The 57,215-nt window shown below is 64.5% G+C and carries 51 protein-coding genes, 1 other RNA gene and 1 riboswitch; of the genes, 17 read left to right on the top strand and 35 right to left on the bottom strand.

The annotated features are described in order from the left end of the window. Positions 1–113: 113 nt before the first annotated feature. Positions 114–188, top strand: a complete 75-nt coding sequence (locus tag ACNQPB_RS10345) for a 50S ribosomal protein bL37 (RefSeq protein ID WP_369299106.1) — start codon at positions 114–116, stop codon at positions 186–188. 92 nt (positions 189–280) lie between these two features. Here ACNQPB_RS10345 and rsrA read toward each other — a convergent pair whose 3' ends face one another. Both rsrA and ACNQPB_RS10335 read right to left on the bottom strand, forming a co-directional pair. After that, a complete protein-coding gene (gene rsrA, locus ACNQPB_RS10340; RefSeq protein WP_498751391.1) occupies positions 281–538 on the bottom strand; it encodes a mycothiol system anti-sigma-R factor in 258 nt (85 codons plus the stop codon). Continuing rightward, positions 535–1,272: a sigma-70 family RNA polymerase sigma factor gene (locus ACNQPB_RS10335; protein ID WP_498751389.1), complete on the bottom strand. Its 738-nt coding sequence runs from the start codon at positions 1,270–1,272 to the stop codon at positions 535–537. The genes rsrA and ACNQPB_RS10335 overlap by 4 nt, the downstream gene beginning before the upstream one ends. Positions 1,273–1,539: 267 nt before the next feature. Between ACNQPB_RS10335 and ACNQPB_RS10330 the strand changes: the two genes are divergently transcribed. The 7 genes from ACNQPB_RS10330 (at position 1,540) to ACNQPB_RS10300 (ending at position 8,745) form a co-directional block, all read left to right on the top strand. Next, complete coding sequence (locus ACNQPB_RS10330; RefSeq protein WP_426298521.1) at positions 1,540–2,055, top strand: DoxX family protein; 516 nt, start codon at positions 1,540–1,542, stop codon at positions 2,053–2,055. Positions 2,056–2,062: 7 nt separating this feature from the next. Continuing rightward, complete coding sequence (gene aroA / locus ACNQPB_RS10325) at positions 2,063–3,424, top strand: 3-phosphoshikimate 1-carboxyvinyltransferase (protein WP_498751387.1); 1,362 nt, start codon at positions 2,063–2,065, stop codon at positions 3,422–3,424. Between the two features lie 2 nt (positions 3,425–3,426). After that, positions 3,427–4,542, top strand: a complete 1,116-nt coding sequence (gene rsgA / locus ACNQPB_RS10320) for a ribosome small subunit-dependent GTPase A (RefSeq protein WP_498751385.1) — start codon at positions 3,427–3,429, stop codon at positions 4,540–4,542. 56 nt (positions 4,543–4,598) lie between these two features. Next, positions 4,599–5,411 (top strand): histidinol-phosphatase, encoded by an 813-nt coding sequence (gene hisN, locus ACNQPB_RS10315; RefSeq protein ID WP_498751383.1) that lies wholly within the window; start codon positions 4,599–4,601, stop codon positions 5,409–5,411. Between the two features lie 169 nt (positions 5,412–5,580). Next, a riboswitch (SAM riboswitch) is annotated at positions 5,581–5,693 on the top strand. A 35-nt stretch (positions 5,694–5,728) separates the two neighbouring features. Further along, positions 5,729–7,132 carry an aminotransferase class V-fold PLP-dependent enzyme gene (locus tag ACNQPB_RS10310; RefSeq protein ID WP_498751381.1) on the top strand — a complete coding sequence of 468 codons (1,404 nt, stop codon included), beginning with the start codon at positions 5,729–5,731 and terminating at the stop codon, positions 7,130–7,132. A gap of 48 nt (positions 7,133–7,180) precedes the next feature. Further along, the gene (locus tag ACNQPB_RS10305) at positions 7,181–7,987 is read left to right on the top strand and encodes a class I SAM-dependent methyltransferase (RefSeq protein ID WP_498751379.1); all 807 of its coding nucleotides are present in this window, start codon (positions 7,181–7,183) and stop codon (positions 7,985–7,987) included. A gap of 44 nt (positions 7,988–8,031) precedes the next feature. Next, complete coding sequence (locus ACNQPB_RS10300; protein ID WP_498751377.1) at positions 8,032–8,745, top strand: metal-dependent transcriptional regulator; 714 nt, start codon at positions 8,032–8,034, stop codon at positions 8,743–8,745. 2 nt (positions 8,746–8,747) lie between these two features. On the opposite strand, the gene ACNQPB_RS10295 is transcribed toward ACNQPB_RS10300, so the two are convergent. Further along, positions 8,748–10,154: an MFS transporter gene (locus tag ACNQPB_RS10295; RefSeq protein WP_498751375.1), complete on the bottom strand. Its 1,407-nt coding sequence runs from the start codon at positions 10,152–10,154 to the stop codon at positions 8,748–8,750. A gap of 118 nt (positions 10,155–10,272) precedes the next feature. Here ACNQPB_RS10295 and ACNQPB_RS10290 point away from each other — a divergent pair, with 118 nt between their 5' ends. After that, entirely contained in the window at positions 10,273–10,407 is a 135-nt protein-coding gene (locus ACNQPB_RS10290) for a hypothetical protein (RefSeq protein WP_498751374.1), read from the top strand. Positions 10,408–10,442: 35 nt separating this feature from the next. Here ACNQPB_RS10290 and ACNQPB_RS10285 read toward each other — a convergent pair whose 3' ends face one another. The 15 genes from ACNQPB_RS10285 to galE all read right to left on the bottom strand — a co-directional run bounded on the left by ACNQPB_RS10285 (position 10,443) and on the right by galE (position 23,003). Beyond that, positions 10,443–11,417 (bottom strand): S1C family serine protease, encoded by a 975-nt coding sequence (locus tag ACNQPB_RS10285; protein WP_498751373.1) that lies wholly within the window; start codon positions 11,415–11,417, stop codon positions 10,443–10,445. Between the two features lie 148 nt (positions 11,418–11,565). Beyond that, positions 11,566–11,934, bottom strand: a transfer-messenger RNA (tmRNA) gene (gene ssrA / locus ACNQPB_RS10280). 109 nt (positions 11,935–12,043) lie between these two features. Continuing rightward, positions 12,044–12,514, bottom strand: coding sequence for an SsrA-binding protein SmpB (gene smpB, locus ACNQPB_RS10275; protein ID WP_074591609.1), 471 nt, complete (start codon positions 12,512–12,514; stop codon positions 12,044–12,046). Between the two features lie 89 nt (positions 12,515–12,603). Next, entirely contained in the window at positions 12,604–14,034 is a 1,431-nt protein-coding gene (locus tag ACNQPB_RS10270; RefSeq protein ID WP_498751371.1) for a peptidoglycan DD-metalloendopeptidase family protein, read from the bottom strand. Then, positions 14,034–14,945, bottom strand: a complete 912-nt coding sequence (gene ftsX / locus ACNQPB_RS10265; RefSeq protein ID WP_498751370.1) for a permease-like cell division protein FtsX — start codon at positions 14,943–14,945, stop codon at positions 14,034–14,036. The genes ACNQPB_RS10270 and ftsX overlap by 1 nt, the downstream gene beginning before the upstream one ends. Then, entirely contained in the window at positions 14,942–15,706 is a 765-nt protein-coding gene (gene ftsE, locus ACNQPB_RS10260; protein WP_498751368.1) for a cell division ATP-binding protein FtsE, read from the bottom strand. Before ftsE ends, ftsX begins: the two co-directional genes overlap by 4 nt. A 246-nt stretch (positions 15,707–15,952) precedes the next feature. Continuing rightward, complete coding sequence (gene prfB / locus ACNQPB_RS10255; protein WP_498751366.1) at positions 15,953–17,068, bottom strand: peptide chain release factor 2; 1,116 nt, start codon at positions 17,066–17,068, stop codon at positions 15,953–15,955. An 84-nt stretch (positions 17,069–17,152) separates the two neighbouring features. Then, positions 17,153–17,614, bottom strand: a complete 462-nt coding sequence (locus tag ACNQPB_RS10250; protein WP_498751364.1) for a pilus assembly protein TadG-related protein — start codon at positions 17,612–17,614, stop codon at positions 17,153–17,155. After that, entirely contained in the window at positions 17,611–18,123 is a 513-nt protein-coding gene (locus tag ACNQPB_RS10245; protein ID WP_498751363.1) for a hypothetical protein, read from the bottom strand. Before ACNQPB_RS10245 ends, ACNQPB_RS10250 begins: the two co-directional genes overlap by 4 nt. Further along, positions 18,104–18,520, bottom strand: coding sequence for a TadE family protein (locus ACNQPB_RS10240; RefSeq protein ID WP_498751362.1), 417 nt, complete (start codon positions 18,518–18,520; stop codon positions 18,104–18,106). The genes ACNQPB_RS10245 and ACNQPB_RS10240 overlap by 20 nt, the downstream gene beginning before the upstream one ends. Before the next feature lie 3 nt (positions 18,521–18,523). Next, the gene (locus ACNQPB_RS10235) at positions 18,524–18,769 is read right to left on the bottom strand and encodes a hypothetical protein (protein WP_498751360.1); all 246 of its coding nucleotides are present in this window, start codon (positions 18,767–18,769) and stop codon (positions 18,524–18,526) included. A gap of 57 nt (positions 18,770–18,826) precedes the next feature. Further along, complete coding sequence (locus ACNQPB_RS10230; protein WP_498751358.1) at positions 18,827–19,768, bottom strand: type II secretion system F family protein; 942 nt, start codon at positions 19,766–19,768, stop codon at positions 18,827–18,829. Then, entirely contained in the window at positions 19,765–20,619 is an 855-nt protein-coding gene (locus ACNQPB_RS10225; protein WP_498751785.1) for a type II secretion system F family protein, read from the bottom strand. The genes ACNQPB_RS10230 and ACNQPB_RS10225 overlap by 4 nt, the downstream gene beginning before the upstream one ends. Beyond that, positions 20,619–21,842, bottom strand: coding sequence for a TadA family conjugal transfer-associated ATPase (locus tag ACNQPB_RS10220; protein WP_498751357.1), 1,224 nt, complete (start codon positions 21,840–21,842; stop codon positions 20,619–20,621). Before ACNQPB_RS10220 ends, ACNQPB_RS10225 begins: the two co-directional genes overlap by 1 nt. Positions 21,843–21,983: 141 nt before the next feature. Next, positions 21,984–23,003: a UDP-glucose 4-epimerase GalE gene (galE, locus tag ACNQPB_RS10215; RefSeq protein WP_498751355.1), complete on the bottom strand. Its 1,020-nt coding sequence runs from the start codon at positions 23,001–23,003 to the stop codon at positions 21,984–21,986. 174 nt (positions 23,004–23,177) lie between these two features. On the opposite strand from galE, the gene ACNQPB_RS10210 reads away from it, so the two are divergent. The 3 genes from ACNQPB_RS10210 to ACNQPB_RS10200 all read left to right on the top strand — a co-directional run bounded on the left by ACNQPB_RS10210 (position 23,178) and on the right by ACNQPB_RS10200 (position 29,714). Next, positions 23,178–25,247: an acyltransferase family protein gene (locus tag ACNQPB_RS10210; protein WP_498751354.1), complete on the top strand. Its 2,070-nt coding sequence runs from the start codon at positions 23,178–23,180 to the stop codon at positions 25,245–25,247. 74 nt (positions 25,248–25,321) lie between these two features. Further along, entirely contained in the window at positions 25,322–26,299 is a 978-nt protein-coding gene (locus ACNQPB_RS10205) for a glycosyltransferase family 4 protein (protein WP_498751352.1), read from the top strand. Positions 26,300–26,510: 211 nt separating this feature from the next. Further along, positions 26,511–29,714: a GH25 family lysozyme gene (locus ACNQPB_RS10200; RefSeq protein ID WP_498751350.1), complete on the top strand. Its 3,204-nt coding sequence runs from the start codon at positions 26,511–26,513 to the stop codon at positions 29,712–29,714. 74 nt (positions 29,715–29,788) lie between these two features. Here the strand turns inward: ACNQPB_RS10200 and ACNQPB_RS10195 are convergent, their stop codons facing one another. From ACNQPB_RS10195 to ACNQPB_RS10180, 4 genes are read right to left on the bottom strand one after another with little or no spacing between them, the layout of a single operon-like run. Then, positions 29,789–30,871, bottom strand: a complete 1,083-nt coding sequence (locus tag ACNQPB_RS10195) for a glycosyltransferase family 2 protein (RefSeq protein ID WP_498751348.1) — start codon at positions 30,869–30,871, stop codon at positions 29,789–29,791. Positions 30,872–30,884: 13 nt separating this feature from the next. Beyond that, positions 30,885–32,027, bottom strand: a complete 1,143-nt coding sequence (locus tag ACNQPB_RS10190; protein ID WP_498751347.1) for a glycosyltransferase — start codon at positions 32,025–32,027, stop codon at positions 30,885–30,887. A gap of 35 nt (positions 32,028–32,062) precedes the next feature. After that, a complete protein-coding gene (locus tag ACNQPB_RS10185; protein WP_498751345.1) occupies positions 32,063–33,136 on the bottom strand; it encodes a glycosyltransferase in 1,074 nt (357 codons plus the stop codon). 11 nt (positions 33,137–33,147) lie between these two features. Further along, positions 33,148–34,935 carry an ABC transporter ATP-binding protein gene (locus ACNQPB_RS10180; protein ID WP_498751343.1) on the bottom strand — a complete coding sequence of 596 codons (1,788 nt, stop codon included), beginning with the start codon at positions 34,933–34,935 and terminating at the stop codon, positions 33,148–33,150. 160 nt (positions 34,936–35,095) lie between these two features. Here ACNQPB_RS10180 and ACNQPB_RS10175 point away from each other — a divergent pair, with 160 nt between their 5' ends. Then, positions 35,096–36,094 (top strand): glycosyltransferase, encoded by a 999-nt coding sequence (locus ACNQPB_RS10175; protein ID WP_498751341.1) that lies wholly within the window; start codon positions 35,096–35,098, stop codon positions 36,092–36,094. A 62-nt stretch (positions 36,095–36,156) separates the two neighbouring features. Here the strand turns inward: ACNQPB_RS10175 and ACNQPB_RS10170 are convergent, their stop codons facing one another. Together ACNQPB_RS10170 and ACNQPB_RS10165 are read right to left on the bottom strand one after the other, a co-directional pair. After that, positions 36,157–36,528, bottom strand: a complete 372-nt coding sequence (locus ACNQPB_RS10170; RefSeq protein WP_498751339.1) for a DUF2304 domain-containing protein — start codon at positions 36,526–36,528, stop codon at positions 36,157–36,159. Positions 36,529–36,531: 3 nt separating this feature from the next. Continuing rightward, the gene (locus ACNQPB_RS10165; protein ID WP_498751337.1) at positions 36,532–37,170 is read right to left on the bottom strand and encodes a glycosyltransferase family 2 protein; all 639 of its coding nucleotides are present in this window, start codon (positions 37,168–37,170) and stop codon (positions 36,532–36,534) included. A gap of 146 nt (positions 37,171–37,316) precedes the next feature. On the opposite strand from ACNQPB_RS10165, the gene ACNQPB_RS10160 reads away from it, so the two are divergent. Beyond that, positions 37,317–39,299 carry a DUF6541 family protein gene (locus ACNQPB_RS10160; protein WP_498751335.1) on the top strand — a complete coding sequence of 661 codons (1,983 nt, stop codon included), beginning with the start codon at positions 37,317–37,319 and terminating at the stop codon, positions 39,297–39,299. Positions 39,300–39,333: 34 nt separating this feature from the next. Here ACNQPB_RS10160 and ACNQPB_RS10155 read toward each other — a convergent pair whose 3' ends face one another. Further along, on the bottom strand, positions 39,334–40,434 hold the full coding sequence (locus tag ACNQPB_RS10155) for a glycosyltransferase family 2 protein (RefSeq protein ID WP_498751333.1): 1,101 nt from the start codon (positions 40,432–40,434) through the stop codon (positions 39,334–39,336). Positions 40,435–40,519: 85 nt separating this feature from the next. On the opposite strand from ACNQPB_RS10155, the gene wecB reads away from it, so the two are divergent. Beyond that, complete coding sequence (gene wecB / locus ACNQPB_RS10150) at positions 40,520–41,584, top strand: non-hydrolyzing UDP-N-acetylglucosamine 2-epimerase (RefSeq protein ID WP_498751331.1); 1,065 nt, start codon at positions 40,520–40,522, stop codon at positions 41,582–41,584. Positions 41,585–41,651: 67 nt separating this feature from the next. Here the strand turns inward: wecB and ACNQPB_RS10145 are convergent, their stop codons facing one another. From ACNQPB_RS10145 to glf, 9 genes are all read right to left on the bottom strand, one after another. Beyond that, on the bottom strand, positions 41,652–42,815 hold the full coding sequence (locus ACNQPB_RS10145; RefSeq protein ID WP_498751329.1) for a glycosyltransferase family 4 protein: 1,164 nt from the start codon (positions 42,813–42,815) through the stop codon (positions 41,652–41,654). Beyond that, positions 42,812–43,807, bottom strand: coding sequence for a Gfo/Idh/MocA family oxidoreductase (locus ACNQPB_RS10140; protein WP_498751327.1), 996 nt, complete (start codon positions 43,805–43,807; stop codon positions 42,812–42,814). Before ACNQPB_RS10140 ends, ACNQPB_RS10145 begins: the two co-directional genes overlap by 4 nt. Next, entirely contained in the window at positions 43,807–44,898 is a 1,092-nt protein-coding gene (locus ACNQPB_RS10135) for a DegT/DnrJ/EryC1/StrS family aminotransferase (protein ID WP_498751326.1), read from the bottom strand. The genes ACNQPB_RS10140 and ACNQPB_RS10135 overlap by 1 nt, the downstream gene beginning before the upstream one ends. Beyond that, positions 44,895–45,491, bottom strand: a complete 597-nt coding sequence (locus tag ACNQPB_RS10130) for an acyltransferase (RefSeq protein ID WP_498751324.1) — start codon at positions 45,489–45,491, stop codon at positions 44,895–44,897. The genes ACNQPB_RS10135 and ACNQPB_RS10130 overlap by 4 nt, the downstream gene beginning before the upstream one ends. A gap of 60 nt (positions 45,492–45,551) precedes the next feature. Further along, on the bottom strand, positions 45,552–46,841 hold the full coding sequence (locus tag ACNQPB_RS10125; protein ID WP_498751322.1) for a nucleotide sugar dehydrogenase: 1,290 nt from the start codon (positions 46,839–46,841) through the stop codon (positions 45,552–45,554). A gap of 132 nt (positions 46,842–46,973) precedes the next feature. After that, a complete protein-coding gene (locus tag ACNQPB_RS10120; RefSeq protein ID WP_498751321.1) occupies positions 46,974–47,705 on the bottom strand; it encodes an ABC transporter ATP-binding protein in 732 nt (243 codons plus the stop codon). Between the two features lies 1 nt (position 47,706). Further along, positions 47,707–48,585 (bottom strand): ABC transporter permease, encoded by an 879-nt coding sequence (locus ACNQPB_RS10115; RefSeq protein WP_498751319.1) that lies wholly within the window; start codon positions 48,583–48,585, stop codon positions 47,707–47,709. Beyond that, entirely contained in the window at positions 48,582–50,492 is a 1,911-nt protein-coding gene (locus ACNQPB_RS10110; protein WP_498751783.1) for a glycosyltransferase, read from the bottom strand. The genes ACNQPB_RS10115 and ACNQPB_RS10110 overlap by 4 nt, the downstream gene beginning before the upstream one ends. A gap of 92 nt (positions 50,493–50,584) precedes the next feature. Then, on the bottom strand, positions 50,585–51,772 hold the full coding sequence (gene glf / locus ACNQPB_RS10105; RefSeq protein ID WP_498751317.1) for a UDP-galactopyranose mutase: 1,188 nt from the start codon (positions 51,770–51,772) through the stop codon (positions 50,585–50,587). A gap of 196 nt (positions 51,773–51,968) precedes the next feature. Between glf and ACNQPB_RS10100 the strand changes: the two genes are divergently transcribed. After that, positions 51,969–56,048, top strand: coding sequence for an FtsK/SpoIIIE domain-containing protein (locus ACNQPB_RS10100; RefSeq protein WP_498751315.1), 4,080 nt, complete (start codon positions 51,969–51,971; stop codon positions 56,046–56,048). A gap of 5 nt (positions 56,049–56,053) precedes the next feature. On the opposite strand, the gene ACNQPB_RS10095 is transcribed toward ACNQPB_RS10100, so the two are convergent. Beyond that, positions 56,054–56,545, bottom strand: a complete 492-nt coding sequence (locus ACNQPB_RS10095; protein ID WP_498751314.1) for a hypothetical protein — start codon at positions 56,543–56,545, stop codon at positions 56,054–56,056. 236 nt (positions 56,546–56,781) lie between these two features. On the opposite strand from ACNQPB_RS10095, the gene ACNQPB_RS10090 reads away from it, so the two are divergent. Continuing rightward, positions 56,782–57,030: a WhiB family transcriptional regulator gene (locus ACNQPB_RS10090; protein ID WP_003804966.1), complete on the top strand. Its 249-nt coding sequence runs from the start codon at positions 56,782–56,784 to the stop codon at positions 57,028–57,030. Positions 57,031–57,215 lie beyond the last annotated feature (185 nt).

Raw genomic sequence — 57,215 nt, 5'->3', positions numbered from 1 at the left:
GACGCCCTGCCCCTGCACTGCAGGCCGCTGCCCTGTCGGTTCGCGGCCCGGGCCCCGCATGTGGGAGACTGGAGGGCAGCTTTGTTGAATACAAGAAACGAAGGAGGCCAGCTATGAGCAAGCGTGCACGTAAGCGTCGTGACCGTAAGCGCGGCGGCGCAAACCACGGCAAGCGTCCCAACACCTGAGTTGTTGGAGCATACGAAGAACCCCGGAAACCTGATGGTTTCCGGGGTTCTTCCGTCGTTTGCCTCGCGTGGGCCAGTCCGCCCGGCTGGGACTAGACTTCCGCCGAGTTCATCGAATGGATGCGGTCCAGGATGGAGTTCTTGAGGTTCTCCGGGGCGGACTCGGTGCAGGAGCGCTTGACCACCGTGCGGATGACGCACTCGAGGTCATACTCCTCAGTGCACTCGGGGCACTCCTGCAGGTGCTGCTTGATCTCGGCGATGTCATCGCGGGTCAGTGCACCGTCAAGGTATTCATAGATGCGCTGCATCCTCGCATCGTCGCAGTCGCCCAGTCCTTGGCAGCTCATTTCCGTTTCTCCTGTTTATTGCTTGTGGCGGCGTCCCCGGCCGGGGTGTCCGTGGCGCCCCTGATTCCCCGTTCGGCGGCATAGTCTGCCAGCAGTTCGCGCAGCATTTTCCGGCCGCGGTGGAGCCGGGACATGACCGTTCCGATGGGGGTGTTCATGATGTCCGAAATTTCCTTGTAGGCGAAGCCCTCAACGTCCGCGAAGTACACCGCGAGCCGGAATTCCTCCGGGATGGCCTGCAAAGCACGCTTTACATCCGAATCGGGAAGATGGTCCAAAGCTTCCGCCTCGGCCGAACGCAGGCCGGTGGACGTGTGCGACTCGGCCCTGGCAAGCTGCCAGTCCTCAATCGTGTCCGAATTCGACTGCAGCGGCTCGCGCTGCCGCTTCCGGTACAGGTTGATGTAAGTGTTCGTCAGGATCCGGTACAACCAGGCTTTGAGATTTGTGCCGGGGTTGTACTGGTGGAACGCCGAAAACGCCTTAGTGTAGGCCTCCTGGACGAGGTCCTCCGCATCCGAAGGGTTCCGCGCCATGCGCATCGCCGCCGAGTAGAGCTGGTCGACGTACTGCATGGCGTCCCGCTCGAAGCGGGCCCGCCGCTGTTCGGGGGTTTCGCTTGCGACATCGATGACGACGTCGGGGCCGGACTCTTCAGCGGAGCCGTGCAAGCCCGCTTGAGGCTGCTCCGCCGCTTCGTACATGGCCGCTGCGGCCGGGTCCAAGGTGCTCATTGCGTTCAAGTCTACTGTCACCCGGCGCGCACCTTTCTCCGGCTCCCGTGCCGGTGCCGGCACTTCCTGACGGTCTTTCACCAAGCTCAAGAAAGCGGCTCCTTCCACTAGATACTGGCTTCGCAGGCGTCTGGCGCGCGGACTTCCCCGCGCGCCGCCGCGCCTTCTTCTCACAACCGCCCCTCCCGGGCAAATATTCCGCAAAGATGCAAGACTAGAGGCGACTGCACCCTTGACCGTTGCGGCAAGCCATCCAGGAGGCAAAACATGTCCCTCATCCGTTTTCCCGCCCGGCCGATGCTGGCCTCAAGCTTCGTAGTTTCCGGGATCGACAAGCTCAAGAACGCGGACGACACTGCCAAGCAACTCTCCCCGCTGCTGCGCCGGGCCTCGGATTCCCTGCCATTCCCGGCCGATGAAAAACTCATCGCCCGGCTGATCGGCGGCACCCAACTTGGTGCGGGCGCCCTGCTCGCTCTTGGCAAGCTGCCCCGCTTCTCTGCCGGCCTGCTGGCGGTCATTTCGGGGCTGAACGCCTTCGTCGAGTGGCGCTCGGCGGACATCAGCACCAAGGAAGGCCGGCTTGAGCGCCGCGCGCAGCTGTTAAAGAACATCTCGCTCACCGGGGGCGCGCTGCTCGCCGCCGTCGACACCGCCGGCAAGCCGAGCCTGGCCTGGCGTGCCGAGCACCTGGCCATGGACGCCCGCAAGGCCGGCGGCAAGCAGTTGAAGAAGGCGGACCGCGCCGTCCGCAAGGCAGTAGACAACGCAGTTGGAGCATAAAGAACGCATGACCGGCACCACGGAAGCCACCACAACCTCCGCACCCCTCTGGGACGCCCCTTTCGCGCACGGGCCCGTTGACGCCACGGTCACGGTTCCGGGTTCCAAGTCCCTCACCAACCGCTATCTGGTCCTCGCGGCCTTGGCCGACGGACCGTCCAGGCTCCGCGCTCCCCTGCATTCCCGGGACTCCGCCCTGATGATCGAGGCGCTGCGGCAACTGGGCGCCACCGTGACGGAAGTGCCGGGCGACGGCAGCTACGGACCGGACCTGCTGATCGAACCGATCGACCCGGCGGCGCCGGCCTCCGACTGCGCCATCGACTGCGGGCTCGCCGGCACCGTGATGCGTTTCGTGCCTCCGCTCGCGGCCCTGCGCAACGGTTCCTCGGCGTTCGACGGCGACCCGCACGCGCGCAAGCGCCCCATGAACACCATCATCGCGGCACTGTCCGCACTCGGTGTCGGGATTTCCGGCCCTGACGGCGGCGCCGCGTCGTCGCTTCCCTTCACGGTGGACGGCAACGGTTCGGTCCGTGGCGGGCACCTGGTGATCGATGCCAGCGCCTCGTCGCAGTTCGTCTCCGCCCTGCTGCTGGTCGGCGCCCGCTTCACCGAGGGGCTGCACCTGGAGCACGTCGGCAAACCGGTGCCGAGCCTGGACCACATCAACATGACCATCGCCGTCCTGCGCGGCGTGGGGGTCGTGGTCGATGACTCTGTCCCCAACCACTGGGTGGTGTCTCCCGGCGCCATCCGGGCCTTCGACGAGCGGATCGAACAGGATCTTTCCAATGCCGGGCCCTTCCTGGCCGCGGCCCTCGCCACCAAGGGCACCGTCCGGATTCCCAACTGGCCCTCCAACACCACCCAGGTGGGCGATCTCTGGCGGGAGATCCTGCAGACCATGGGCGCCACCGTCAGCCTCGAGGGCGGCACGCTCACCGTGACGGGCGGGCCTGAAATCAAGGGCGCGGACTTCGACGAGACCAGCGAACTCGCCCCGACCGTGGCGGCACTGTGCGCATTGGCCACCGGCCAGTCCAGACTGAGCGGCATCGCCCACCTGCGCGGACACGAAACGGACCGGCTCGCCGCACTTGTGGCAGAGATCAACCGCCTCGGCGGCGACGCCGAAGAGACCAGCGACGGCCTGGTGATCCGGCCAGCCAAGCTGCATGGCGGCGTCGTGCACAGCTACGCCGACCACCGAATGGCGACCGCAGGGGCCATCCTGGGCCTCGCTGTCGAAGGCGTGCTCGTGGAGGACATCGCCACCACGTCCAAGACCATGCCGGAATTCCCGCAGATCTGGGCGGCCATGCTTGACCAGGAAAGCGACCCCGGAACCACGGAGCCCGGTCACTGACGATGGGACGCTCCGCACAGTCATGGGATGAATCCGACGTCCGGATCCGGCCGAACAAGAAGGGTTCCCGCCCTCGCACCAAGGACCGGCCAAGCCACGACGACGCCGTGCTCGGGCGCATCATCACGGTGGACCGCGGCCGCTACACGGCCGTGGTCGCCGAGGACACCCCCGAGGAACGCGTCGTCATTGCTGCCCGCGCCCGCGAGCTGCGGCGCAATCCCGTGGTTCCCGGCGACTTCGTCGGTCTGGTGGGCGACGTCTCTGGCGGACCGGACGCCCTCGCCCGCCTCGTCCGGGTCGAGGAACGCAAAACCGTGCTGCGCCGCAGTGCCGACGACACCGATCCCGTGGAACGGGTAGTGGTGGCTAACGCCGACCAGCTGGTAATCGTCGTCGCCGCGGCCAATCCGGAGCCGCGCACCGGATTCATCGACCGCGCCCTGGTGGCAGCGTACGACGCCGGGATCGAGCCGCTGCTGCTCGTCACCAAGGCGGATGTCAAGGATCCTGCGGAGCTGTTGGCCAACTACCTGAGCCTCGACTTCCCGGTGATCATCAGCCGCACCGCCGACTCCGAGGCCTCCGGCATCGATGCCAGGAGTGACGACGGACTGTCCGCCAGGCTTGACGTCGCCGCCGTCAGCCACCTGCGTGAGCACCTCGACGGCAAAGTCACCGTGATGCTGGGGCACTCCGGCGTCGGGAAGTCCACCATGGTCAATGCCCTTACCGGCGCCGAACGCGCCACTGGCGGCGTCAACGCCGTCACCGGCCGCGGACGCCACACGTCCTCCTCGGCCCTGGCCCTGAGGCTGCACGAAGCTCCCGCCGGGAGCTGGATCATCGACACCCCCGGCATCCGTTCCTTCGGGCTGGCGCTGGTGGATCCGGACCGGATCATGCACGCGTTCCCGGATCTCGAACCGGGGACCGAATCCTGCGAGCGGGGCTGCAAGCACGATGCCAACGCGGTCCGCTGCGGCCTCGACGACTGGGTCGCCTCCGGTTCCGCCGGGGAAGCAGGCCCGGCCCGCCTTGCCTCCCTGCGGCGGCTCCTCGGCGCGGATCCGCGCCAGGAGGCCAAGGAAACCAAGGAACTGGGCACCGTCATCTGACGAGGCATGCTCCACAAGTCCCCGGGCGGGCAGTGTTTTGCCGGTAGTTTGGAACCATGACCCAAGCCGATCCAAATTACAACGACGACCTCCGCCTTGCCCACGTGCTGGCGGATTCCGTCGATGCCCTGACCATGGAGCGATTCAAGGCCCTGGACCTGCAGGTTGAGTCCAAGCCCGACCTCACCCCGGTGACCGATGCCGACCGCTCCGCCGAGGAAGCCATCCGCGGCCAACTGTCCCGCTCACGTCCACGGGACGCGGTGTTGGGCGAGGAATTCGGCAGCACGGGGCACGGCGCCCGGCGCTGGATCATCGATCCGATTGACGGAACCAAGAACTTTGTCCGCGGCGTTCCCGTCTGGGCCACCCTCATTGCTCTCGTCGACGGCGACGAGGTGGTTGTCGGCGTCGTCAGCGCTCCCGCCCTGGGCCGGCGCTGGTGGGCAGTGAAGGGTGGAGGCGCCTACACCGGCCGCTCCCTGGCCTCGGCCACCCGGCTCAAGGTCAGCAACGTCTCGCGACTGTCCGACGCCTCGCTGTCCTACTCGGAAATCTCGGAGTGGAAGAAGCAAGGCTCACTGGATTCCTTCCTGGATCTGGAAGACGCGGTCTGGCGCAGCCGGGCATATGGCGATTTCTGGTCCTACTGCCTCGTGGCCGAAGGCGCCGTGGACATCGCCGCGGAACCCGAGCTCGAGCTCTATGACATGGCGGCGCTGGTGCCGATCGTGACCGAAGCCGGCGGCCGCTTCACCTCCCTCGACGGCACGGACGGCCCCTTCGGAGGGAACGCCGTCGCCAGCAACTCGATCCTGCATTCCGAGGTCCTCAGGAAACTCAACCCGTCCATCGACGACCTCCTCTAAGCCTGCACCCCTCAGGCTTCGGCGAAGATTCATCGGCAGGCGTCCCCGCTGCGGGACGCCTGCCGATTTTTGTTCGGCAAACAGCCCCGAATCCGCTTTCCGTAACAATCGGCTTAACAAAGCCGGCCGGCTTTGGCGCGTCGCGTATGGTGTCTTAGTCTCAAAGACAGGTCACGAGTGCCAGCGTGAAACCCCGGTTTGCTGGCCGGCAACCCTCCATCGCGGCGGGGTGCCCCGGGTGACGACCCGGCCGGTCCGGAACGGATGCGGCAAGCGCGGATCCCCTGCACGCAGGGTTCCCTTGAATGAGGACTTCCATGAGCACTGCCACTTTCACTTCGCCTGAACTCCGTCACAACGACTCCCCGCAGGCACCCGCTGCCCGCCCGCTGGCCGCCGTCACCGGCGCCGAACTGCAGGCCCCGCTCATCCAGGGCGGCCACGTACGGTACGCAAACCTGGACTACGGCGCATCCGCCCCGGCGCTGACCGTTGTGTCCGCATACCTGAACGAAATCCTGCCGTTCTATGCAAGCGTCCACCGCGGCGCCGGCTACGCCTCGCAGATCAGCACCTCGGTCTACGAAAACGCGCGCAACATCGTGCGGGATTTCGTGGGCGGCCGCTCGGACGACAGCGTGATCTTCACCCGCAACACCACCGATTCCCTGAACCTGCTGGCCGGTTGCCTGCCCGTCGTGGACGGAAAGCACGGCGGCGAAGTCCTGTACCTGGACATCGAGCACCACGCCAACCTGCTCACCTGGCAGCATGTGCCGCACCGCAGCATCGTCGCCGCGCCCACCCTGGCGGAGACCCTGGCCAATGTCCGCGAAGCCTTGGCGCAGGGCGGCGTCAGTCTGCTCGCTGTCACCGGAGCCTCCAACGTCACAGGTGAGATCCTGCCGGTCAAGGAGCTTGCCGCCCTTGCCCACGGGTACGGCGCACGTATTGTCGTCGACGCCGCCCAGCTCGCCCCGCACCGGCGGGTCGACATCGCCGCGGCGGACATCGACTACCTGGTCTTCTCCGGGCACAAGCTCTACGCACCGTTCGGCGCCGGAGTCCTGGTAGGCCGCCCCGACTGGCTCGACGCCGGCACCCCGCACCTCGCCGGTGGCGGCGCCGTCCGGGAAGCGCGCCTCGACTCGGTCACCTGGGCCACCGGACCGGCCCGCCACGAAGGCGGTTCCCCCAATGTGCTCGGCGCGGCCACCCTGGCCCGGGCCACCCAGGTCATCGCGGAACTGGACCAGGACGAGTGGCACGCCCACGAATCCGCGATCCGGACCCATCTGGTTGAAGGCCTGAAGGACATCGAGGGTGTCACGGTCCACCAGATCTTCAGCGACACCGACCCGGCCGACACCATCGGCGTCGTGAACTTCTCCCTTGAGGGCTACGACGCAGGCCTGGTCGCCGCGTACCTCGCCGCAGAACACGGCATCGGCCTGAGGGACGGGCGATTCTGCGCCCACCCGCTGCTCAAGCGGCTCGGCTTGCCCTCCGGTTCCCTGCGCGCCAGCTTCGGCCTGGGTTCCCGGCTCGAGGACGCCACGCGTCTGATCGCCGGAATCAAGGCGCTCAAGTCCGAGGGCCTCGGCTGGGATTACGTCGTCGACGCCGGCCGCTGGGTCCCTGCCAACGACCACCGCAGCTACCCGCATTGGGCGCCAAACACTCCCGGAACCGCAGGCGCCGCGCCCTGCAGCACCGACTGAGTGCGGTAGATTCATAGAGTATTTCAGGACCCGGTGAGGAGTGGACGCGTGGCTTTGCGATCCGGTGGACACCGCGGCGGACCCAAGCTCCGAAACGCCAGGCTCCACGGTCCCAAACTGCACAGCGAGCGGCGGCGCGAGCTCGGATCGAGCTTCCAGGACGGCGGCGAGCACTACCACCGCGTCCGTCCCGGCTACCCGGCCGATTCCGCGGACTGGCTGGTGCCCGCCGGCGCCCGGACCGCCGCGGACATCGGTGCCGGGACCGGCAAATTCACCGCCCTGCTGCTGGAACGCGGCCTGCAGACGGCCGCCGTCGACCCTTCCGAAGACATGCTCGCGCAGCTGCGGAAGGATTACCCGGCGGCCACGGCACTCCTCGGCACGGCAGAGGCAACAGGACTGGCGGATTCAGCATTCGACGTCGTCAGCGTTGCCCAGGCTTGGCACTGGTGCGATCCCCTGCTGGCGAGCACCGAACTGGCCCGCATCCTGCGTCCCGGCGGAGTACTCGGCCTCGTGTGGAACCAGCTGGACACCTCGGTCCCCTGGGTCCACCGGCTCTCGCGCATCATGCATGCCGGGGACGTCCACAAATCGGACTTCCGACCCGTGGTGGGCCCGGAATTCATCGGCTTGGAAAGCCACCTTAGCCCGTGGGAAGATCCGCTGTTCGCGGAAGACATCATGGAGCTGACGAAGTCGCGCAGCTACTACCTGCGCGCGAATGAGGCCACCCGGGCGAAAGTCATGGCCAACCTCCAGTGGTACCTGCACGAGCACCTTGGCCACGGACCATCCGATGTCATCCGGCTGCCCTACATAACACAGAGCTGGCGGGCGCGGAAAGCCTGAGCCGGGCAAATTTCCAGGCATGCCGTTCACGGTAGGCTAGGAGCGTGAAGACCGGCACGCCCTCATCCTCGATCGAGGACTACGTCAAGGTCATCTACTCGTTCACCGAGTGGCAGGACAAACCCATCACGTCGTCGCAGCTGGCCCAGCGTCTCGGCGTGGCGAACTCCTCGGTTTCGGAGATGGTCCGCAAGCTCAAAGACCAGGGCCTGGTGGACCACCGGCCGTATGGCGCGGTCACCCTCACCCCGGAAGGGGTGCAGCTCGCGCTGGCCATGGTCCGGCGGCACCGGCTGATCGAGACCTACTTGGTCATGGAGCTTGGCTACAGCTGGGACGAGGTCCACGATGAAGCCGAGCTCCTCGAGCACGCCGTCTCCGATACGTTCATCGAGCGCATGGCCGGGAAACTGGGCAACCCTGCACGCGATCCGCACGGCGACCCCATTCCCGCCGCGGACGGTACCGTCATCTTGCCGCACGCCCACCGGATGGTCGAGCTGGACGAGGGGCATTCCGGCCGGATCACCAGGATCAGCGACGAAAACCCGGAGCTGCTGCGCTACCTGGCGGCGGAAGAAATCGACCTGGACGCCAGCGTGGAAGTCCTGGGCCGCAAGCCCTTTGGCGGCGCGTTGGTGGTGAGGATCGGCAGCGGAGCGTCGAGCCGTGAATACGACCTGGCAGACGAGGTGGCCTCGGCGCTGTGGGTGGCCTCCGAGTCGACCCACGCAGGCTGCACGCTGCACGACGCCTGACGTTATTGTCCCTCCCCGGCCTGCGGTACGGTTTCCAGCTCCGGGTTGCGGATCCCGACGGCGGACGCCGCTGCCCCGATCATCAGCAGCAACGCGGTGACCACCGCGCCCTGGTGGAGGCCCGCCGTCGTCAGGACCGGGCCGGTGATGATCCCGGCGAAGGCGATGCAGACCAGGCCAGCGATGCGGGCCACGGCATTGTTGATCGCCGAACCTATGCCTGCCTGCTCGGGCGGAACCGCGCCCAGAATGGCTGCAGTCAGCGGAGCCACCGTCACGGCCAGCCCGACGCCGAACACGATCTGTCCAGGCAGCACCTGTGTCCAGTAGTTGAGCGTTTCCTGCACGGTGAGCAGCAGCAGGAAGCCGATGCCGCACAGCACCGGGCCGAGGGTCATGAACCAGCGGGGGCCGAACTTGCCGGCAAGCCCGCCGAAGTAGCTCGACGCCAGCATCAGGATCACGGTGGAGGGAAGCAGGGCGATGCCCGCCGTCGTCGCACGCATCCCGCCCACCTGCTGAAGGTAGATCCCCAGGAGGAAGAAGCCCAGGGAGAATGCGGCGTAGATGGCCAAGGTGGCGATGTTTCCCCAGCCGAAGTTCCTGATCGTGAACAGACGAAGCGGAAGCATGGGCGCCGGCGTCCGGGCCTCGTGGGCCAGGAACACCGCCAGGGCCACCACGCCGACAGCAAGCGGCAACCACACGACCGGGCTGTCCCAGCCGAGGTGACCCTGTTCGATGAACGCATAGACCGGACCGCCGAGTCCGATGATGGCCAGCAGGGCACCAAGGTAGTCGATGTGTCCGGACACCGGGTCCTTGCTGTCGTCCGCGCGCAGCTTCAGGACCAGCGGCCAGACGACGGCCAAGGGAACCACGTTGGCAAAGAAGAAGAACCGCCACGACAGGTAATCGACCGAGAGACCACCCACCAGCGGCGCCACGATGGCCGCGGCGCTGGTCCACCCGGACCACTGGCCGATGGCCCGCGACTGTGCCGGCCCGCTGAAGAAGTTCACGATCAGGGCCAGCGAACTCGGAACCACCAGGGCGCCGGCCACGCCTTGCAGGGCACGGGCGACCACCAGCACCTCCCCGGACCAAGCCAGGCCGCACAGCACCGATGTCACGGCGAAACCGCCCAGGCCCCATTCGAGCACGCGGACCCTGCCGAAACGGTCCGACAACGATCCGGCCACGAGGATGAGTCCGCCGAGGGTAAGCAGGTACGCATCCACCACCCACTGCTGGATGACCAGTCCGCCGCCGAGCTCACGGCCGATTGCAGGAAGTGCCAGGTTCACCACAAAGGTGTCCAGGAAGGCGATGAACGAAGCCACTATGGCCACCACAAGTACGCGCTTCTGCAGCGGGGTCGCCGGAGGGAGCACGGCCGTGTCATTCATGTGCACAGCCTACGCCCGGGCACTGACCTTGTATCCAGCCAAAAGGGGCGTAGTTTACAAAGTGGAGGTCAATGGTCTCCCAAGGTGGTCTCTCCGGTATTCGGCATAGGAGCGAGTCATGCCTGACAAGTCACCACACCAGCACGAGATAAAGAAGAGCGGCAAGTCCATCAAGCAGAAGCGGGCCATCAAGCGCGCCAAGCACGATTCCGCGACCGATACCGACCCCGTCGCACATCTCAAGCGGAAATAGCGGTGTCCGGGGCAAGCGCCCCGGACACTCCCGTTTCAGCCCTGCCGCTCCATCGCTTCATCGAGTTCTTCCGGCACGGCTACCATGCCGAGCACCTTGCCCTCACGCAGCACGGACATCCTGAACGGCTCCCCCAGCGCCTGCGCGAAGAGGAGCTTCTGGAGGCTTTCCGCGCTCGTCAGGGCCCTGTCCTGTGCGCTGAGTACCAGGTCGCCCGGTCGAAGCCCCGCGCGTTCGGCCGGCGACCCCGCAATTACTTCCACGATCCCGAGCCCTTCCTTGAAGCCGGTCCGCACCACCGCCGCCACGTCCAGCGGAACAGGCGTGGTGACCAGCCCAAGGTAGGCACGGACCACCCGGCCGTCTCGCAGCAGGGCCGCGATGATCCGGCGCGTGGTGCCATTGATCGGCACCGCCAGGCCAAGCCCCGCACCCGCGACCGCCGTGTTGATGCCCACCACCCGGCCCTTCGTGTCGGCCAGGGCGCCACCGGAGTTCCCCGGGTTCAGCGAGGCGTCGGTCTGGATGACGTCTTCAATCAGCCTGGTGTGCCGGCCCGAGCGGACCGGGATGGCCCGGCCCAGGCCGCTGACCACGCCGGCCGTCACCGATCCGGACAGTCCCAGCGGATTCCCGACGGCGACCACCAACTGTCCCACCTTCAATGTTTCCGCGTTGCCAAGTACGGCCGGGGGCGGCGCCTGGCGGGCGCGCAGCACCGCGAGGTCCGACAGCGGATCGGCCCCGACGAGCTCAACCTCGCTGTGCCTCCCGTCGGCGAACATCGCCCGGCCGCTGGTCAGTCCCGCCACCACGTGCGCGTTCGTGAGCAGGTAGCCGTCCTCCGTGAAAACCACTGCCGAACCGGCGCCGCGCCTGATAAACCCGTTGCGCCGCGCGCTGCTCATCTCAAGCGCTGCGACATGGGCGGTGACACTCTCGGCCACGCCGGTAACGATCAGCGAGTACGCATCCAGCGCGCCGCCGTCGTCCGTTCTTTCGCTGTCCATCACTGCCTCCTTGCAGATCTACCTGCTTCAACGCGCGGGGAGGCTGCCCTAGTCCGTACTCCGCTACGCCGTGGGTGAACCTGCCTGTTGAGGCGGATTTTCGAGGCCGTGAAGGCACGAAAAAAGGCCCCTGTTTCCAGGGGCCTTTTTGTGGAGATGGGGGGAATTGAACCCCCGTCCGATGTCGTGTTGTCAGGGCTTCTCCGGGCGCAGTTTGCGTCGGATTTTCTCGGCCCCAGCCATGCTGCAAACAGCTGGCTGATCCGGGCCCAGTCACCTAAAAGTCCCGTTTACTCCGATGACGGGAGCAAACAGCAGTGGCTATCTAAATGACGCCAGGATCCGGGGCGATAGCAACCCCGGGCTGACGGACTGTCTTACTGCTTAGGCAGCAAGAGCGAAGTCAGTGCGCTTAGATTCGGCACTTATTGGTTTGCAGACAGCGTTTACGAGATAATTCTGCATCCTCGGCCCGCTTCACCTGTCGCGACTAACATCGTCGAAACCGATCATCCCCGTATTTTGTTACCAAATACCGTCCGGCGCAGCGGGAAAACCGCCATTCCGTCCGGACTATCCATCATAACGCACCGCAGCGGGAAATCATTCCACGCTGCGCAGGGCGGCTAGCGCCGGTTACGTTCACGCATTTCGCGCAGCGCCTCGCGGTTGTCCTGCTGTTCCCGCAGGGTCTGGCGCTTGTCGTAATCCTTCTTGCCTCGGGCAAGTGCGATTTCAACCTTGGCGCGGCCGTCCAGGAAATAGAGCTGCAGCGGCACCACGGTGAAGCCTGATTCGCGGATCTTGCCGGCGATTTTGTCCAGCTCCTCCCGGTGCAGGAGCAGCTTGCGACGGCGGCGTGCGGCGTGGTTGGTCCAACTCCCCTGGTTGTACTCTGGGATGTGGATACCTTCCATCCACAACTCATCGTTATAGAACGTGCAGAAGCCGTCCACCATCGACGCATGGCCTTCGCGAAGGGACTTCACTTCGGTTCCCATGAGGGCAATGCCTGCCTCATAGCTGTCCAGAATGTGGTAGTTGTGCCGGGCCTTACGATTGGTGGCCACTACCTTACGGCCACTTTCCTTGGGCACGGTAGAACTCCTTGGTCTGTTGAGATTCCCACCAGTCTACGCCAGCGGCAGGCCCCAAAATGCTGCGCGCCGCGCCTTGGCAATGGAAGCTAGAGCAGGGTCATCGGGTCGACGGCGGCCGAGTCGAGCCAAGTCTCGAAGTGCACGTGGCACCCGGTGGAGTTGCCGGTGGTACCCGAGTAAGCGATCAGCTGGCCACGGCTGACCTGCTGCCCTTCGGAAACAACGACGCTGGTGTTGTGATAGTAGACGGTGGTCAGGGAGTGGCCGCCCACAACGCCATGGGAGATCTTGACCCGGTTGCCACCGCCGTCATTGCCCCAACCTGCCGAGAACACCGTTCCCGCAGCAGCGGCGTACACCGGAGTTCCGCAGGGAGCTCCGAAGTCGATGCCGGTGTGCATGTAGCCACCCTGGCCGTAGAAGTCGATGGTACCGGGAGGCGTTGACCGCCAGCCGAAGCCTGAGGTGATCGGTATGTTCGCCGGCACGGGGTGGATCAGGCCGAAGGCCGAGCTCGGAGACATCATCGGCGGGTTGTACGGCTGCGCCGCTTGGCCCTGCGCGCGGGCCGCAGCGGCCGCCGCAGCAGCTATCCGGCGCTGCTCGGCCTCCCAAGCCTCGCGCAGCCTGCGGTCGCGTTCCGCGATCTCCGAGGCCACCGCGACCTGCTGGTCCTTGACCTGCCGAAGCTTGGCCTGGATCCCCGGCTTTGCCGCCTGCAGCTGGCTGTTCAACCGCGTGGTGTCAGCGATGAGCTTGTCCACTTCAGCCTTCTTGGCCGCGGCCTCGTCCCGGGCGGCCTTCTCGCGCGCCAGCGCCGCGTCCGCCTTCGCCTTCAGGTCCCGGATCTCTTCCTCGACGGCGGCAAGGCGCGCCTCGGAGTTCACGTTGGTGGCGTTCTGCTGCGTCAGCTTCGTCATCGCAGCGTTCTGGCCGCGCATGGCCTGATCGGCGAGGTCCATCGTTTCGGTGAGGCTGCCGCTGTCGTTCGAACCGAACAACAGGGCGACGTTGGTGGGAACACCACCGGACTTGTACGCCTGGGAGGCGATCTGGCCGATCAGCTTCTTCGTCTCGCTGATCTTCTGCTTATCGTTTTCCAGCTGTTCAGTGATCTTGGCTTTGTTTTGCTGTGCCAGATCCACCCGTGCCGCGAGGGCTTCGACCTCGCGGACGGCAGAAGCCACACGTCCCTGGGCTTCGAGGAGGGCTTGCTGTGCCCCGGGCAGGCGTCCTTGGTAGATCACAAGGTCTCCGGCAGCCTTGGCAATCTTGGAATCAACGAACTCCAGCGACTGCTCTACCCGCGCCGCTTCGGCTTCCAGTGCCGATTGCTTGTCCTCGAGATCATCGGCCCGGGCGATCGGCGCGGCCGCGCCGAGGCCGGCAGCCAATGTCACCGCAACCGCCGCGGCCACGACCCTTATCCGGCAGGCCGCGAGCCGCAGCTGCACCGGCAACGGGATCCTTCCCGACGCCGGCAGGACACTGTTCTGCTCTTCGCTGCGGTTCATCATTACACCTTCAGGTATCGGCGGAGGGTTAGCAAGGAGGCAATGCCCGCCAGCCCGCCGCCGAGGGCGATCAGGACCGGTGCGACCACGAGTACTTGGGCAGAGGAAATGAACGGCGTATTCAGGAACTGCCGCGACAAGTCGCCATTGAGCCAAAGGGTCACCAGCCACAGGGTACCGGACGCCAGGAGCGCCCCTACTACCGCAGCAATCACGCCTTCAAGGATGAACGGCAACTGGATGACCGTCTTGGAGGCGCCGACCAGACGCATGATTCCGGTCTCGCGGCGCCGGCTGAACGCCGACAATCTGATGGTTGTGGTGATGAGCAGCACGGCGCAGACGATCATGACGACGGCGATTCCCATGGCAACCACGGAAGCACCGTTCATCCAGACGAAGATCCGTTCAAGGACCTGCCGCTGGTCACTGACCGTCTCCACGCCTGGCTGGGAAGAGAAGGTCTCGCTGATGATCTGGTATTTTTCCGGGTCCTTCATATTGATCCGGAAGGACGCTGGAAGCTGGTCCTGGGTCACTGAATCCACGATCGGCGAGTTGGAGAACTGTTCCTTGAAGTGCTGGAACGCCTCCGCCTGCGATTCGAACTGGAAATCACTGATGTACTGCTTCACGGCGGGAGACTCAAGCATCTTCCCGAGGTTCTCCCGCTGTTCATCGGTGACCGCACCCGAGGCGCAGCCGGCCGACGTCGAGGACTCATTACAGAGGAAGATCGCCACCTGGACCTTGTCGTACCAGTAGCCCTTCATCTGATTGATCTGCATCTGCAGCATGCCGGCAGCGCCGACGAAGGTCAGGGATACAAAGGTCACCAGGATGACGGAGACCACCATCGACAGGTTGCGGCGCAGGCCGCTGCCGATTTCCCCGAGGATGAATGCAAGCCTCACAGCTGGCCCCCCGTCGCACGGTCGAGCTCTTCGTCGCTGGCGTCCTTGAGCAGGCGGGACTCCCCCACCACGGGGATCATGGAGGTGTAGAGGGCCTTGGCCTCATCGCGAACCACCACGCCGTTCCGCAGTTCGACGACGCGTTTGCGCATTTCATTCACGATGTCGTCATCGTGGGTGGCCATGACGACGGTGGTTCCGTTCTGGTTGATCTTGTCCAGGACGCCCATGATGCCCATCGAGGTAATGGGGTCCAGGTTTCCGGTGGGTTCGTCCGCCAGGAGGATGCCTGGCCGGTTGACGACGGCGCGTGCGATCGCGACACGCTGCTGCTCACCGCCGGAGAGTTCGTGAGGCATGCGCTTTTCCTTGCCTTCAAGACCTACCGTCTTGAGGACCTCGGGCACGGTTTCCCTGATGATGCTGCGGCTCTTGCCGATGACCTGCATGGCAAAGGCGACGTTGGCGAAGACGTTCTTCTGCGGCAGGAGGCGGAAGTCTTGGAAGACCACGCCGATGCCGCGGCGCAGCCTGGGCACCCGCCAGCTGGAAATGTTCGCGACGTTCTGGCCGGCGACATGGACCGAACCGGAGGTGGCACGGTCTTCCTTCAGGATCAGCCGGAGGAAGGTTGACTTTCCGGATCCCGAGGCGCCGACCAGGAAGGTGAACTCGCCGCGCTCGATCTCGAGGCTGACGTCATCGAGCGCCGGCCTCGCATTGGGGTCGTAAACCTTGGTGACGTTCTCAAATCGGATCATGGCTCTTCGGCAACCCCGACGGACACGCCGCATTGTGCGAAGCTCCAACCGCCGGCGCAGGGGCTTTTCGTTTGGGGAAGAGGGGCACCGGCCCTTCGACTATACGCACGGCCTCCTGGGAACCGCAGGGCTTCCCGGGGCGTGTCGCCGATCCTGTGGCGATCCTGTGCCGAACCTGCGGGGATCCTGCGGGGATCCTGCGACTGGCAGGAATGGCGGCCGGTTCACCTTCGGAGCAGGTTCCAGTCAGTCTGCGGCGTTGCGGTTTCCGGTGCGCCAGCGGATGCCAGCGTCGATGAAGTCGTCGATGTCGCCGTCGAGCACGGCCGAGGTGTTGCCGACCTCGTGCTCGGTCCGGAGGTCCTTGACCATCTGGTACGGGTTGAGCACGTAGGAGCGCATCTGGTCACCCCAGGAGGCTTTGACGTCGCCGGCCAGGGCCTTCTTTTCTGCGTCTTCCTGCTCCTTCTTCAGCAGGAGGAGGCGTGACTGCAGGACCCGCATGGCGGCTGCCCGGTTCTGCAGCTGGGACTTCTCGTTCTGCATCGACACCACGATTCCCGTCGGGATGTGCGTCAGGCGCACAGCGGAGTCCGTGGTGTTGACGGACTGGCCGCCGGGGCCGGATGAACGGAAGACGTCCACGCGGATTTCGTTATCGGGGATCTCGATCGAGTCCGTCTGCTCGATGAGCGGGATGACTTCGACGGCTGCGAAGGAGGTCTGGCGGCGGCCCTGGTTGTCGAAGGGGCTGATCCGGACCAGCCGGTGCGTACCGGCCTCCACGCTCAGCGTGCCGAAGGCGTACGGGGCCTTGACCTCGAAAGTAGCCGACTTCAGGCCGGCTTCTTCCGCGTACGAGGTGTCCATGACGGAGGTGGGATAGCCGTGCCGTTCGGCCCAGCGCAGGTACATGCGCAGCAGCATTTCCGCGAAGTCCGCGGCGTCCACGCCTCCGGCGCCTGCACGGATGGTGACCACAGCTTCGCGTTCGTCGTACTCGCCGGAAAGGAGGGTCACGACTTCGAGCTCGGCCAGGGCTTTCCGGATTGATCCGAGTTCGGTTGCGGCCTCGGCCAGGGAATCCTGGTCGCCTTCGGCCTGGCCCAGTTCGACCAGGACCTCAAGGTCGTCGATGCGGCCGGCGAGCCTGTTCAAACGCTCCAGCTCGGACTGGCGGTGTGACAGCCGTGAGGTGACCTGCTGTGCCGAGGCCGGATCGTCCCAAAGATCGGGCGCCCCCGCCTGCTCGCTCAGCTCGGCGATCTCAGCCTTGAGCTTTTCGACGTCGGACACCTGCTCGATCGAAGAGTAGGTGGAGCGAAGGGCGCGGATTTCCGCGGAAAAATCAATCTCAGCCATGGTTGTTCAAGCCTACGCCATCCGCCGGGCCCGATGTCGTGCCGGGCGGTCCGTGACGAGGACGCCCGGTTCCCGGGCCGGGCTCTAGCGGGTGAGTCGGGAGCGCGCGGTGGACCGCGCTTCGATCGGGATGCCGTCCGGGAGCAGGAAACTCACGACCGGCGGATGCGCGACGGCGGTGAGGACGACGTCCGCGGACGAAGAGTCCGGGCTCCCCGTGCCGCCGCCGACGGCGAGGCCGTCGAAACGGGCGTAGGCGTTGTTTCGCTTCAGGTAGGAGGCCGTCACGTTGCGCACGCGTTCGTTCGTGAGCACCGCGGCCGGCCGGCTGGATCCTTCCGCGGTTCCCCCAAGGGTGTAACTGTCCGCTGCCGCCACCGAGGCGCCGTCGGCCATCGAGAGGAGCTTCTTGTGCTCGATGTACACGGCCGAGGCGGCCGCGACGACGCTCGCGAGGAGCAGGGCGATCAGCGTGAAGCCGATGATCAGCACCATGGTCTGGCCCCGCTCGGAGCTGTCATGGACGGGCAGTCCCCCGGCGTTCATCGGAACCTCCCGACAACCTGGGAAGCGGATGCGTTCAGGCGTCCCGCGTCGAGCCGGAGCGAATCGCCGAACGGCACCATCGGCAGCGGGACCGTGAGGCTCACGGTGACCGTGACGGTCGCGCCCGCGGACATGCAGTCCGCACGGTCGCAGGAGATATCGACCGTCGCGCGCTCTGCAGGGTGGCCGTAATCGGCCAGGGTCAAGACGGCCGATTGTTCAGCCGCCATCCGGGCCCGGCCCGCGTCCGATTGCGCGACAAACACCTTTGCCGCCTGGTCGGCGGCACCGACCACAGCGAAAGCGCCGCTCTGCAGCTGACCCACCGTGACGATGAAATACACGAGCGGAACCATCAACAGCAGTGCCAGGAACGTGAACTCAACAACGGCGCTGCCTTGTTCTTTTCCGGTGCCCGGAGGCGGTCCGTCCCCGGGACGGGGGCGGCAGAGGGCCACCCTGAGGCGGACGCTTAACCGTTTGCGCAAGTCAGCCGGGAAGTGCTGCATGGCCCTTCACCTCCAGCACGGACACCGGCACGCCGAACAGGCCAGCAACCGGAAGAGGCGCCCTGACCGTGACCTCAAGGGTGCGGATGCCCTGCACCTCGGCTTCCGACGTCGAGATGTCCCGGGCGTAGTCCGGGTTCAGGGCGGTGCCGATCAGCTCGGCCGTGCGCTGCCGGCCGTCGGCGGGCGTCCGGTCGGCAAGAGTGCCGTAGCGGGCGCCGGAGGAAGCGGCATCGATCAAGGTGTTGCGGACATGCAGCACAAGGGTCAACTGGATGATCGCAAGAAACAGGAAAGTCAGGAGGCTGCCCACCAGCACGAAGTCGACGACGGCGGAGCCCCGCTCGCCGCTGCGTGTACCCGGGCGCGCTGCACCCGTCCTGGTCTCCGGCCACATGGATTACTTGTTGACCTTGTCCATGGCGTTGTTGAACAACTCCGCGAGCGCCGGGGTTGCCAGGGCGAGCAGGCCGGCAACCAGCGCGGCAGACATGAGGGTGATCATCACCCAACCGGGCACGTCGCCGCGTTCAGAGCTGGCGCCGTCGGTGGCCAGCCGGCGGGTGCACCGGGACGCGATCCCGTCCAGGGACCGGGACAGGTACCCGAGAGTGGTCACCGGAAGGCTCCGGAGTTGCGTTGTCATATACTTCCCCATTTCTTCTTGCGGAACATTTTGTGCAGGTTGTTTCTAGTACGTGCATCAGAAACCCAGATTCAGCGCTGCGACGCCCGGGTAGACCGCAAACACCACTGTCAGCGGCAGGACTCCGAAGACGAGGGGCACCATCATGCCGATTTCCTTGCGGCCCGCGGACTCCATGAGTTCCCGTTTGGCGGTGTCGCGCACGTCGGAGGCCTGAGCGCGAAGGACATCGGCCAGCGGGGTACCGCGTTCGACGGCGACGATCAGGCCGTCGACAAAGCGCACCAACGCACCGAGTTCGGTGCGCGCGGAAAATTCCCGGAGTGCTTCGACCAAGGGCATGCCTGACCGTGTGGCGGCCAGGACCAGGGAGAACTCCTTCGCCAGTTCCCCGTTTGCGGTCCGGCAGACCCGGTCCAGTGCACCGATTGCGCTCTCACCGGCGCCCACCGCCAGCGCCATGAGCTCGGCGAGACTTGGGAACTCCGCGAGCATCCGCCTCTCGCGGCGTTTGATCTGGACACCAAGCATGTAGTCGCGGAACAGGAACCCGCCGAGCGTCGCTCCCAGCACCGAAAGGAGCGCCAGGACGAGGTTGAAGCGTCCCGCCGCGGCGCTGAAGACCGCCAGCACGACAGCCAGGACGAAGCCGCCGGCTGCCCAGAGCAGCTGCTCCGCACGGAAGTCCAAGGCGGTCTTCCCGGAACCGGCCTGTGCAAGCCGCTTGCCCAGGGCCGTGGTCCCGAAGTTGAACCTCGCCAGGTAGTGCAGGCCGTCCTCCACCAAGGGACGCAGGATCCTCTCCAAGGGGCCGAAGGGGGTGACGTTGTGCCCGGAAGCCCGAAGGAGGGTGGATTCAAGACTGTGGGACCGCAGTTGCGGTTCAATCCGTTCCATGAACGGCGTGGCCCGCATGAACGGCATCCGGACGAGGACCAGCCAGAGCCCCGCCCCGAGGACAAGGCCGCAGAACACGGCCATCGCGGTCAAGGTGTTCATCGGAGCACCCTTTCGTCCTCGGGCAGCGCACCGATCCGCAGCATGACGGAGTAGCAGAAGGCCGAAACCAGCAGCCCGCCCACCAAGACGGCAACACCTACGGGCGTGTTGTACGCCTCGATGGCTTCCGGCCGGCTCGCCAGCAGCATCAGCACAATCCATGGCGCCCCGACTGCGAGCCGTGCCGCGTTGATCGTCCACGACTGCCGGGCTTCGAGTTCGCTCCTGGTGCGGGCACTTTCGCGCAGGAACTCGCCGAGGCTTCCCAGGAGGCGGCCGAGGTCCGAGCCGCCGACGTCGCGGGTCATCCGGAGCGCCTCGACAATCCGGTTCGCCACGGGATCGGCCAGCCGGTCCTTCAGTCTGTTCAACGCGGCGTCGAACTGACCGCCGGCGCGGTAGTCGGCGCCGAAGTCCCGGAACAGCCCGCGCAATTCCTCCGGGCCCTTTTGCCCGAGCTGGATCAGTGCTTCGGGCAAGGGCAGGCCGGCCCGGATCGCCGATCGGAGGTGGTCCACGACGTCCGGCCAGAGCCCGCGGAGCATCGCGGTCCGACGTCGCGCCCGCCAGCGCACGATGACAAGCGGGAGCCACGCGCCGAAGAGGCCGAAGCACGCGGCGATCGGCAGGGAGCCGGTGACAATGAAGAAAACCAGGACCACGAAAAGGCCGAGTCCGAGGCAGGACGCAATCAGGCCGGCGGAGCTGACCTTCTCGATGCCCGCGGTCAGGAGGAGGGTTTCCAACCGTTTGGGCCTCTTTTCCCGGGAGACGGCGGGAGGCTGCTCCCACGCGGACCACCAGACAAGGAAGACTCCGAGTCCGCACAGGACTCCGAGCAGCGGCGCCATCATCGCGTACCCAACAGGGCCGCGACGTCGAATCCGGCCCGTGCGAACTTTTCCGATGACGGCATCGAGTTGGCTTTCGGAACGAGTTGGCCCTCCTGCATCGTGAAGACCAGGGAGGATTCGATGATGCCGTTCTCGACACGCCGGCCCAAGGAAAGGATCTCGGTCACCTGGCGGCGTCCGTTGGCGTTGCGGCTGCAGTGGACCACGAGGTCGATGCAGGACGCGACGGTAGGGACGACGAAAGCACTTGAGATGTTTTCCCCTGCCAACAACGGCAGGGTGCAGATCTTGGTGACGGCGTCATGGGCGGAGTTCGCATGGACGGTGCACATTCCCGGCAGTCCCGAGTTCAACGCGATCAGCATGTCCAGGCTTTCGGCCTCACGGACCTCGCCGACCACGAGCCTGTCCGGACGCATGCGCAGTGCTTCCTTCACCAGCCGGCGCAGCGGAATCTCGCCCTCCCCTTCGAGGTTCGGCTGGCGGCATTGCAAGGAGACGACGTCGCGCAGCGGGAACTGCAGTTCGAAGATCTCCTCGACAGTGATGACGCGCTCACGGGAGCCGATGTTCGCGGCAAGGCAATTCAGCATGGTGGTCTTCCCCGCCTGGGTGGCACCGGAGACGAGGATGTTGAGGCCGCTTGCCACGGCCGCGCCGAGGAACCGGGCGGACTGCGGGGTCAGGGTTCCGAGCTCCACCAGGTGTTCCAGGCGGCTGGCCTTAACGACGAATTTACGGATGTTCACTGCCCAATGGCGGCGCGTGATGTCCGGGATGACGACGTGCAGGCGGGAACCGTCCGGCAGCGCCGCGTCCACGAAAGGCGAAGACAGGTCAAGCCGCCGGCCCGAACTCTTGAGCATCCGCTCTACAAGGTCGCGTACCTGCTGGTCGCTGAGGACGGTGGATGTAAGCTCCGACTCCCCGTTCCTCGCCACATAGACTTCGCTGGGAGAGTTGATCCAGATTTCTTCGATCGTGTGATCGTCCAGGTACGGCTGCAGCGGCCCGAAACCAGCGACGGCGTCGAAAACCTGCTTCCGGGCGCTTTCCAGGTGGCCGATCGGAGGCAGCGGGGCAATCAACGCCCGGGCGTCATAGTCGTTGACCGCGGCTTCGACCAGGCGGTGGACTTCGACGGCTTGCTTGAGGGGATCGAGACCACGCCGACGGATCAGTTCCCGGACTTCGTCTTCGACGATGCGGACAGCGTCCATGTCTCCCCCAATGCAACGCTCCCCCTGTCGAGGGAAATAACGTTCAACGGGAACAAGGCTAAGGACTGTACCGCACCGGACCAAGTCAAACGGGCCTGGTTGTGGATAACCACTCCGCAAGCCCGCCGAAAGCCCTCCGGTTCAGCTGGCCTGCGCGTATCCGAAGGGGTTCGAGCTTTGCCACCGCCAGTGGTCTTCGCACATCTGGGTCAGGTTACGGCGGGCAGACCATCCGAGATCGGCCAGGGCAGCCGAAGCGTCGGCGTAACAAATCGCTGCGTCCCCCGCGCGCCGCGGCGCAAATTCGTAGGGAATGGCATGCCCGGCGGCGGCGCTGAAAGCAGCGATCACCTCCAGGACGGAGAATCCATGCCCTGTTCCAAGGTTCCAGCGGAAGGTACCGGTCTTACCCATCAGATAACCCAGGGCCGCGAGATGCCCGTCAGCGAGATCCATGACATGGATGTAATCGCGCACTCCGGTGCCGTCCGGGGTGGGGTAATCGTTTCCGAAAACCATTACCTTTTCCCGGCGGCCGACGGCCACCTGCGCGACGAAGGGGAGCAGATTGTTCGGAACCCCCTGGGGATCCTCGCCAATCAGTCCGGACTCGTGGGCCCCTACGGGGTTGAAGTAGCGAAGAAGCGCAATGCTCCATCGGGGATCGGAAGCGCTGAGGTCCGAGAGGATGTCTTCGATCTGTTCCTTCGTCCTGCCATAGGGGTTGGCCGCATCGAGGGGGAACTTCTCGATGAGAGGTACGTGATCGGATTCGCCGTACACGGTGGCTGACGAGCTGAAGACCAGACGCCGGACGCCCGCGTTATCCATGCTTTCCAGCAGGTTCAGGGTTCCGACCACGTTGTTCTTGTAATACGCCAGAGGCTTTTCGACAGACTCTCCCACGGCCTTCAGCCCCGCGAAGTGGATCACCGCGTCAAAATGGCCTTCGGCAAACAGCTCGTCCAGGGAGCGGGTGTCCAGCAGGTCCCCTTTGCGGAAATCGACGTGTTTCCCGGTGAGCGCCTCCACCCTGCGCAACGACTCCTCGCTGGAATTGGCGAGGTTGTCGAGCACCGTGACTTCGTGTCCGGCGTCGAGCAAACAGAGCGTTGTGTGGGATCCGATGTAGCCTGCGCCCCCGGTGACCAATACCTTCATGCCCCCAATTCTAGAGTCGCAACGCCGGGCTCCCCGCACCGGCCCGCCCGTCGCGGCCTCCGAGGGACCCTGCCGCGATTCACATGGCTCAGGGCCGCGAAGGTAGGATTAGTGGTTGTGTCGCCAACGCTAACCATCGAAAGACCACAGCTTCGCCCGCGAAAAACGTGGCGGTTGGTCCAGACGGGCCACTTCCAGCCGGAGATCCAGGGACTGCGTGCCATTGCAGTGATGGCAGTGGTGGCCTACCATTTCTGGCCCACGCGGCTGAGTGGCGGCTACGTCGGCGTTGACGTCTTTTTTGTCATTTCCGGTTTCCTCATCACGTCCCATTTGTTCCGTGAGGCGACGAAGTCCGGAACGATTTCCCTTGCCGGCTTTTGGGCCCGCAGGATCCGGCGGTTGCTGCCGGCGTCACTGCTTGTCCTCCTTGTGACGTTGCTGGGCGTCTTCCTCTGGGCGCCGAAGTCCACCTGGGAGACCGCAGCCCGGCAGATCGGCGCCAGTGCCCTCTACGTCCAGAACTGGGCATTGGCCGGCGACGCGGTCGACTATTCCGCGCAGCACAACGACGCCTCCGCGGTCCAGCATTTCTGGTCGTTGTCCGTCGAGGAACAGTTCTATGTTTGCTGGCCGCTGCTTTTCCTGGGCCTGCTCTTCGTCTCGGCAAAGCTCGGAAGACTGTTCCCCGGAAAGCCCTGGGCCTCCCCCAGGACGATCATCACAGCAGGCCTCGCCCTGATCGCGGCGGCATCCTTCGCCTACTCGGTCTTCGCCACGGCCAATCAACCGGCCGTTGCCTATTTCGCGACCCCGGTCCGTGCTTGGGAATTCGCAGGCGGCGCACTCCTTGCCCTCATCCTGGGCAACCGTCAGATCCAGGGCAAGCCCGGCACTGCCCTTGCATGGCTCGGGCTCGGGCTGATCGCCTACAGCTCACTTGTGTTCACCTCCGCGACGCCGTTCCCCGGCTGGACGGCCGCCGTCCCGGTAGCGGGGACGCTCCTTGTGATTGCCGGAGCTGCCAGCCCTGGCCCCTACGGACCCCGGCGCTGGCTCACTTTGAAGCCTGTGACGTTCCTCGGCGACGCCTCGTACGGCATCTACCTCTGGCACTGGCCGCTCCTGATCATCGCGCCTTTCGTCCTGGACCGCCCATTGGGCACCGTGGACAAGTTCGTGCTGCTGCTGGCCGCGGTCGCCCTGGCCTGGATCAGCAAAGTCACGGTTGAAGACCCGCTTCGCAAGGGGAAGTTCCTGCGTTCCCGCCTCAAGACCTACCTGCTGACCGCCAGTGCCATGGGTCTGGTCGTTGCGCTTTGCGTCGGCCTCAACAGCCTCGTTCACACCGCCGAAAGCGCCTCGGCAGAAGCCAAGGCCCAGCCCTGCTACGGTCCCGGCGCGCTGAATCCGGCCAACAAATGCGGACCGGTGGCCGGGAAGGGCGAACCGGTTCCCGGTCCGGCGGCTGTTGCCGGACAGAACCGCGAACCGCTGCACCCCGGCTGCCAAGGCGACTACGGCGGCTCCGATCTGGTCAGCTGCGAGCTCGGGGTTCCCGAATCGGAGGCGAAGGACACCGTCGCCATCATCGGCGATTCCCACGCAACAGCCTGGTTCCCGGCCATTGAAGAGCTCGCGGCGAAGCACAAATGGCGGATCAAAACCTTTGCCAAGGCGTCCTGCCCGGCCACGACAGCCCTGCGCATCCTGCCGAATGAGGCAAATGACCAGAATCAGCTCGATTGCCACGCCTGGGGCGAGGCAATCAGCGGCATGCTTGCGCGGGACAAGAGCATCAGCACGGTGTTCACCGCCTCATATTCCACGGCGTATGCTTTCAAGGCTGCCCCCGGCGAGACGCTGGCAAACCCCGCGGTGGATGGCTTCATCGCCGAATGGAAAACGTGGATCGCTTCCGGCAAGAAAGTAGTGGTCTTCGATGACGTGCCCCGCACGAAAGGCCAGTACATCCCGACCTGCCTCGAAAGCCACCCGAACAAACCGCTGGATTGTGCGACGCCCGTGAGCAAAGCCTTCCCGTCCAATACCGCGATTACCCAGGCGGCAACGCGCATGGATGGCCACGGAATCACCAGGATCCGGTCCCGCGATCAACTGTGTGACGCGTCCTTGTGCCATGCAGTGATCGGCACAGTCATCGTGTTCCGCGATTACTCGCACCTCAGTGCCGAGTACTCCGCTGCCTTGGCGCCTTTCATCGATTCCCAGCTGTCCAAGTAACCACGACGGCGGCCCGCGCCCTCCGGGGCGGGGGCCAATCCGTTCCGGCAACCTTTGAAGGAAGGCGGGTCCCCGTGCGGGTACTCCACATCGGCGACATCTCCGGCACGTCCCGCAATGTCATTGCGGTAGCCCGGCAGAAGGGTCTCGACTGGGTCCTTCGCCCGGTCCCTGCCGGGCGTGGCGCAAACCCTGCGCTGATTGCCTGGCAGCGGCTTCGCGACCTGCTGGACACCCGCAACATCCGCCCGCGGCCGGACCTGCTCCACATCAACTACGGGGTTTCCGGATACTACGGCTGGTTCCGGAAGGGAGTTGTCCTCCACCTGCATGGAACGGACGTCCGCCAGGACCTGCATTCGCGCATATTGGGCCCTATCGTAAAGCGGTCCGTCCGGACGGCGGATGCCGTGCTTTATTCAACCCCTGACATGGCGGAACCGGTTCTGGCCCTCCGCCCGGATGCCCGCTGGTTGCCCGCGCCGCTTTCCCGGGAGTCTGAGGTACTGCTTCAACCCACACGTCCCCGCAACGGCAAGAGGATATTCTTCGCGAGCCGCTGGGACGATTCAAAAGGGGCGCCCGAGCTCCTGGAACTAGCCCGGAAGCTCAAGGAAATCCGGCCTGAGCTTGAGCTTCTCGGCCTCCAGTGGGGAACCCGCGCGTCGGAAGCCTCTGCCGCAGGCATCCGACTGCTTCCGCATATGAGCCACGATTCATTCCGCCAGCAGCTGGCCGACGCCGATCTCGTGATCGGGCAGATCAGCTTCGGCGTGCTTGGGTTGAGCGATCTGGAGGCGATGGCCCAGGCCCGTCCGGTCCTTGCCCGGTTCACCGCTGACGATGCCTACGGAAGCGCCGCTCCCATTGCGAACACCGCAGAGGCGGATGCGCTCGGGCTGGTCGAGGACCTGCTCGACAACCCTTCAAAGGCAGCAGCCCTGGGCGAAGCGGCCCGCAGCTGGGCCCTGCAACATCATTCCGCCCAGGCCCTTGAACTGCAGCTGGAAGCCCTCTACGCGCAGATCCTTGGAACCCATTCCGAAGGATAGTCACAGGAGTAACTTCAGTATCCTCCCTCCCCATGCTTCACAACGGTGGTAGGCTGGCGATCGCTGCCGACCTCTTCGTTCCGGGGACCAGACGGTCGGCGCATCGACCGACTAAGCAGCGGCCAAGGGTTATCCGGCCCAGGCCGCAGTCCTGGAGCCAGACATGACGAACTCCCGAATATTCCCGAGAACCAAATTGCCCGCCCGTCGCTTGGCCCGCCCCTTGGCCGCTCTGCTCGCGACGACGGCGGTGCTGTTCGGCCTCGCCGCACCGGTCCAGGCCAGCCCGTCACCCGATCAGGACACTTCTGCCACGGAATCCGGGACCGGCGTCGAAGCCGCCACACCCGCACCTGAACCGGTCGACCTCCGGGCACTCCCGGCGGAGCGCGGACCCTACGGGGCACGTCTCGGACAGGGGGTCAAGTCGCACCAGGCTCCGACTCTCCAGCGCATGCAGCTCAACGTGCAGTCCGCGGAGCCCGCTGCGGCAACCTGGATGCCGCCCGGTGTCCAAGGGCTCGACGTCAGTGGTTGGCAGGGCGATGTCAACTGGACAGCGCAGGCAAACCAGGGCGCACGGTTTGCCTACGTAAAGGCCACCGAGGGCACCGGCTTCAAGAGTTCGAGCTTCGCCTCCCAGTACAACGGATCCAGGAACGCCGGCCTGATACGCGGCGCATATCACTTCGCGCTCCCGAACGACGGCTCCACAGCGGCCGGCCAGGCCGACTATTTCGTCAACAACGGTGGGGGATGGAGCGCTGACGGGTGGACCCTCCCTCCCCTGCTCGACATTGAATACAACCCGTACGATTCGCTGGGCAATACCTGCTACAACATGAGCCCAAGCCAGATCGTGAACTGGGTCAAGGCCTTCTCGAACCAGGTAAAGGCCAGGACCGGCCGGCTGCCAATGGTGTACACGACCACCGACTGGTGGAAACGGTGCACGGGAAACTCACCCGCCCTTGGCGGCCAGCCGCTCCACATCGCCGCCTATTCGACCTGGGTGGGCGAAATGCCTTTCGGCTGGAGCACCTATAGCGTCTGGCAGTACAGCAGTACTGGCCCGTTTGCGGGGGATTCCAACGTCTGGCGCGGCAGCTACGCCCAGCTCCAGAAGTTTGCCGCCAATGCCACCGGTTCGGCGCCCGAGCCCGCCGTGGCCAGCACGGCAGACGTCGTTGCAGCTGACAGCTCCGGCAACCTGTGGCGCTACACGGCCGGCTTCACCGGCACCCTTGGCGCCCCGAAGAAGATCGGAACCGGCTGGCTCGGACTGCGCTCGATCAATGTCATTGACTGGAATGCCGACGGCATCCTTGATCTCGTGGCCCAATGGACTTCGGGAAAGCTGAACGTCTATTTGGGGAACGCATTCGGCGGATTCGCCACCGGCCCGGTGCTGGCGGCCTCGGGATGGGCGGGATATCAGCTGACAATCGGCTACTGGCTGCCCGGAAGCTATTACCCGCAAGTGCTTAGCCGCGACGATGCCGGCACCGTCCGCTTCTCCCCCAACGACTCCGGCGGCCTGCTGGGCACGTCCAGCATCATCGGGCAAGGCTGGGCGAACGTGAACATGACCATGATCGATTTCGACGGCGACGGAAACCCGGACATCCTCGGCCAGGATTCAGACGGCACCATGCGGTTGTTCCGTTCCGGCGGCGACGGACGTTTCATCTACGAGAACCGACCCGTGGTCGGCAACGGCTGGAATGCGATGACAAGCGTTACCGTGGCCAGCGGATTCAATGGCTACGGCTCGGTTGGCCTGATCACCCGCGACAAGTCCGGCGTGCTCAGCTACTTCCCGGTCCCCGGGGGATCGAATTGGGGAACCAAGACGGGGGTGGGCAACGGCTGGAACGGCTTCCTGATCGCAGGCGGCGAGACGATCAACGGCGGCCCGGCCACGGCGCCCCCCTCGCTTACCTCCGCGTCCGACGTCGTAGTCGTCAACACCGCCGGGCAACTGGTGCGGTACCGGCCCTCCGGCGGCGTCATGGGCAGCGGCACCGTCATTGGCAGCGGCTTCAGCGGCGTCCGTTCGGTTCACTCCGCCGACTGGAACGCCGACGGCGCATGGGACGTCCTCGTGCAACAGACCAGCGGCGCGCTCGTACTCTACAAGGGACTGCCCTCAGGCGGCTTTGCGGCGGTGACCCTCGCGTCCTCGGGATTTGCCGGCGTCGACCTCGTGGCAGGAAAATGGCTTAACCAGAGCCGCTTCCCCTCCATCCTCGCCATCCGCGCGGACGGCACCCTCAACCACTATGCCAACACGTCCGGCACCGGGCTCTCCACGCCGGCCGTCATCGGACAAGGATTCGCCCGGCAGCATCTCTCATTGGGCGATTTCGACGGCGACGGCAACCCCGACGTTGCAGCCTCCGATTATCTGGGCACCATGAAGCTGTTCCGTTCCAACGGCGATGGAGGCTGGATTACGGAGTCCCGCCGGGTACTCGGAACCGGTTGGAACGCAAAGACCAGCATCAGCGCCGTCACGGGATTCTCCGGAACCGGTTCCGTAGGCCTGCTCGCGCGCAACACGGCCGGCCAGCTTGATTACTTCCCGTCCAGCAGCGCGGGCTTGGGTCCTGCCACGGCCGCGGGAAGCGGTTTCAACGGTTCCCTGGTGGAAGGCAGTCCCTTGTTGCTCCGGAGCGCCCCGCTCGGCAACGGAGGAAGCAAAGCGACAGTCGACTCCAGCGGCGCCCTGTGGAGCCTCCCGTCCACCGGCACCGGCGGTTTTGACGGACCATTCCAAATCGGCACCGGCTGGAGCGGCGTCAAAAGCGTGCATATCGTCGACTGGAATTCGGATGGCGTTCGGGACGTGCTCACCCAATGGGACAACGGTTCCCTGACCGTCCATTTCGGTTTGAGCACCGGCGGTTTTGCCCGCAGCATCACCCTGGCAGCGTCCGGGTGGGCGGGAATCCGTTTCATCTCCGCTCCGTGGATTACCGGCGCCCCGTACCCTGGCCTGCTCGGGACCACGGCGTCGGGCGATCTCTACTACTGGGCAAACGCCTCGGGTGCGGGACTCAGCCCGGCCCGGAAGATCGGGACAGGCTGGGGTGCGCTCCGCATCGCCGTCGTCGACTACGACGCCGACGGCAAGCAGGACGTGCTCGCGGTCAATTCAGCGGGCAGCATGCTGCTCTACCGTTCGAACGGCCAAGGAGGATTCATGGCGGAGTCCAGGCGCATCGTCGGTTCGGGGTGGTCGGGCATTCCCCAGTTCTCGACCGCAGCCGCGTTCACGGACAGCGGCAGCAGGGGCCTGATGGCGGTCCTTTCCGGGGGCGGCCTGAAGTACTACCCGCTCGTCGGCCCGGGCACTTGGGGAACGCCGGTCACATTGCCGGCAAGCGTGGGCGCCCAACTGGCGTCATACTGAACCGCTCGGACCACATGGGAAAGGTCAGGAAATCCGTACGGATTTCCTGACCTTTCCTTGTGTTTGCTGCGCCGCTATGGCGCCCGGAACAGGTCGTAGAGCCGGAGGCGGATAAAGTGGCGGAAGTTGCTCTCGGCGTCCAGGTTTCCAAGGATGGAGGAGGCGAGGACTCGATCCCATCGCCCGGCCTGTTCGTAGGCGCGAAGCGCCCGCTGCACAGTTGCTTCAGTAAGTCCGGGAGCCCTCAATACCGATAGGAACTTTGAGTCGGCGCGCGCCAGCGGGCGATCGTACGACGCCGACAAGTTCCCCAGCAGAGCCATGAACCTCTTGATCGCCTGCAGGTCCCCTTCGTTCCACAAAGCAGCAGACCCCCGCCGGAACATGCCGGCCAGCAGATTTACCCGCGCAAGCTTAACCGCAATCGAACGTCGGGCCTTGGGAGACAAGGATTCCAGCCAGCTCGGATCCAGGTCGAGTATGGCTCTGAATTCTTCGCCTAACGGCAGGACGGCCGAGGTCACCCGGTCCCCCGCGTCATCGGCCAAGACGTAGCACCCGCGGGCGGGATGGTCTATCTTTTCGCCGGAGAACCACATTTTCAGGCCTGTTTCAAGGTCCTCCCCCGTCCGCAGGCCGTCCTTGTAATGCCAGCCATGAGCGCGGAGAAGCGATGTCTTCCACAGACCCCGCGGCGCGGTGGCATACGCGAGCCGGTCCTTTACCGGATCCAAGCAGGTTGATTTGCCCGGCCGCACCCGGGGCGTGCGGATCCGCTTCCCGCTCCCGCTGCGCAATGGCGCCACAAGCAGGCCCGAACCGGAATGGTCCAGGTGGCGCTTCCATGAATCCAGAGCGCCCGGTTCAAAGTAGTCGTCAGAGTCCAGGACTGTAACGTAATCGGCTTCTGCCGCTGCAAGCCCGAGGTTTTTCGGTCCGCTCGGTGAATTGATCCCGTCATTCAGCTCGAGATAGCGAATGCGGTCTGCGTGCAAAGTGCCGCCGAGCAGGTTCTCAATCGGACTTTGACCCACGTTGTGGCAGACGACCGTGACCCTGATCCGGCTGGGGTCATTGCCATCGAAGCATGAAGCCACTGCCCGGGCCAAGGGCCGCTTCCCCGTATGCACGGGAATCACTACATCAATGCTGCTCATCTTGGCTGCAGGCTTACACAGCACTGGGCGCGGACGCGGCGATCCGTGCGATGGCGCCCTCCCAGGTCTTGTTCTGTTCCTCTGCGGAGAGCGGCACGGCCGCCTTGTCGGACGCCGCCTTCCATCCTTCGACCTTTTCAGGCGTCAGATCGAGCAACGCCATCCTCAACGTCGAAGCCGAGAAATCAGGAGTCACATGACCGAAGCCGAATTGTTCGACGAGCGTCGCCATCGCCGGCGATGGACCGACGATCACGCCCAGGCGCGCTTGCACCGCCTCGAAGAACTTGTTGGGCAGCGCATTCTGCAGATTGAAGTTGGTTGGCGGCAGGAAAACAATCGAGACATCGTAAGCGCTCAGGGTTGCAACGAGGTCCTTGTACGGAACGGGGTCGCGGAAGCTGATCCCCGGAACTCCGGCCGCCAATGCCTTCAACTCCCCGACATAGTCCGGTTCGTTGGGCATGACGATCATGTCCAGATGGAGCCACTCGGGCGCACCCCGCATCGCTTCGATGAAATTCTCGAGCTTCCGGTACCGCTGCCCCGCGGCGCTGTGGATGAGCCTGATGGTCTTGCCCACGGCACGCGGGGAACCTTCGACGTAGGGAGCCGCGTTGGTCACCACTTCGGCAGCGATGCCGTAATCGGCCTGATACTGCCGCGCGATCCCGTCTGACACGGTGGTAAGGGATGCAACTTTCGTAAGGTACTTCCGGCACAGCCAGCGCTGGTAGGGCGCCACGAACAGGCGCCATTTGGTGTCTTCGTCCTTTTCCTTGGGCGCAAATTCGTGAAGGTCCGCATGGACGCCGAGCCTTGGTTCCAGCTCCAGCGCAACAGGAAGCGTATTGAGGTCATTGGCAAGGACGATGTCGAAACGTGCGCCCTGCAGAGCCTCACGTGCTGCCTGGACGGCGCTCAGTCCGCCGTAGACACGCTTGTACCTTCGGGTCATCAACCCCACTCGGTCCGAGGTCCAGCCTCGGGAATCAGCCGGCAGAGCGAAATGCTTCTCGACCCCGCCCGGCCCCTCCCCGTAGCCGCACGTGCTGACCCGGTACTTGTCCTTGAACAGTTCAACCTGCTTCAGGACTCTCGGGTCCGAGGTGATGTTGGAAAAGGAAATTATCAGCAGGGCCGGAGCCTCACTCATGTCGTCAGTCCTTTCAGATTCGAGGGGGCCCGCCATCAACGGTCCCTCCTGTAAAGCTTGAGCCTGAGCAGGTGCCTTACCGTGCTCTCGGGATGCAGATTGGTCCACACCGAACGGCACAAAACCCGGTTTCGATAACTCTCGCGCTCGTACTCGGCCAGCGACCGGACAAGCAGATCCGTGGAAAGGGATCCGGCGCCCAGGACATGGAACAGCCGGAAATCGGCTGCCGGGAGCGGCTTGCTGAAGCCAGGCGCAAAAGCGTTCAAACGGCAGGCGAACAATTCCGCTGCTGCTGTGTCGGATTCATTCCAGTCGGCTCCCGATCCCCTACGGAACAGCGCGGCGAGCAATTGCACCCGAGCCAACTTGATCGCAATTGCCCGCCGTTCCCGGATCGTCAGGGATTCAAAGAAGCCCCAGTCGAGCCGGTTGACCGCTTCAAACTCCTGCTCGAGGGGCAGTACTGCGGTGGTGACGCGGTCGGTGGCATCTGCCCCGATGACATAAAACCCCTGATTCGGGCGTTCGATTCTCTGCCCGGAAAACCAGAGCCGCAGCCCGAGGCCAAGGTCTTCCCCGGTGCGGAGCCCCTCTTCAAAGGAAAGCGGTCCGGATACGCTGAGGTCCCGTTTCCATACCCCCAGCGGCGCCGTCGCGTACGCAAGACGATCACGGACCGGGTCCAGGCTGTGGACCCGTCCCGGGCGAACGCGGGGAGTCCTGACAATTTCGCCGCTCTGGTGCTTGAGTGGTGCCACCAGGATTCCGGCTCCGGTGTGGGCCAGTGTCAGCCTCCATTTGTCCAGCGCCCCCGGCTCGAAAAAGTCGTCCGATCCCATGACTCCCACGTAGTCCGCCGTCGCGGACTTCAACCCGTAGTTCAAGGGGCCGGCCGGCGAATGGACCCCGTCCTTCAGCTCCAACAAGCGCAGCGGGCCGGATACGTCCGCCAACTGATAGGCAATTATTTCCTTGTCGATGTTGTGGCAGACGACCGTGACCGAAACGGAGGCGGCATCGTTTCCCGCAAAACAGGAACTGACTGCCCTCGCAATCGGACGTTCCGCAGAGTGGACCGGAATGACGATCTCGATGCTCGGAGTCATTGCGTGCCGTCCTAATCGATAAGTCCGGCCAGGGCAGCCTGGTGTGCAAACTCCGGCACCGTCTCAACGAGTTCGCTGAACGTCCCCGAAGCCTTCACTTCGCCGTTTGCCAAGTAGTGGATGCAGTCTGCGTGGCGGATGGTCGAAAGCCTGTGGGCAACCAGAACCACGGTGACTTTGCCGTGCAGATCCCTGATGGAGGAACTGATCGCATCTTCGGTTGCGTTGTCGAGGGCGCTCGTCGCCTCGTCCATGACCAGGACCGAGGGTTTGGCGTACAGGGCACGTGCAATTCCCAGCCGCTGCCGCTGGCCTCCGGACAACGACAATCCCCGCTCCCCCAGGCGCCGGTCCATCCCGCCGTCGCGCTGTTCGACGACGTCGAGCATCTGGGCTCCGGCGAGGGCTGTCCGCACGCTGTCCCTGTCAAAGTCATCGCCCCAGGTCAAAGCCACGTTCTGGGCCACGGTGGCGTCGAAAAGGGACACTTCCTGGGGAACATAGCCCACCCTGGAGCGCCAGTCCGCGGCGGCAGCAGCCAGCGGGACTCCGCCCACGCTGATTTGGCCCCTGCTTGGTTCCATGAGTCCAAGCAGCAGATCGACCAGCGTCGACTTGCCCGCCCCCGAAGAGCCGACGAAGGCAACGGTGCTGCCGAAGGGGATGGACAGGCTCACATCCCTCAGGGCGTAGTCGGCATCTTCCGAGTAGCGGAAGCTGACATTGCGGAAGTCCAGGCTCGCTGCCCCCTCAGGCAGGTCCTCCCCTTTGCGCTCGTTCCGGCGCTCGTGCGCGAACTTCTCGACGGATTTGATGTCTGCCACGACGATTTCCGCGTGCGGCGCGGACGATGAGGTCTGCGAGATGATCGACTGGAAGCGCTGGATCGAAGGGGCCATGCGGAACCCGGCGAGGGCGAACATCGCCACAGACGACGTCGCCTGGGTGACCCCGCCGGCCCAGAAACCAACCAGGCCCACCACCACGAACCCGCCGATGAGGGCCGATTCGAGGACATAGCGGGGAACGATGCCAAGCAACTGGATGTTCGCCCGGGCACGGGACGTGTGGATGCGGTTGTCATGCACCACCTGGGCCACATCGGCGGACTTGTTGCGCAGCGTCACTTCCTTGAGGGCCCCGACCATTTCGGTAAGGAGCTGTGCCACGCGGAAGGAGTAGTCGCGGTTCACCCGGCCTGCCACGATCGAGCGGCGGGAGACGAAAACGTAAAGCACCCCGCCGATCAAGCCCAGGTACACCAGTGAGACAACCGCGGTGAGCGGCTGGGAAGCCGCAAGGATCACGACAACGACAACAAAGGTCAGGATTTCGCCGACGATCGAAATTGCCGGGAGCAGGAACCCTGCAATGGTGTTCGCGATGCCTATGTCGGCAATCCGGACCAGTTCCGAAGAGTTCCGCCGCAACCTTTCAACCCACGGGGCTGCCAAGTAGGCGTTGAAGAGCCGGTCGCCCATGGCGAGCTCGAAATAGGCAAGTCGCCGGGTCGCCCACCACTGAAGCACGACGGCGAAGACGCCCTTAAGCACGATCAGTAGGCAGATCAGGCCGATCACGACGTAGAGGGCGGATCCGTCAAGCACGACATTGATCACCGGTACGCGCCAGGCCGTCCCTGTGACCATGGGCGTGAGGACCAGGGCAAGAAGCCCCATCGCGAAGGCGTCAAAGAGCGAGAGCAGCGCCAGCGCCAGCGAATAAACCCTCAGAAAGCGGACCCCGTTGTCGGGAAGGATGGTCAGGACATTCTTGAACGTGCTCCATAGGGCCCTCACCTGACCCCCGCTCCTACGGTTTCCGGCCGCATTTCGATTGCTCGCGGCCCTTGCCCGGGGCGTGGATCTCCTGATTTAGTCACCACAGCATTCTACGTGCTGGGCACGGCGCCCCCGTGCGGGCCGGGGAAAGCCGCGGGCGGATGCCATAATTTTCAGCATGACCCCGAGCCGAGAACCCAGGATCATCCACTTCAATGATTGCGCGAATGTGGCCAGGACCCTTGTCGAAGCAGCATCGCGGACCGGGCGTTCGTGGGACTATCTTCCGCCGGAAAAGGTCAGGCCCGCCGGTGGTTTCGGAAGCGGGCCGGCCGCACTGCTGAAACAGCTCCCCTACCAAACGCGGCACCTCGCAGCGTTGGCGATGCACGACGTCGTGCATGTCCATTACGCAACGTCGGTCAGCTTGCTTCGCAAGCCGTATCTCCCACGCCGGCCCTATCTTCTCCACCTGCACGGCACGGATATCCGCACGCAGTGGAAAGATCCTGCATTCCGGCCGCAGATCCAGTCCGCGATCGACGGCGCCCATGCGGTTTACTACACGACCCTGGACCTGGCGGAAAATGCGACGGCGGCCCGGCCCGATGCCGAGTACATGCCTGCACCCGTGCTCTTCGACCGGCTTCCGCAATGGCAGCCGGTACGCGAACCACTGCCCCGCGTCGTCTTCGCCTCCCGTTGGGATGATTCAAAAGGACTGGAGACGCAGTTGCGGACCGCTGCCGCGCTGTCGCGGGCTGTAGCGGGCAAGGCTGAACTGCTAGGACTTGATTGGGGACCGGGCGCGGGTGACGCCCGTGCTGCAGGAGTCCGGCTGGTTCCGAAGATGGACCACGGCGCCTACCTTTCCTTCCTCGCGTCCGCAGAGGTGGTCATCGGGCAGTCGACGCCGGTCCTCGGCCTGAGTGAGCTTGAGGCCATTGCCGTGGGGGCTGTGGTCGCTTGCCCCGGTACCCAAATGCGCGGACCCGCAGGGAAGCCGCCGGTCCTGGAGGGGACCGTGGATGAAATTGTCGGCCAGGTCCTCGACTGCCTCGGCGACGGAGGCACCACTGCCAGGCGGCTCGACGGCGCGGAGTGGGCCCGTTCGAACCACGACGCCGCCACTTGGGTGCCTGTCCTCGAAAAGGCGTACCGGGCCGCCGTCGGATAGCCGGCCGCGGCGGCCGGGGCCAGCGGCAGTACCGCAAGCGGAACTACAAGCGAAGCGGCAAATCAGCGGGGCTGGCGCGGCTCTTCGGCCTCGTTCTCCCAGGGCTTGCCTGTCTCGTCCAACGCGATGCGCCGGGCCAGCTTGGTCATGGTGCTTTCCATTTGGCGGAAGCGCTGGAACGTCGTGGCCGTGTAGATCAGGAAGGCGACGATGAATCCGTAAAGGACCAGGTCGGTGCCCCGCCCGACGCCGAAGAAGTGCGCGACGGCACTCAGGATCTCGGGGAAGATCACAGACAGGGCCGCGATGAAGGCGAAGAGGACCAGGAAGATCCTCCGGATAGCCATGTGACGGGCATTGACCCCGCCCCGCATCAGGGCGAGCGACATCAGAATGACGGCGAGGACCAGGACTACTTGGACGAAGATCTGCACGTTTTACCTAAAGAAGAGGTCGGCGATGATGTTCACGGAGTTCCACAGGGACTGGCCCTTGGCCTTGGAGTAGTCCGTGTAAATGATCTCCACTGGGTGCTCCACCCAGATCGGCTTTATGGCCGCCAATTGATTGACAAGTTCCGAAGCGTGAGCCATGCGGTTTTGTTTCAGGTCGATCTTCCGCAGCGTCCGGACACCCAGCGCCCGCAGGCCATTGTGGGCATCGGTCAGTGCCATGCCCGTGGACATCCGCGATTGGATGGCAGCTGTCCTGAGGACAATGCGCTTGGCGGTGCTCACTTTCGTGCGTCCGTCAAGGAACCGCGAACCCAGTACGACATCCGCCTCGCCGGAGATGACCCGCGCCACCATGGCGCGTGCGTCCTCCACCCGGTGCTGTCCATCGGCGTCGAAAGTGACAACGCAGTCAAGTTCCGGGTCCTGCAGGGCGAAAGAGAAACCGGTCTGGAGGGCAGCACCCTGGCCGAGGTTCACCGGGTGCTGCACGACGACGGCGCCCGCCTCCCTGGCGACCTTCTGGGATCCGTCGGAGCTGCCGTCGTCGACACAAACAATGTTGGGAAAGTGGGGCAGCAGGCCTTGTATGACGGTGCCGACAACGGTGGCTTCGTTATACATAGGTATGACTATCCAAGTGCGGCTCACCGCTCCAGTATTCCATAACTCGACGCGCCGATTGCATCAGGCACGCACCCGGCCTGCCTGGACGAGGATGCCCTGACAGGTCTGTAAAGTAGTGCGTTGACCAAGGCGTAGGAGAGCTGATGAGCTGGACCGGAACGATTCCGACGATAGTGGCCGCCTTGGTGGTCCTCTTCCTTCCGGGGAGCATCCTCGCCCGGGCCATGGGCGCCCGCGGCCTGACCCTGCTCGCCGCCTCTGCCCCGTTGAGCACCAGCATCGCGGCTGTTGCGGCCATCGTCGGCCAGTTGCTCCGTGTTCCCTGGTCCCCCCTGGTCTACGCAGCCGCCGCGCTTGTTGCAACGCTCGCCGCCGCAGCGGTCCGGTACCTGTGTCTCCGCCGGAGCAATGCTTCCGGCGCGGCGTTGCACTTCACGTTCCCGTCGCTGCCGGCACCGGCGCGCATGGCGGCATTCTTCCTGGCCCTCGCAATACCGGCCGCGCTCATCGGCGCACGCTTCGTACAGATCATCGGCGAACCGGAAAACATCTCGCAAACGTACGACAACGTCTTCCACGTGAATGCCCTCAGATTCATCCTGGAAACCGGTAAGGGCTCTTCCCTGACCTTGGGGAACCTCAATCCGGTATCGAACTCACTGAGCTTCTACCCTGCTGCGTGGCACGACGTGGTCGCCCTGGTCCTTCAGTTAAGCGGTGCGTCCATCCCTGTCGGGATCAACATCACCAACATCGTCGTGGCGGCGCTGGTGTGGCCGCTTTCCGCGATGTTCCTTGTTTCACGCATCACCGGCCAGCGGGTCATCCCCATGCTCATGGCCGGCGCCCTCGCCGCAGGCTTCAGTTCCTTCCCCTACCTGATGATCGATTTCGGCGTGCTGTTCCCGAACCTGCTGTCGATTGCGCTCTTGCCCTTCAGCATGGCTGCTCTCATTGCCTGGCTCGGGATCGGCCGTAGCTCCGGGGGCAGCAGGCACCTCCTTTTCTGGCTGCTCGCCGCCTCCTGTGCAGGACTTGCCCTGGCGCACCCAAGCTCCCTGATGGCGTTGATTGCCTTTGCTGCCCTGCCCGTGTTCGCGTGGCTGATCAGGACCATCCGCAAGGCCGGTTCCTACAGCCGCCCCGTGCCGACGGTGATTGCCTCCGTTGCTGCCGTGACCGCGTACGTGGTTGTCGCCGTCGTGCTGTGGATCAAGGTCCGGCCTTCGGCCTCGGCATCCTTTTGGCCCCCACGGGAAACCATCCCGCAGGCAATCGGCGAGTTCATCACCAGCGCCCCCCAAGGGCGCCCGGTACCCTGGCTGATTTTCCTGATGACGCTGGTCGGCATTTCGGTGCTGGTCCGGTCCCGCAGGGACTGGTGGGTCCTGGCCTTGTTCGGGGTGTGCGGCGCCTTTTTTGTTGTCGTGTCCGGCTACCCGGTGGGAACCTTGCGCTCATTCCTGACAGGCGTTTGGTACAACGACAGCAACCGCCTGGCGGCGATCCTTCCGGTCACAGCCTTGGTGGTTGCGGCGAGCGGCGCCGGATGGCTGGTGGAACAGCTCCTTCACCTGCTGCGGACGAGGGCACCGCGGCCCTGGCTACGTAACCGGGCATCCGCAGCCGTAGCCCTGCTTGTTGTTGCGCTGGCATCCGCTGCCCTGACGCAGGGGAATTCCGTTGGCCACGAGGCAGCGCAGGCAACCGTGATGTACCGCGCAACCAAGAACTCACCGCTGCTCTCTTCGGACGAGCTGGCCCTGCTTCAGCGGCTCGACACGCACGTCCCGGAGGGCGCCACCGTCATCGGCAATCCGTGGACCGGCGCCTCACTCGTTTACGCGCTAAGCGACCGCACCGCCATGCTGCCGGCCGTCGGAAGCACCCCGACTCCTTCCCAGCGCCTGATCCTCGACAAAGTCGACAAAGCGGCGAGCGATCCGGCTGTCTGCGCGGCACTGAAGGAGCAGAACAGCTACTACGCGCTTGATTTCGGCACGCTGGAAGTCAACAACGGCAAGCATCCCTACAAGGGCCTGGCCGGGCTCTCGGGTGCCCCGGGCATCCGCCTGCTGGATTCGCAGGGGACTGCACGCCTGTACGAGATCACGGCCTGCCGCTAGGGCCCGCTCCCGTCCTCCGGCTTTGGACGTCGCCTCACAGGAGGGCCGAAGCCAGCATGAAGCGGAGGGGCGCCTCGGGCGCGAACTGGGCACTCCAGCGTTTGGCCAGCAGGGTCTCCGGGCGTCCGAACCTGCGGCGGGCAGCGGCGAGTCTGGCGAGTTCAGCGTCCGGCCGGTCCGGGTCCAGGATGCAATCCAGCAGCCGGACGTCGGCGATCGACAGGACGTCCCTACAACCCGGGGCGGCCAGCTGGAGCGTTCGGGCTACAGCTGCCAGACCGGCACGGTCCGCCGGATCCCATGTACCCCTGCCTGAGCGCAGATGCGCCGTTCCGAAAACATGGACGCGGATGAGCTTGGTCACCACGGCTTGCCGGGCCGCGGCGGGCATCGAGCGGAACCATCGTTCTTCGGCCAAATCCGTCGCGAAAGACAGGTCGCCTGAGACCGGCCGCAGTTCGGAGGTCACACGGTCCTGCGCATCTGCCCCCACAACATAGCTGCCCGCCCTCCGCGCGTAATCGATGCGGCCGCCGCCGAACCACAGTTTGGCGGAGAATTCCTGGTCCTCCCCGGAACGCCTGCCCTCGCTGAACCGCAGGTCAAGCCGCTCAATCTCCGAGCGGCGCAGCAGGCCGAGCGGTGCAGTGCGATAGCTCAGGCGGTCAAGGACCGGATCGAGCGCGCGGCTGCGTCCCACCCGCACCGGCGGAGTCCGGACCTTCGCACCGTTGGCGTGCCGTTGCGGTGCAATCACGGCGTCGGAGGCATGCTCTCTTGCGACCGCGAGCCAGCCGGCCAGCGCGCCTTCCTCCAGATAGTCGTCGCTGCCCATGATTGAAACGAATTCAGCTTCGGCTGCCGCGACGCCCATATTGAACGGGCCGGCGGGGCTGGGAATCCCGTCCTGGCAACTGAGGAAGCGAAGGGCGCCTTCGGGTGCCGGGGCCAGCTTCGAACGGATCAATCCGGGCTCGATGTTGTGGCACACGACCGTGACCCGCACTCCCCCGTTAACACCCGGGGCAAGGCCCGCATCAAACACTGAGGCGACCGCGCGCTCCACCGGTCTGCTCTGGCTGTGGACAGCGATCACGACGTCGACGGCGAGGGACGGGCTGCTTCGAGTTTGCACTTCCGCAGGTTACCACCGGAGCCCAGCACCCCCTTGCCTGCCGGCAACGCCGGAGGCGGCTGCCTTTGCAACTAAGCTGGAAGGCATGCGTATTCTCAGCGTCGTCGGCGCACGACCCCAGTTTGTAAAGTTGGCACCCATAGCCGCCGCCATGTCAGGGAGGGCCGAACACGTCATCGCCCACACCGGCCAGCACTATGACGAGCTGATGAGCGACGTGTTCTTCCGCGACTTGGGCATCCCCGAGCCGGACTTCAACCTTGGGGTCGGATCCGGCAAGCATGGCGCCCAGACCGGTGCCATGCTTGCCGGCCTGGAAGAAATCTTCGAAAAGGCCTCACCCGACTGTGTCCTCGTCTACGGCGACACCAACTCGACACTGGCAGCGGCGGTCGCTGCAACCAAGATGCACATTCCGCTGGCGCACCTTGAGGCGGGGCTGCGGTCCTTCAACCGGCGCATGCCGGAGGAGCACAACCGGGTCCTGACGGACCACAGTTCAGACCTGCTTCTTGCCCCCACCGAAGTGGCGGTTGCCCATCTGGCGTCCGAAGGCCTGTCGAAGCGCACCGTGCTTGTCGGCGACGTCATGACTGACGTCTTGTACCAGGTCCGCGACAAGCTCTCGGAACAGCCCATGGACTTGCCGCTGGACTTGCCGGCGCAGGGCTACTACGTCTGCACCATCCACCGTCCGGACAACACGGACTCCCCCGCCCGGCTCTCCGAAATCATCGCCTCGCTTGCCTCCCTGTCGAAGCCCGTGGTCCTTCTCGCGCATCCGCGCCTGCTCAGCCTCGCTGACAAACACGGAATTGAGCTGGCCCAAGGGGCTGTCAGGGTCGCATCTCCTCTGGCATACCCGCAATTGATCAACGCCGTCATGAACAGCGCAGGCGTCATCACCGATTCCGGCGGCCTTCAGAAGGAAGCCTTCCTGCTCCGGGTTCCGTGCACCACCATCCGCCCGGAAACCGAGTGGGTTGAGACAGTCAACCTCGGTTGGAACACGCTTGTGAGCAAGGACCTGTCCGTCCTTGCCGCCACCGTCGAAAGGCCTGCCCCCGAGGCAACGGATGCCGCCCCATACGGCGACGGCAGCGCCGCGCACCGCACGGTTGATGCGATCCTGGCGGCGTTCGGCGGCTAGGCCCACTTCCCGCGGGACGCAAAAGGACTCCGGATTCCATCGGAATCCGGAGTCCTTTTGCGTCGTATCAGCGGTTGCCGGTGATCTGTCCGATGACTTCCTTCGCGGCCAGCCGACCAGATGCAGCCAATGAGGCGTTTCCGGCGACCCAGCGGGTCCTGGCTTCCCCGCCGCCGTCGCCGTTTTCAAGGTAGCCGAGCATCGCCTCGGCGACCGAACGATGGTCGTATCCGGGTGCCACACCGAGCGCGTTGTCCGCGACCACTGCGGCACCGTCCCCTTCGCCCGCAAAGATCACGGGTGTTCCGCAGGACGCCGCAGCGTAGATTTTGGTGGGTTTGGCAAAATCGTAGCCGGCACCGGGCTTGATGCTCACCAGGGCGGCGCTTGCGCCGCGGATCCATTCCGCAGCCCGTTCCGGCGGAACCACTCCGCCAAAATGCACATGCTCCGGTGCGATGAGGCCTGCCAATTGACGCAGGTGCGGTTCATCAGTGCCTTGACCGAAGAACCTCAGTTTCACTTCCGGGCGGTGTTCCCGCACGACTTCGAGCGCTCGGATGAATACCTCTGCACCCTGCCACTCGCTCATCGTTCCGGTGTACACGAAATACGGGACCGTCTCGCCCGCGGTGTTGCCGGACGGGCCGAAGACCGTCGTATCGATGCCGTTGCCGACCACGCAGATCCGCGCCGCGGGGATGCCGAAGCGGCGGACTTGTGCGGCCACAGGTTCCGAGACGGCGATGACCTTGGCCGCACGCTTGAGGACGAAACCTTCGACGGCGCGCATCGCGCTGACGACGACGGAAGGGACCTGGGTGGCGGCAAGCGCCTCAGTCCAGACGTCCGCCGCGTAGTAGACGTACGGGCGGCGGCGGATCCACGAGGAGAGCGCCACCGCCAAACCCGTTGTCGGCGGCGGTTCGGAGACGACGACGTCGGCCCTGCACAGCAGCAGCCTCAGGAACGCGGGGATGTCGAAACTCAGGTACTGAATGTATCCGCGGACGTTGCCCCCTGGGTCGCGCAATACCGGCCAGCGGCTGGTCCGGTACTGCGCCGGAAGCGGGGTCGATCCCTTCGGCGGGATCGTGGTCACCACGTGCACGTCCGCGCCGGCCGACGCGAGACCGTCGGCCAGCGCCTTCAGGCGGAACGCCGCAGCGCCGACCTCGGGAGCAAAAAGCCTCGTCGCAATAACGACCTTCGGCTTCTTCTGCGTGGTCACGAAACGGGAACCCGCACCATCTGTCCGGCGTTCGCGGACTGCAGCACGGCTTCGGCGACGCGCAGGGTGTCGAGGCCTTCCTGCATGGTGACCACATCGCTGCGCAGGCCAAGGACAGCGTCACGGAACGCCTCGTGCTCGGTGCGCAGGGGCTCAGGCTTGGGAATGGCGAGGCGGGTGACATTTCCTTCGGAGACGCCGCGGAATGCAGCCATGGACTCCCATTCCGTGGCCACCGTACCGTTTTCGAAGAAGGTCAGGTCGGCCGTTACGGTATCAGCAACGAAGGCCCCCTTCTCACCGGTCACGACCGTGAGGCGCTCCTTCATCGGGGAAAGCCAGTTGACCAGGTGGTTGGTGATGACCCCGCTGGAAAGCTGCCCCGTGGCCGTGACCATGTCCTCGTGCGGGCGGCCGCTGCGGGTCGTCGTCCGTGCATAGATCGTCTCGAAGCGGCTCTGCGCGAGCCATGCCGTGAGATCGATGTCATGGGTGCCGAGGTCCTTGACGACGCCGACGTCCGCGATCCGTGCGGGGAACGGCCCTTGGCGGCGGGTGGCAATCTGGTAGACATCGCCGAGTTCGCCGTTGGCAATGCGCTTGCGAAGGGACTGCAGGGCAGGGTTGAACCGTTCAATGTGTCCGACGGCGCCAACCAGGCCTTTTGCTGCGAAAGCATCGACCAGCCGCTGGCCGGCTTCGGTGCTGGCAGCAATCGGCTTCTCCACGAGCGTGTGGACTCCGGCTTCGGCCAAGGCAAGCCCGACCTCTTCATGCATGCCGGTGGGAACCGCAGCGACCGCCATGTCCAGTCCGGCTGCAATCAGTTCTTCGACGCCCGGGAGGACGTTGAGGTCCTTCGCGACGCCATGCGGGTCGCCGTAGGCATCCGCCACGGCGACCAGTTCAAGGCCGTCCACTTCCCGGATCACCCGGGCGTGGTGGCGGCCCATCATCCCCAGGCCGATCAGGCCTACGCGCAAGGCCGCCACTAGGCACCTGCCTGGGCGAGCTTGTTCACCGCGGACACGATCCGTTCCAGGTCATCCTGGCTCAGCGAAGGGTGCACCGGAAGTGAAAGCACTTCCTTGGCCGCGATCTCGGTGTTCGGCAGATCTTCGCTCCGCTGGAATGACGGCAGGCGGTGGTTCGGAACCGGGTAGTAGACACCGGAGCCGATGTTGAATTCCTCGCGAAGGGCCTTGGCCATTCCGTCCCGGTCCTCGGCCACGCGGATCGTGTACTGGTGGTACACGTGCTCGGCACCCTCTGCCACGAGCGGCGTACCGACGCCCTCAAGATTGGCGGTAAGGAATGCTGCGTTGGCCTGCCGCTGTGCCGTCCACCCCAGGACCTTGGTCAGCTGGACCCGGCCGATGGCCGCGTGGAGATCAGTCATTCGGTTGTTGAACCCGACCAGCTCGTTTTCGTACTGCTTCTCCATGCCCTGGTTGCGCAGCAGGCGCAGATTGCGCTCGACGGCGGGATCCGACGTCGACACCATTCCGCCCTCGCCGGAGGTCATGTTCTTTGTCGGGTACAGGCTGAACATCGCGAACTTGCCGAAGGTGCCGACCTTCTTGCCGTTCAGGCCTGCGCCGTGGGCCTGCGCTGCGTCTTCGTACAAATCGACGCCACGCTCGGCCGCAAGCTTCGCGAATGCCTCGGCGGCAAACGGGTGCCCGTACAGGTGCACCGGCATGATTCCCTTGGTGCGCTCGGTGATCAGGGAGGCCACGTGATCGACGTCGAGGGTGTAGTGGTCCAGCTCGATGTCGGCGAAGACCGGGGTAGCACCCGTTGCGGCGACAGAGTTGGCGGTGGCCGCAAACGTGAAGGACGGAACAATGACCTCGTCGCCGGCGCCGACGCCGGAGGCCAGCAGGCCCAGGTGCAGCCCGGACGTTCCCGAGTTCACAGCCACGGACGAGCGTCCGTCCAGGAGGACTTCGGAGAATTCAGACTCAAAGGCAGCCACCTGGGCACCCTGCGCAAGCATGCCGGTTGCCATGACGGCGTCGACCGCGGCACGTTCCTCCTCCCCGATGATCGGTTTGGCTGCGGGAATGAAGTCCTGGCTCATGCGTTGTCCTCCGCCTCTTTCAGGGAATTATCTTGCTCAACATACTTCGCACCGGTCTCCGGGCATACCCAGAGTCCGTCCTGCTGGGAAAGCGGGTGTCCGGCCTTCCCTACCCAGCCCAGCCGACGGGCGGGAACCCCAGCCATCAGCGCAAAGGCCGGAACATCCTTGGTGACCACGGCACCGGCCGCGATGGTGGCCCAACGTCCGATCGTCACCGGAGCAACGCACACCGCACGGGCGCCGATCGACGCGCCGTCCTCGATCGTCACTCCGACGGGCGTCCAGTCGTGGGCGCTCTTCATGGAGCCATCGGGGCTCACAGAGCGTGGGTAGGTGTCGTTCGTGAGGACCACGGCTGGGCCGATGAAAACGCCTTTGCCCAGCTTCGCCGGTTCGTAGACCAATGCGTAGTTCTGGATCTTCGTGTTCTCGCCGATCTCGACGCCGGTTCCGATGTAGGCGCCGCGGCCAACGATGCAATTCGCACCAAGCCTCGCGTCTTCACGGACCTGCGCCAGATGCCAGACCTTGGTTCCCTCGCCGAGGACGGCCTTCTCCGACACGTCTGCACTGGGAGCGATGGTGCTCATCTGTTGACTCCAATCGTGGATGAATTCTTGCCGGGTTCCCGGCCCTGACTGCGCAGCATCTCAGGCCTTGCCGATGACCCGATACGTGACGCCGTCCCAGGCCGCCGCATTGCTCACGCGCCGGCCATCGATGAAGACCTTGACCCCAGGCAAATCCGCGGGGCCCAGCTTCGCGTATTCGGCATGGTTTGCCTGGACGACGGCGGCGTCTGCCGGTTCGCCCAAGTGGTACGCGTTGAAGCCCAGCTTGGCCAGCTCTTCATCCGAGTACAGGGGATCATGCACCACTGCGGTTCCGCCTCGGCGCGAAATGGACTCCACCGCATCGAACACGCCGGAGAACGCTGTCTCCTTGACCCCCCCGCGGTATGCGGCGCCGAGCACTACGACCTTTGCACCGTCGAGATCGCCGTAGGCGCCTTCGAGGAGCCCGATGGTGTAATCCGGCATGTCGGCGTTTGCCGCGCGGGCGGCACGGACAACGGTCGCCTCAGGGTCGTTCCAGAGGTAGAGCCGCGGATAGACAGGAATGCAGTGCCCGCCGACGGCGATTCCCGGCTGGTGGATGTGGCTGAACGGCTGCGAGTTGGAGGCTTCGATGACCTGGTAGATGTCAATGCCCGAGGTACTTGCGAAACGGGCGAACTGGTTGGCAAGGCCGATGTTGACATCGCGGTAGGTCGTTTCTGCCAGCTTGGCCATTTCGGATGCCTCCGCCGAGCCGAGGTCCCACACGCCGTTCGGCCGGTTCAGGTCCGGGCGTTCGTCAAAATCGAGGACCTCTTCGTAAAACCCGACGGCGCGCGCCGCGCCCTCGGCGCTTAGCCCGCCGACGAGCTTGGGGTACTTGCGAAGGTCTTCAAAGACACGGCCGGTCAGCACACGCTCCGGCGAAAAGACCAGGTGGAAGTCATGGCCTTCCTTGAGCCCGGAAGCCTTCTCCAGAGCCGGCTTCCAGCGGTTGCGTGTGGTGCCGACGGGAAGGGTGGTCTCATAGGAAACCAGGGTTCCTGGCCTGAGATGCTTTCCAAGTTCAGCAGTTGCGGCGTCCATCCAGCCGAAGTCGGGCTTGGCCTCGGCATCGACGAACAGCGGGACAACGAGGACCACGGCATCGGCATCCGGAATGGCTTCGGCATACTCGCAGGTTGCGCGCAGCCTGCCCGCCGTTACGGCCTCCGTCAGTTTCTCCTGCAGATGCGCTTCGCCAGGGAACGGCTCCAAGCCGGCGTTGATCTGGTCGACAACACCTTTATTGACGTCGACGCCGACGACGTCATGGCCTTTAGAGGCAAATTGAACCGCCAACGGCAGTCCGATTTTGCCCAGCGCAACAACAGCAATCTTCACGGATTCGACGCCTTTCCAAACGTGGAGCTCAGATCGTGCCGGCCTACGAAGCCGGCACACCAAGGACTAGCTTATCGAGCTTTGCAGGCCCCGAAGTACAGGCGGCTACCCACGAGGGCGCGCCTCAGGGATTCAGACTTCGCCGCGCATCCGGGCCACGGCCTGGTCAATGGGACCGTCGAAGACCAGCTTGCCGTGCTCCAGCAGGACCCCCCGCTGGCAGATCCGTGAGACGAGGTCAAGATCGTGGCTGACCACGACCAAGGTCTTCCCGCCAGCCGCAAGCTCCTGGATCTTGGCGATGCATTTGCGTTGGAACGGTTCGTCACCAACGGCGAGAATCTCGTCCACCAGGAAGACCTCAGGCTCGGTGTGCACTGCGACGGAGAATGCAAGCCGCAAGTACATGCCGGAGGAATAGAACTTGACCTCGGTGTCGATGAACTTGCCGATTTCAGCGAAATCCACGATCGAATCGAAATTCTCATGGATCTCATCCTCGGTCATGCCAAGAATCGCACCGTTGAGGAAGACATTGTCCCTGCCGGAAAGGTCGTGGTGGAAACCTGCTCCGACTTCAATCAAGCCGGCCACCCGCCCCCGTGTCCGTACGGTTCCGCTGTCGGGCACCATGACACCCGAAATGTGTTTGAGCAGCGTGGACTTGCCGGACCCGTTGAAGCCCAGCAGGGCGACAGCTTCCCCTTTGCTGATATCGAGGGAGAAATCCTTCAGTGCATGGAACTTCTCGGAGAGGTCGCCCTTCCGGCCTTTCAGCAGCCAGACCACTGCTTCTTTGATTGACCGGGTGTGCCTCAGGACAAACTGCTTGTTGATGTTGCTGACTTCAATTGCTGTCGTCATCTCAGAGCTCCTGCGCAAAGCGGCCCTCAAGCCTGCGGAATGTCAGCTGGCCCAACAGCAGGATGGCGGCTGAAACCACCACCGCAACGGGCAGCCACAAGGACAACAGGTTCGGTGGCAACGGCCAGCTGCCATCCGTCGTCGGAAGCCAGAAAGCGTAATGGAAAGCTTCCACTCCAACGGTCACGGGGTTGACCTGATAGATGGTGAACCAGAATGACCCCAGCTTGTCGGACACCATGGTCCATGCGTACATGACGGGAGACGCCCAGGTCGCAACCATCAGGAGCATGTCCACGAAGTTCTCTGAATCCCTGAAATAGACGTTGACGGCTCCGAAGAGCAGTCCCAGGCCCGTGGCCAGCAGCCCGACAATGGCAAACCCGCCTACCGCAGCTGCAATCTGCAGGAGGTCGGGATGCCATCCCGCAAACAAACAGGCAGCGAGCAGGATCACAAGCTGTGGAAAGAAGTGCACGGCCGACACCCACACCGACGCCACGGGGAACAATTCGCGCGGAAGATAGATCTTCTTGATCAGCCCGCCATTGTTCACTATCGAGCGCGAAGCGTTACCCAATGCCTCCGAAAAGAAGTTGATCAGCACGATTCCGGAAAACAGGTAGATCGCGTAGTTCGGAAGGCCGTTCGGGTTCCGGGGACTGTGCTCAAGGCCAAGGAAGACGCCCAAGGCAACGTAAAACACAATGAACTGCATGCCGGGCTTCACATACGACCAAAGCAGCCCCAGCACAGAGCCCCGGTAACGGACCTTCAGTTCCTTTCGAACGAGCAGCTTCAGGAGGAACCGGGTCCGGAAGACTTCGCTTAGTCCACCTCCGACACCGGGACGTTCCAAGGCATCCTGGGTGTCGCTCATTTCCCGCTTTCGCTATGGGCGTCGAAGGTCTTTTTCCAGGACGCGAATGAGGTGATCTCCGCAAGCGCATCCTTGTACTGGGTGCTGAGCTTCGGCCAATCCCTCAACAGCTGTGCGTGCAGCCGGGCACTCTCGGCGAGCATTTCGCGGAGCTGCTTGGGGTCCCGCTGGTACCAGGAAGCCCCGGTACCTTCAGCGTTGGACACTACTGCGGAATCGTACTGGGACATCCGCCACCATTTGTTGTCCTGGTGGGCGATGTTCGCCTGCGGACGGGCCCTGCTGGACTCCGCCACGGGCTGCACCAGCTGACGGACCACCATCTTGGCGGCGAGGGGAATGATGGACAGCTTGCTGGGCTGCCTGATTCCGTGACCACGCCGCGGCGGCTTGTCGAGCTTGGGGGCCGGGTAGTGGTCCGGATCGGCAGAAAAGACCGAGTCCGAGAACGAGCCCATCATGCCCCGGATCTCCGGAAGCTTCCCGGGAAGCAGGTCATGGAGCCGGGCAGGGCCTTCCAGCAAATCCCTGAGCGCCATGTTGCGGCCCGTAGCCGTCGCGTACTGCATTGAGACAAGGTGTTTGATATCGGAGTACTGCGATTCCCGCACAACCCTGCCGCCAAATTCGTAGGGGCTGTGGATCAGTGCAGCGATAAACCGGTTCCGGGCGTGGAAATACGCTTGCCACCCAACAAGGTCGTCCTTGTCGATCCACGAGACGTGCCAGACGGCGGCGCCGGGCATCGAGACGGTCGGAAAACCGTGCTGCTTCGCACGGAGGCCGTATTCAGCGTCATCCCACTTGATGAAAACCGGCAGGGACAGGCCAATCTCCCGGATGACCGCCGTGGGGATGAGGCACATCCACCAGCCGTTGTAGTCCACGTCGCACCGGCGGTGAAGCCAGCTCGTCTGGCGCAGGTTGGAGGTGAGGAAGTCGTGCCCCAGAGTCATTTCCTCGTCGGGAAGGTCCGGCTGGAAGCGGTAGGAGTTGACGATCTCACCAAAGGTATGAAGCACTGTCCGGTTGTAGAGATCGAACATGTGCCCGCCCACGATGGTCGGGGTCTTACAGGCGTCCGCAAACGTCAGCAGGCGGATGATGCTTTCGGGCTCGACCACAACGTCGTCGTCCATCAACAGCGCATAGTCGCTGCCGTTCTCCACGGCCTCGTACATCCCACGGGCAAAGCCTCCGGAGCCGCCGAGGTTGTCCTGGTTGATGATGCGAAGCTTGCCGGCGAGTGCTGCGGCGACCTCCGGGAAACCGTCGGCCTCGGCAACCTTCTCGGTGCCTTGGTCAACGAGGATGATTTCCTTCACGTATTCAAGGGCTTCGGGGCTCTCGCTGAGCAAGCGGAGGTTATTGATGCAGAAGGCTGTCTTGTTCAGCGTGGTGATTTCGAGGGTCACCGTCCCGGGCGTTTTCTGTTCGCCTTCAGAGAGCCATGCAGCTTCCTGCAGGACCAGTGGCTTGGAGCCGGCCACCAGGTCAAACCAATACCAGCCGCCGTCGCCGAACGGGGCGAGCGACAAGTCAAACGTGCTGGTCTGTTCGCCGTCCACACGCCGCGAGTCCACGCGCTGCAGGGAGCCCCGGGCATTCGACTTGTACACGATGACGGAACCGATTCCGCTGGTCGCAACCGAGAGTCGGACGTTTTCCACGTTGGTCCAACGGCGCCAGTAGCTTGCCGGGAAGGCATTGAAATAGGCGCCGAAGGACACCCTTTCGCCAGGCCTGACGGAGGTTGAATGCCGGGAGAGGAAATCCTCGACGTGGGCTTCCTTGAGCGGCCCGCTCACAGTCTTTACTGCCTTCTTGTTCCGGGTGTCGGTGCCGGAGGTCGGCAGTTGGAGGCCTGTGGCGCTGCCCGTGTCGAGATAAAGCGGAACCGTGTCCATCTGGCTCTGGCTCGGCAAAATGACGCGCTGGAGCACACGCCACTGGCGCCCTTCTTCTTCCGCTGCTTGTCCAGCTGCTGCTACGCTCACGCTCACGCGTCCACTCCTCCGCTTTCGATGTCCGCACCGCTTTCGAAGTGGGGCCGGATCTTGTTGTCGAACATGGACAGAGCGGAACCAATCGCCATGTGCATGTCGAGGTACTTGTAGGTGCCGAGCCGGCCGCCGAAGAGGACACTCTTCTCCGCGGCCGCGAGGTCGCGGTACTTGAGCAGCTTCTCGCGGTCCTCTGGGGTGTTGATCGGGTAGTAAGGCTCGTCGCCCTTCTCCGCAAAACGGGAGAATTCACGCATGATGACGGTTTTGTCCGTCTGGTAATTGCGCTCGGGGTGGAAATGGCGCGGCTCGATGATGCGGGTGAACGGGACGTCGGAGTCGTTGTAGTTCACCACCGAAGTGCCTTGGAAGTCGCCTTCCTCCAGTACTTCCTCTTCGAAATCGATGGTGCGCCATGAGAGGTCGCCTTCAACATAGTCGAAATAGCGGTCGACCGGGCCGGTGTACACCACGGGGATCTTCCCCGCGACCTTGGACTTGGAGTACTCGTGGGAATCGTCGAAGAAGTCCGTGTTCAGGCGGACTTCGATGTTCGGGTGTTCCGCCATTTTCTCGATCCAGGCGGTGTAGCCGTTGGTCGGCAGGCCTTCGTACTTGTCATTGAAGTAGCGGTTGTCGTAGTTGTAGCGCACAGGGAGGCGGGAGATGATGCCTGCGGGCAGGTCCTTCGGGTCGGTCTGCCACTGCTTGCCCGTGTAGTGCTTGATGAAAGCCTCGTACAGGGGGCGGCCGATCAGCTGGATGCCCTTGTCGTTGAGGTTCTGGGGATCCGTGCCCGCGAGTTCCCCGGCCTGCTCCTGGATCAGCGCCTGGGCCTGGCCCGGCGTCAGGTTCGCCCGGAAGAACTGGTTGATGGTGGCCAGGTTGATCGGCAGCGAGAACACCTCGCCCTTGTGCACGCCGTAAACCTTGTGAACGTAGTTGGTGAAGGTGGTGAAGCGGTTGACGTACTCCCAGACCCGCTCATTCGAGGTGTGGAACAAGTGGGCACCGTAGCGGTGCACCTCGATCCCGGTCTGCTCTTCAGTTTCGCTGTAGGCATTGCCGCCGATGTGGTGCCGGCGGTCAAGGACCACGACCTTCAAGCCCAGCTCAGTGGCGGCCTGTTCTGCGATTGTCAGGCCAAAAAAGCCCGACCCGACGATAACGAGGTCAGCGGTCACAAATTCTCCTGGTTCGAATGCGGGCAGCCCAATAGGGTGCATTGGGCTGCCATCCAAGCCTACCCGAGATGCCCCACCGGCACCCCGGCCCCCGGCTTCCCCGGTTTTCCACATAGGGACACTCCTCCCTCGATGCAGGCCTGCTCCGGACATACCTTGGGAACGGGCCCGCGCCTGGGAGGAAGGAAACACGTCAATGCCATTCCATTGCACTCTGGTCCGCGGCCCGCAGTCTCCGGCGCGGCAGGAGCCTGCCGAACTGACGGTGGAGATCGACGACGGCGGCCCGGGCTCGGAGGTCCAGGCCGCCGTCGCTGCCCGCTTCGGAACGGGCGACCTGACAGTCAAGGGGCTGCAGCTTTCTTCCTTGACCGTCGGCCGGCCCCCGTTGATGCCTGGCGCGGTCCTGGTAGAGGGGGCGGGAACGGACGGGGCGGCCGCTCCCGTGCCAACTCCCGGTCCTGCCGGGCTGCACCTTCTTGTCCACAGCGGCCACGGCGCCGGGCTCGTTGTGCCGCTCGAGCGCGGCACTTATTCAATTGGCCGGGCTAATTGCGGCATAGCAATTCCGGATCCGGACATCTCCCGGGCGCACGCCCTGCTCACGGTTTCTGAAACGTCGGTGTCATTACGGGACAACGGGAGCTCAAACGGAGTGACCGTGAACGGCCGCAAAGTACGCGCGGCTGTGGTTTCCACCGATTCGCTCATTCAATGCGGCAGCTCGCTGATGACCGTCGTCTTCGACGGCACGACGCGCCCCTCCAATCTTGAATCCGCCGGGATCGGGACTGATGAGCCCCTCCGGGTTCCGCGCCGTCCCGAGCCGGCGGGCCGCGCCAATATGGCCCTCATGGCTGGCCTGCCCCTTCTGCTCGGGGTGGTCCTTGCCATCACCACCGGAACGTGGATGTTCCTTGCATTCACAGGCATCTCGGCAGTCTCGGTGTTGGTCCCCATGGCGGCCGGCCGGAGGGAACGCAGGGCATTCAAATCCGCCTTGCGTGCTGCTGAGAGAAAGGACCGCGACCGGAGGCAGCGGGCCGCGCCCTCGGCAGCCGATATCGTCCTCGCGGTTTCCTCCGCACGGTCCGGGCATTCAGGCCCAGCGCGTTCAAGGGCTCCCAAGGCCAGGACCCTTAGCGCTGACTCCATGTCTCCGCAGACGCAGGGTGGAGCGCCAATCCCCGGGGGCATAGCATTGCGCATCGGCACCGGCCGGCAACATGCACGCATTGAGCTCGACCCTCAGGATCCCGGCTTCGAATCCGCGGTCCTGCAGCGCGCCCCGGTAACACTGGACCCCTTGCACCGGGACATATCAGTCGCGGGCCGGGCGGCCAAGACAGCGGAACTGTTCAACTTCCTGCTCATGCAACTCGCCGCGTTTCCCAGCGCATCTTCTTTTCCGGTGATCGTCCATGGTCCCCCGGAACTGCTGCCGCTGAGCGCCCGGTTCCTGCCGCAAACCATGCTCTGCTCGGATCGTGACGCCGCGTTGGAGTCGATTTCCCGGTGCACGGGACCGGGTTTCCTCTTTCTCTTCGGACCGCAGGAACTTCCCGATGCTCCGCTGCGTGAGGCAGCAGACGCCGCCGGATGGACGGCCTTCCGTCGAACCGGAATTGCCGACCCCATGGCCACCATCGGGTTGGGGAACGGCCCCGCGACGCTCCGCTCCGGCGCCAGCCTCCTGTCCTTCGACGCCGACTTCGTGGCCGCCGATGTCTTTGACTCTTTCTGCAGGATCGTCGGGATGTCTACACAACGCGCAGCTGGCCCCGCTAGCGGGCTCCCGGTCAGTTGCAGCCTCGGTGATCTGCTTCCCTGGGATGCACAGTCGATCCGCAGGCGCTGGGAGGAATCCAAGGACAGCCAGGGGCTCCAAGCGGTCATTGGCCGCGGGGAACTGGAGGTCAGGACTCTCGACCTGGTCGACGACGGTCCCCACATGCTGGTCGCCGGAACCACCGGCGCCGGAAAGTCCGAACTCCTCCGCACCGTCGTCGCGGCACTCTGCCTCACACACAGTCCCGAGCGGGTGAACTTCCTCTTCGTGGACTTCAAGGGTGGCTCCGGGCTCGGACCCCTGGCAACGCTCCCCCACTGCGTTGGCCTTCTCACTGACCTCAAGCGGCGCGGCGTTGACCGGGCACTGGCCTCGCTGCGCGCTGAAGTCCGCTGGCGCGAGCAGCTTCTGGCCGAGGCCGGCGTCGAGGACCTCGTCTCGTACCAGGTCAAAGTCCGCAGGAAAGGCGAGGAGTCCCCCGGCAACCACCGCGTGTTCGAGCCTCTTCCGCGACTGGTTATTGTCATCGATGAATTCCGCATGCTTATTGAAGATTCTCCTTCTGCCCTGACCGAACTCATGAGGATCGCAACGGTCGGCAGGTCGTTGGGCATCCACCTGATCATGGCGACGCAGCGGCCACAGGGCGCCATAAGTTCTGACATCCGTGCCAACGTCACCACGAGCATCGCACTCCGGGTCCAGTCGGAGATGGAGTCCCGGGACGTCATCGATTCTCCGCAGGCCGCTGGCATCCCGATATCGCTCCCGGGCCGGGCCTACCTGAGCAGAGGCGCCGAAGGATGCGAACTGTTCCAGACGGCCTCGCTGTCGGGTCCAAGAGAATCGTCCATCCGCCGTCGGATTGTGGCCCATGAGGCAGCCTACGCGCTCGAGAACCCGCCGCCGGCAATCCCGGAGGACGACCGTTCGGGGGGCTTGGAAGGCGCCGGCCTCGCTGGAGCCGGCCCTGCCGTCGAAGGAATCCGGAATGCCTGGTCGGACCCGGAGAGGGTGCAACCGCGACGGCCTGTCGCCGCTGAACTGCCCGAGTCCATCCGGCTGCGGGCAGATGACACAACTCCGGTCCGGGGCCGTCACGCCACAGTCCCCGGTCCCGCCGGGTTCCTGGGTGTCGTCGATCTGCCCGACGAGCAAAGCTCCAGCCCTCTGATTTGGCGGCCCGAAGCACACGGCCACCTTGCCCTGTTGGGTCCGCCCGGAAGCGGCGTCGAAGACGCATGCCTCTCGGTTTCCTCGCAACTACTGTCGGCCGACGGTGAAGTTCATTGCTACATCCTCGACGGCGACGGCACATTTCCCGGGAAACCTTTGCCGCCCCTGGTCGGAGCCGTCGCGACGATCCATGAGCCGCGTAGGGCTGTCCGCGTAGCCGAACGCATCGCGGATGAACTCGCCGCACGGCAGGGCGCCGGCGGCGAGGAAGGTGTTCCATTGCTCCTCGTAATCACCGCCTGGGGGTCCTGGCTTGCCCTGTTTCGCTCAGGTCCGCTGGCCTGGGCCGAAGACCTCATCCACGGCATCAGCAGGGACGGACCCAAGTCAGGCATCCATCTCCTGGTTACAGGCGACCGGGAACTGACGACTTCGAGGCTTTTTGGTGCGCTACCCAACCGCGCATATTTTCCGTACGGAAGCACAGAAGAGAACCGTGCGGCGTGGCCTCGGTTCGCTCCGCTTCAGCCTCTTCCCGCCCGCGCGATGGTCGGCGGACCGTTCCTGGGTGAAGGGCTGGCAGAAGCACAGTTCGCCGTGCCCCCCGAGGGGGCACTATGGCCGTACGGAGCAGCGGCACAGCCAGCGCATCGGGTGTTCCGTGTGGAGCCTCTGCCCCGGAGGATCGCACCGGGCGAAGCCGTCATCCGTTCGAGGAACCATGCTTCAGCGGCGTTGTACGACGGCGCATCCCCGGCAGTGCTGTTGGGCTTGGGAGGCGACGAGCTGGGTCCGGTGGGCATCAGCCTTCCAGCCGGAGCGGCCATTCTGGTTCTGGGTCATCGTGGTACCGGCAAGTCGAACCTTCTGGACACATTGCCCTTGTTGAATCCTGGAATCCATTGGCTGCGCGTCGCACCGGGCTCCGACCCCGTGACCTTTTGCAGGGAGCTGCACAGTCAAGCAAACGCAGGCTCGTTCGATTCCATGGGCATTGCCCTCATCGACGACATCGACCGGCTGGGAAGCGAGGCCGCGGGACTTGCAGCGGCTTTGCCGTCTTTGGGAGTCAGGGTGATTGCCACTGCAACCAGGAGCCAGGGCTTCCCCCAACCGGTTCCCTTGGTCAGTCAGGCACGGGACGAAGGGCGCGGCATTCTGCTTTCACCCCGGCACCCGGCGGACGGCGAGCTCTTCGGGGTCCGGGTGGAGCCCGAGCCAAATGTTCCTGGCCGGGCGGTGCTCATCCAGGATGGCGAGTCGCAGGTCTTCCAGATTCCCCTCGCGGAGTCACCGGGAGCGGAGGCCTGAACCCATCAAAGGGCGCCCGAAGAACCCGCGGGCCTCGAGGCGTAGGCAATGACCTTCTTCTCGAACAGGAAGACTATGGCTGCCAGTGCGGGCACGACCATGGCAAGACCGACGAGGGGCAGACCACTGGTCATGGTGGGAATCCCGATTGACAGGACGAACAGTTGGGTCACAAGCGCCGCAGCACGGGTCCAACGCTGCCCACGGAAAAGAAAGTGCCCCACCGCGAATAGCCCCGCTGCAAAGGCAAGGAGCAAGCCCAGCGTGAAAACAGCCCCCCAGAATGAAGCCACGGGTGCTCCGCTGACAAGCTGGAATGCATACAGACCGGCCGCGGCGAGCAGGGCCATGGCTTCAAGGAGGACGACAACCGAGATCACTTTGATCCCCAAGGGCCTGGGGCCAGGGGCGGCAACCCCGGCGGAACCATCCTTCTGCGGTGTTGCGTCGTCCTTGCGGAAAGGCTCGTTGGCGGGGTTCTCAGAGGGTATTGACACACTGGCACCCTACCGGACATAGTCAAATACCGGCGGCGGGACCGCCAGCCGATGTGATGCATCGCTCACGCTTTAGGGGCATTTCAGAGGCTTGTACCCCTTGTTTACATGGCGTTAACATGACACGCTTGATTCAGACGACCAAGGGGGCCCATTGGGTCCCCTTTTCCTATGAAGCCTCTCGTGAATATTTTCACAAATAGGCCCAGTTCTGACGAATGGAGTGACTGATCAGCATGGATTGGCGTAACCGCGCAGCCTGCCTCGACAAGGACCCCGAGCTTTTCTTCCCTGTGGGAAACACTGGACCGGCCCTTCTCCAGATCGAAGAAGCAAAGAGCGTGTGCCGCCGCTGTCCAGTCGTGGACACCTGCCTGCAGTGGGCACTTGAATCAGGCCAGGACGCCGGTGTCTGGGGCGGCATGAGCGAGGATGAACGGCGCGCCCTCAAGCGCCGCGCTGCCCGCGCCCGCCGCGCTTCCTAGGCCACGGGTTCCTGGCCCGGGTATCCCGGCCGCCTCGCAGGCCAGGCGAATGAACAAACGAAAATGACGTGGGGCGGCCCGGGCCCCATGGTGGGGGCCCCCCCCCCCCCGTGCCCCCCCCCCCCCGGGGGGGGCGGCCACCGGGGGGGTTAACACCCCCAACCCCCCCCCGGCCCCGGGCCCCG

It is taken from the genome of Curtobacterium sp. LFS079 (assembly GCF_047977865.1).
Taxonomy (GTDB): Bacteria; Actinomycetota; Actinomycetes; order Actinomycetales; family Micrococcaceae; genus Arthrobacter.
The sequence above is the reverse complement of the archived record's forward strand: the minus strand, read 5'-3'. Positions and strand labels throughout refer to the sequence as shown.

Excerpts from the sequence above, each read along its gene's own strand:
- ACNQPB_RS10165 (WP_498751337.1), bottom strand. The coding sequence starts at position 37,170 with ATGTATAACGAAGCCACCGTTGTCGGCACCGTCATACAAGGCCTGCTG.
- ACNQPB_RS10270 (WP_498751371.1), bottom strand. The coding sequence starts at position 14,034 with ATGATGAACCGCAGCGAAGAGCAGAACAGTGTCCTGCCGGCGTCGGGA.
- ACNQPB_RS10235 (WP_498751360.1), bottom strand. The coding sequence starts at position 18,769 with ATGACAACGCAACTCCGGAGCCTTCCGGTGACCACTCTCGGGTACCTG.
- ACNQPB_RS10335 (WP_498751389.1), bottom strand. The coding sequence starts at position 1,272 with ATGAGCACCTTGGACCCGGCCGCAGCGGCCATGTACGAAGCGGCGGAG.
- ACNQPB_RS10220 (WP_498751357.1), bottom strand. The coding sequence starts at position 21,842 with ATGGACGCTGTCCGCATCGTCGAAGACGAAGTCCGGGAACTGATCCGT.
- ACNQPB_RS10245 (WP_498751363.1), bottom strand. The coding sequence starts at position 18,123 with ATGCAGCACTTCCCGGCTGACTTGCGCAAACGGTTAAGCGTCCGCCTC.
- ftsE (WP_498751368.1), bottom strand. The coding sequence starts at position 15,706 with ATGATCCGATTTGAGAACGTCACCAAGGTTTACGACCCCAATGCGAGG.
- galE (WP_498751355.1), bottom strand. The coding sequence starts at position 23,003 with ATGAAGGTATTGGTCACCGGGGGCGCAGGCTACATCGGATCCCACACA.
- ACNQPB_RS10230 (WP_498751358.1), bottom strand. The coding sequence starts at position 19,768 with ATGAACACCTTGACCGCGATGGCCGTGTTCTGCGGCCTTGTCCTCGGG.
- ACNQPB_RS10115 (WP_498751319.1), bottom strand. The coding sequence starts at position 48,585 with ATGAGCGACACCCAGGATGCCTTGGAACGTCCCGGTGTCGGAGGTGGA.
- aroA (WP_498751387.1), top strand. The coding sequence starts at position 2,063 with ATGACCGGCACCACGGAAGCCACCACAACCTCCGCACCCCTCTGGGAC.
- ACNQPB_RS10090 (WP_003804966.1), top strand. The coding sequence starts at position 56,782 with ATGGATTGGCGTAACCGCGCAGCCTGCCTCGACAAGGACCCCGAGCTT.
- ACNQPB_RS10330 (WP_426298521.1), top strand. The coding sequence starts at position 1,540 with ATGTCCCTCATCCGTTTTCCCGCCCGGCCGATGCTGGCCTCAAGCTTC.
- prfB (WP_498751366.1), bottom strand. The coding sequence starts at position 17,068 with ATGGCTGAGATTGATTTTTCCGCGGAAATCCGCGCCCTTCGCTCCACC.
- rsgA (WP_498751385.1), top strand. The coding sequence starts at position 3,427 with ATGGGACGCTCCGCACAGTCATGGGATGAATCCGACGTCCGGATCCGG.
- ACNQPB_RS10190 (WP_498751347.1), bottom strand. The coding sequence starts at position 32,027 with ATGAGTGAGGCTCCGGCCCTGCTGATAATTTCCTTTTCCAACATCACC.
- ACNQPB_RS10135 (WP_498751326.1), bottom strand. The coding sequence starts at position 44,898 with ATGAGCCAGGACTTCATTCCCGCAGCCAAACCGATCATCGGGGAGGAG.
- ACNQPB_RS10310 (WP_498751381.1), top strand. The coding sequence starts at position 5,729 with ATGAGCACTGCCACTTTCACTTCGCCTGAACTCCGTCACAACGACTCC.
- ACNQPB_RS10130 (WP_498751324.1), bottom strand. The coding sequence starts at position 45,491 with ATGAGCACCATCGCTCCCAGTGCAGACGTGTCGGAGAAGGCCGTCCTC.
- hisN (WP_498751383.1), top strand. The coding sequence starts at position 4,599 with ATGACCCAAGCCGATCCAAATTACAACGACGACCTCCGCCTTGCCCAC.
- rsrA (WP_498751391.1), bottom strand. The coding sequence starts at position 538 with ATGAGCTGCCAAGGACTGGGCGACTGCGACGATGCGAGGATGCAGCGC.
- ACNQPB_RS10285 (WP_498751373.1), bottom strand. The coding sequence starts at position 11,417 with ATGGACAGCGAAAGAACGGACGACGGCGGCGCGCTGGATGCGTACTCG.
- ACNQPB_RS10100 (WP_498751315.1), top strand. The coding sequence starts at position 51,969 with ATGCCATTCCATTGCACTCTGGTCCGCGGCCCGCAGTCTCCGGCGCGG.
- ACNQPB_RS10195 (WP_498751348.1), bottom strand. The coding sequence starts at position 30,871 with ATGAGCAGCATTGATGTAGTGATTCCCGTGCATACGGGGAAGCGGCCC.
- ACNQPB_RS10160 (WP_498751335.1), top strand. The coding sequence starts at position 37,317 with ATGAGCTGGACCGGAACGATTCCGACGATAGTGGCCGCCTTGGTGGTC.
- ACNQPB_RS10175 (WP_498751341.1), top strand. The coding sequence starts at position 35,096 with ATGACCCCGAGCCGAGAACCCAGGATCATCCACTTCAATGATTGCGCG.
- ACNQPB_RS10225 (WP_498751785.1), bottom strand. The coding sequence starts at position 20,619 with ATGGCGCCGCTGCTCGGAGTCCTGTGCGGACTCGGAGTCTTCCTTGTC.
- wecB (WP_498751331.1), top strand. The coding sequence starts at position 40,520 with ATGCGTATTCTCAGCGTCGTCGGCGCACGACCCCAGTTTGTAAAGTTG.
- ACNQPB_RS10250 (WP_498751364.1), bottom strand. The coding sequence starts at position 17,614 with ATGAACGCCGGGGGACTGCCCGTCCATGACAGCTCCGAGCGGGGCCAG.
- ACNQPB_RS10240 (WP_498751362.1), bottom strand. The coding sequence starts at position 18,520 with ATGTGGCCGGAGACCAGGACGGGTGCAGCGCGCCCGGGTACACGCAGC.
- ACNQPB_RS10295 (WP_498751375.1), bottom strand. The coding sequence starts at position 10,154 with ATGAATGACACGGCCGTGCTCCCTCCGGCGACCCCGCTGCAGAAGCGC.
- ACNQPB_RS10110 (WP_498751783.1), bottom strand. The coding sequence starts at position 50,492 with ATGGACACGGTTCCGCTTTATCTCGACACGGGCAGCGCCACAGGCCTC.
- ACNQPB_RS10120 (WP_498751321.1), bottom strand. The coding sequence starts at position 47,705 with ATGACGACAGCAATTGAAGTCAGCAACATCAACAAGCAGTTTGTCCTG.
- ACNQPB_RS10185 (WP_498751345.1), bottom strand. The coding sequence starts at position 33,136 with ATGACTCCGAGCATCGAGATCGTCATTCCGGTCCACTCTGCGGAACGT.
- ACNQPB_RS10290 (WP_498751374.1), top strand. The coding sequence starts at position 10,273 with ATGCCTGACAAGTCACCACACCAGCACGAGATAAAGAAGAGCGGCAAG.